We start from the raw sequence: 56,124 nt of genomic DNA on the forward strand, positions 1-56,124 counted from the left end.
AGCCTATATCGCATAAGATAGCTTATGGAACTAAGTGATTGCACCAATCAACCGCAGCGCCCCGGACAAGATGTCGCCTGGAGGATTTTGCCCAAATACGTTTTGGCCTATATTGCTTGATCAATCAGGCCGAATCTCTCACCACAAGCTCGCCTTTGAAGTTAACCGTCTCCCTCGGTGCTCTTTCCAGAATCATGTCTATTGCCGCTTTGACCATCTGGTCGGTGGGTTGCTCGTAGGTTGTAAGGCCGTATGCTGGTGACGCCGCAGGAGCAGCGTTGTCGAAGCCCACAATGGCGAGATCATCCGGCACACGTAAGCCGAACTCGCTTCGGGCAACATCCATCGCTCCGAACGCGAGAGCATCGTTTTCGCACATGAGGACATCGATCCGGTCTTCCGGCGCAACTTTGGACAGATAGTCCCGTGCGGCTTGCGCGCCGGCTTCTGCGCTGTAGCGCTCGGCAGACATCTCTACGAGCTCGACGCCGAGAGCGGTTCGCCAGAACTCCTTAAAGTTTCTCCGCCTGCCAAGCGCTGTAGACAATGTACGCGCCCCGGCCATAAATCCCGGTCTCCGATATCCCCTTTCCAATAGGTGCTTGCCGATCTCGGCAATCGCCACGACCGCATCGCAGGAAATAGCGGGAACACCTTCGATCTGGCTATCTCGAGCGAGAACAAACATCGGAGGCCCACCGCGTCCCAGCTTATGATCTGTCAACATCTCGTCCCGAAACGCCGTACCAAAGAGCACGATCGCATCAACCTGCCGCTGGTCGGCATTCAATATGGCGTGCACGTGGTTGTAGTGTTGATTGATATTGATCAACATGGTCACGAGCCCCTCCGCCTGCAGGCTAGCGGTCAGCTTTTCAAGAAACGGAAGCTTGTGCGGGTTTGCGAAGTCATCAACGAGAACTGCAACCTGGTGTGTAGAATTTGTGGCAAGGCTCCTGGCCAACAGGTTCGGCCGATAATTGAGCCGCTCTGCCGCCTCCAGCACTTTGGCTTTGCTCGCCTCCGTGATCGATGCACCCGGCGTAAATGCACGAATGACCGTCCACTTTGAAACGCCGGCCTCCATCGCCACGTTCTGCGCCGTCGCTCGCTTCATAGTCGAACCTCCCGTTTGAAACGTTTATTCCATTTCTGCCGGAATGCGAAATGAATGGTTGATTTCTCTTAGCAAGAATCTTATAGCTATGCACGTTTGCTACCGGTAGCAAAAATATGCACCCGGTAGCAACTTTGGAGGACGCGCCGTCTGAGGCGTTTTTGGTGGTTCTCGCGCTCGGAGGTGCGGGACACCCTTTGGGAGGAGTTTTTATGAAATCGTTTCTTCGTAAAATCGTGCTGGGCGCTGCCGTGGTTGGAGCGCTTGGCGCTGCATCCGGCGTTGCCATCGCACAGGATATCAACATCATCGCCGTAACGCACGGCCAGGCCAACGACCCCTTCTGGTCCGTCGTCAAGAACGGAGTGAGCGCCGGTGCCAAGGATGCCGGTGTCAGCATCGATTATCGCGCACCGGAAACCTTCGACATGGTGGCCATGAGCCAGTTGATCGACGCAGCCGTCAACCAGAAGCCAGCCGGTCTGATCGTCTCGATCCCGGATTCGTCCGCATTGGGCCCGTCCATACAAAAGGCTGTCGCCGCCGGCATTCCGGTCATTTCCATCAATTCCGGTTCCGATGTCTCGAAGTCGCTCGGAGCGCTCCTCCATGTCGGCCAGGACGAATACAGCGCCGGCAAGGCAGCGGGCGAAAAGCTCAAGGAAATGGGCGGCAAGGTTGCCATCTGCGTCAACCAGGAAGTCGGCAACGTCTCCCTCGATCAGCGTTGCAAGGGCTTTTCCGATGGTTTTGCGGGTACCGTTACGGTCCTACCCGTCTCCAACGATCCGGCCGACGTTCGGGCCAAGGTGAAGGCGGCGCTCAGTTCCAATCCCGACATCGACACCGTTATGGCGCTTGGCGCAAGCACTGCCGGCGAACCGTCGCTGGCTGCCGTCGCCGATGCAGGCATGACTGGCAAGATCAAAGTCGCCACTTTCGACCTTTCTGCAGACTTCCTGAAGGCTGTCGCAGCTGGCGATGCCGCTTTCGCCATCGATCAGCAGCAGTTCCTCCAGGGTTATCTGCCCGTGGTCTTCCTCGCAAACTATGCCAAGTACGGCCTGATCCCCGGCGGCAACGTGCCTTCCGGTCCGAACCTGATCACCAAGGAAAAGGCCGCCCAGGTCGTCGAATTATCTGCAAAGGGCATCCGCTAATCCATGACTGCCGAAAGGCTTGATTGTCGAACACCCTCCGCTTTCGAAGAGGGTGTTCGACAGGCGACGTGCGCCGTGAGGAATGCCCTCGGCGCTTCGGCGAATTGCATCCATTGGGAGGTAGGTATCATGGCTCCGATTGAGCAAAAAATAGGAGATGCGTCTAACTCCGACGAGCGCATCAAACAGGTGGGCTTTCTCACACATATGATGCGTCGGCCCGAGCTCGGCGCGGTTGCTGGCCTCATCCTGGTGGTGACGTTCTTCTTTCTTACCGCAGACCGTTCGATGTTTTCGCTTTCAGGTGTGATGACGATCCTGGCCCCAGCCTCACAGCTGGGAATTCTCGCCATTGCGGCAGCTCTGCTGATGATTGGTGGCGAGTTCGATCTTTCGATCGGCTCGATGGTCGCCTTCGCGGGCCTGATCTTCGGTGCGGCCCTGACCAATTTCGGCCAACCGCTCTGGATTTCCATTATCATCACGATGCTGCTTGCAGCCGCCATGGGCGCGGTGAACGGACAGATCGTGATCAGGACACGGCTGCCGTCGTTCATCGTCACGCTTGCCTTCCTCTTCATTCTGCGGGGTCTAACCCTTGTTGGCCTGAAATGGGCGACAGGCGGCTCAACGCAGCTTCGCGGTATAGGTGAGGTCGTCGGCGACGGTCTCTTGAAGCGCTTGTTCTCAGGCGTCGCCTTCCAGGATCTTTTCAGCTGGCTTGCAGCCCATGGCCTGGTCGAGAAGTTCGACAACGGCGTTCCGAAAGTCACGGGCGTGCCGGTGTCGGTGGTCTGGTTCATCGCCATTGCCGGGCTTGCCACCTGGGTTCTTCTGCGCACTCGGATCGGAAATTGGGTCTTTGCCGCCGGCGGCGATCCCAATGCGGCTAGAAACTCCGGCGTACCGGTCGATCGCGTGAAGACGGGGCTCTTCGCGCTCACGGCCTGCGCCGCGGCGCTTGTGGCCATCATCACGGTTCTAGACGCCGGCTCGACGGACGCGCGCCGCGGCTTCCAGAAGGAATTCGAGGCGATTATCGCTGCCGTGATTGGCGGATGTCTGCTGACCGGCGGTTACGGTTCGGCGATCGGCGCCTTTTTCGGCGCCATCATTTTCGGCCTCGTCTCGATCGGCCTGACCTACACGAAGTTCGACTCTGACTGGTTCCAGGTGTTCCTCGGCTCCATGCTGCTGCTGGCCGTTCTCTTCAACAATTTCATCCGCCGCAAAGTGACAGGGGAACGCTGATCATGACTGGTAGCCAATCAGAAACCGCTCCGCCCGTCATCGAAGTCAAAAATATCGTCAAGCACTACGGCTCCGTCATCGCTCTCTCGGGCGTTTCGATGAAGGTATCGCAGGGCGAAGTGCTCTGCCTGCTTGGCGACAACGGAGCTGGGAAATCCACGCTCATCAAGACGCTGTCGGGTGTGGTCCGTCCTTCGGGCGGCGATTTCCTGGTCGAGGGAAAGCCAGTCGCGTTCACCAGTCCGCGCGATGCGCTCGATGCCGGGATCGCAACCGTCTATCAGGATCTGGCGATGATCCCGCTGATGTCGATCACGCGAAACTTCTTCATGGGACGGGAACCCGTAAAGGGCATTCCTCCGTTTCGCCATGTCGACTTCAAGTATTGCAGCGAGGTGACCCGCGAGGAGATGCACAAGATCGGCATCGATATCCGCGACCCCAACCAGGCGGTCGGCACCCTTTCCGGCGGCGAGCGGCAATGTGTGGCGATCGCGCGGGCCGTCTATTTCGGAGCCAAGGTCCTCATCCTCGATGAGCCGACGTCGGCATTGGGTGTTGCCCAGACCTCAATGGTGCTGAAGTACATCCACCAGGTCCAACAAAAAGGCCTCGGCGTAATTTTTATTACCCACAATGTCCGCCACGCCTTTGCAGTCGGGAACCGCTTCACGGTTCTCAATCGTGGAAAGACGCTCGGCACCTTCGACAAAAGCGAGATTTCTCTCGAGGAACTGCAGAACCTCATGGCCGGCGGCAAGGAACTGCAGGTGATTTCTCACGAGCTCGGCGGGACGATCTGAGCAATACAAGCATTGGGAAACAGAAATGACCACGATCCTAAAATCCTCGCCTTTCATGCTCGCAGTCTGCGCTGAAATGGTGTTTCGCTCCCTGCCCGTTCTTGATCGGCTGAAACGGATCACAGAACTCGGTTTCCAGGCGGAAATTTGGGACTGGACGAAACACGATATCAAGGCGATCGCAAAATCTGGCGCCACTTTCTCGTCGATGACCGGATACGTGACCGGCACTTTGGCAGACGAGGAAGGTGCGAATGAGCTTCTGCGCACAGCGCGCCTGTCGATCCCCGTCGCCAAGGAACTCAACTGCCCACGCCTCAACCTGCACGGCACCGGGCTCGACGGGCAGGGTCTGCCCGTCGTCAAATCGGAAATCGTCACTGGCGCCATGTGGCTGAAGGCGTACGACACCCTACAGCGTATCGCCGATCTCGGCGAGGAGGAAGGCGTCACCTTCGTGCTCGAAAACCTGAACGAGGCTGTTGACCATCCGAAGACGCCGTTTGCCAAGGCCGCCGACACTCTTGCATTGGTGGCGGCCGTCAACCGGCCGTCGCTGAAGCTCAACCTCGATCTTTACCACGCACAGATCGGCGAGGGGAACTTGATCGAGCTTTGCCGCACCGCTCTTCCACATATCGGTGAAATCCAGGTCGCCGACGTTCCCGGCCGTAAAGAGCCGGGCACTGGTGAAATCAACTATCCGGCGATCGCACGCGCCCTGAATGAGATGGGCTACCGGGGCACGATCGGCATGGAAGCCTGGCCTTCCGGCGATGACGAGCTGGCGCTTTCCCGCTTTCGCGACGCGTTTTCCCTTTGATCCGACAGCAGCATTTTCAGGAGCTTTCCATGCCCGCCCACCGTCCCGTCAATCTCGCTCTCATCGGTGCCGGCCGCATCGGTTCGTTCCACGCCGAAAGCGTCGCCCGGCGCCTGGTTGATGCCAATTTGCTCGCCGTCGCCGATCCGGCGCCGGGCGCTGCCGAAAAACTGGCGGCAGCGCTCGATGCACCCAAAGCCTATACCAGCGTATCGGAGCTCCTCGCCAATCCGGAGATCGATGGCGTCATCATCGCCACGCCGGCGCGTTTCCACACGAGCGTCGTCGTGGAAGCCGCCCGGGCCGGAAAAGCGGTCTTCTGCGAAAAGCCGATGGCGCTGACGCTCGGGGAAGCAGACGAGGCGATCGCTGAGACAAAGTCTGCCAAGGTACCGCTCCAGGTTGGTTTCAATCGCCGCTGGGACCAGGCTTTTTACGAGGGCCGCGCGGCGATCGACGCCGGCAAAGTTGGTTCCGTCCAACTTCTTCGCTCGTTGACGCGAGACCCGGGTCCCTACGGCGGCAACCCGGAAAAGACGCCGCTATGGACGATCTTCTATGAGACGCTGATCCACGACTTCGACACGCTGCTGTGGCTGAACCCGAAAGCAACCCCGATCGAGGTGACGGCGATTGCCGATGCCCTCGTGGTACCGGACTTTGCCAGAAAGGGTTTTCACGACACCGCCGTCGTCACCATCCGCTTCGACAACGGTTCGATCGCTGTGGCGGAGGCGAATTTCTGCGCCATGTACGGCTACGACATCCGCGGTGAGGTCTTCGGCTCCGGAGGCATGGTGACGATGGGCGATGTACGCCGTTCCTCGATGACGCTCTACGACAAGAACGGAGTTTCGAACGATACCTGGCGGCGTGACACGGATCACTTTGTCCACGGTTACACCGCCCAGCTCGCCTCCTTCGTCGACGCCATAAGGACAGGCTCCGTCACCGGCCCGACCGGTGAAGATGCCCGCAATGCGCTTGCCATCGCGCTCGCCTGTATCACGTCGATTACCGAACGCAGGACAATTCAGCTGTCCAGCCTCTAGGCCGGATCGCAAAAGACGGAGTGTGCCAAGAAATGTCGCAGCATATCCGCAATCTATGCAGCCCGCCGGCAAGTTTCGAAGAGCTGAAGTCGGCCATCGCCTGCCGCCACGTCACCTTCCCTCTTCGCGTCGAGAATGTGGCGAAGAGGGTCCTGGCCAAACCGGAACTCATGGCCTTTGGTAGCGCGACCTCAATCGCGGACGACTGCGGCGTCTCCGTCTCTACGGTCATGCGCTTCGTTGCGCATATCGGTTTCCATGAAATCGCGCAGGCACGCGCAATTTTCAGAAATGAGTTGCGCCGCCGCCTGGCTGTGTTGTTACCCGAGTCGGGTACGAAAAACGAGAGCGATGGGTAGATGGCCGTCGCCACAGTCGGCCATTTGGGCCTCCATACTGCGCACAAGTTAAACTGAAATTGGCAAAGTTTGTCAAACTAGCTCCTCAATCTGTATCGGCGAAAAGCGACGCACCTGCTGGACCAAAGGAGATCGTTGGGAGGCTTGATGTGAGATAGCCCCACGAACCGCGCGCGGCTGCCTCGACCGATTTCTACCCGAGGAAGGCAGCAAATTCGGCTTGAAACACGTTACATGCAGGCCTCGTCCGGCACGAGCACATGGTTCTTGCTCTCAAGCGGTACGAAGCTCGCATTTGGAATCGCGGCGGCAAGCTTGAAACCTTGATCAAGCGGCACGCACACGTTACCGCGGCTCGGCAAATCGCGCCGCTCCCCAAGATCACCTTCTCCGACGCATTCCCTCAGAAACTAGTTTCGATCTTGGGCCCTCTGAGATAGACATCCCAGGTCCATACGCGCGTGTTTTGCGTCGACGCGTCAATCCCCGGAGTTGCATCATGAAAATCGCGCCGCAGCAGCGGATCTATGTCTGCTTCTTTCTCTTCGCTGTGTCGCTGGGCGCGCTGCTGTCGAGGATGCCGGATTTGCAGGTTGCGATGGGCGTCAATAAGTCCGAGTTGGGGTTGACGCTGATAGGGGCTGCGATCGGCGCCTTGATTTCGTTGACTTTATCTTCGCCCTTGATCGCCCGGCTGGGCGCGCGTACGACGGCATTCATTACTGTTCTCGGCACATCTGCGCTGCTGTCGCTGGTGCCGTGGATCGGTGCGGCGCCGCTCGTGTTCTGTGTGCTCTTCGTCGAGGGGCTGCTCGCCGGGGCGCTGGAGATCAATCTCAATGTTGAGATCGACCGCATCGAAGCGCAGCTAGGACGCGGCGTGATGAACAGGGCGCATGGTTTCTGGAGCCTCGGCTTCTTCGTCACAGCACTTGTCTCCTCCGTCGTCCGCCAAGCCGGCATTTCGATGGAACTCCATCTCGCCGCGACCTTTGTCACGGTTCTTATCATCGGCATCTGGGCGATTTCCGGCATGCGGAATGCACCGGCGCGGATCGCGTTGCATGAAGGCAAGGCGCCGCTGGTAGCGCTTCCCACCTGGGGCCTAATGCCGCTCTGCGTGATCGGCATCGCGGCCTTTCTCGTCGAAGGCGCCGGGATCGACTGGTCGGCGATCTATATGCGCGATGTGTTTTCGGTCGAGCCCTTCATCGGCGGACTGGGACTGACGCTCTTTACCTTCTGCATGGCGCTGGCGCGCCTATTCGTCGATCCGCTGGTCGATCGGTTTGGCGCGCGGGCCGTCGCCACGATGTTGCTTGTTCTTTCGGCGATCGGCATCTGCGCCGTGTCGGCGGCGCCGCATCCCTATGTCGCGCTGGTGGGCTTTGCCTTGATGGGCGCCGGCTGCAGCGCGGTCTATCCTCTCGCCGTTTCGGCGGCGGCCCAACGCACAGATCGCGCGGCGTATCTCAACGTCGCCGCCCTCGGCCAGATGAGCTTTGTCGTCTTCTTCCTGGCGCCGCCGCTGCTCGGCTTCATTGCCGAACATGCTGGCATCCGGACATCCTATCTCGTCTGTCTTCCGCTGATCATTTACGCGCTCTTCTCGGCCAAGGCGCTTGCTACGCGCCGGGCTGCCGGCGGCGGTAGCGCTGCGATTGCTCGAAGCGTCAACGGGTGACTTATTGTGCTGCCGGTTTTTGGCCGCGCGATTGGTTCCGCGCAAGGCCCAAACGAGCAGGTCGTCGCGGCATGCATGGTGCTTTCCCTAAGCCTTGCGAGATTGAAGGTCAGTCCGTTCTGGTCGGGGGAGATCGCCATCGTGCGCTATTGATCACGTGTAAACCAGCCTGGCGGTGACGCTTCGCCGAATTTACAGACGAACGACGGCCTTGAGCGGGATCGAACCGGCGTTGGCTAATCGTGAAGCACCTGATAGGTCATAGATCGCTGTGTATGAGGTCTTGGCACATCCTCAGAGACACAACCCTCGGACCGCACTGGAGAGCTTTGATGGGCTGGAAAACACCGAAGATCGAATACGTGAATGGCTATAAGATCGTTGAAGTCGAAGGGCCTACCTTCAAAGTCTACGATGGGGACCGTCAGCTCGGGGACGATTTCCCCTACCCCGGCGAAGCTGCTGCTTACGCAACCTCGTTGCCAAAACGGGATCATCCACGCTAGGCGAAACGCCGCGGAAGATCATTCAAAACCCTTTATGGCAGCCTTACTGAAAGTGGAACAAGATTTGACCAGCTCCCAACTTTCTTCATCGCTGGAACTGCTTGGGTGGTCTGAATTCTTCGCTGACCAGGTCCAGCCCAGCGAAGCGGACTTGATCCCCAGACGCATCGCTTCAGTTCACCGGGCACGCATCGAGGCAATCGATGTCACCGGGCCGGTCGGACTGGAATTTCCATCTAATACCAGTACCGGTGACTACGCGGTGGGCGACTGGGTTCTTGCCGATGCACTGACTGACATGCTTATCAGACGTCTCGACCGAAAAAGCGTCTTTCAGCGACGCCCGGAAGGCGGACGTGGCCAGCAACTTGTTGCCGCCAACATCGACACCCTGTTGATCGTGACCTCGTGCAATGCCGATTTTAATCTTGCTCGGCTGGAACGTTACCTGATCATGGCCAACCAGGCCGGGAGCAATCCGGTGATTGTGCTAACGAAGGTGGACACCGCGGAAGATGTCGGCATATTCCAGGCGCAAGCCGAGGCGTTGCAGCGTGACCTGCCAGTCATCGCCTTGAATGGGCGCTCCGCGGACGCCGTTTCCCTGTTGAGGCCCTGGTGCGGCGTTGGCCAGACGGTTGCGTTGGTGGGATCTTCTGGTGTCGGAAAATCAACGCTGGTGAACACCATGACCGGGCCTGAATCCGACGCAAAGCAAAAGACGGGCACCATCCGCGAATATGACGCGCAGGGCCGCCACACAACTACGGCGCGATCCCTGCATGCAATTTCAGGCGGCGGCTGGGTCATCGATACGCCGGGAATAAGAACGCTTTACGTGAGTGATGGTGCCGACGGTATAGACACCCTCTTTGCTGAAATAACCGAGCTGGCGCCGCTTTGCCGCTTTCGCGATTGCACCCATGCCCATGAACCTGGGTGCGCGGTCCAGGCAGCTGTCGCAAGCGGTGCTCTGGTCGCCGATCGCCTGGAACGCTGGCGGAACCTGCTTGCAGAAAACCGCGACCGAACACCGGTCGTGAGCGGACCACGCGGCAACAAGATCGTTCGCAAGAAGAAATATTGAAAGTGTAGAACGTTTGCGACGGTGCTCATCGGCATCAGCCCATGATCCGCCACCTGAATTGGTTGGGCTGTCGAATAAGGGCAGCGCTCAATGATTGCGTTTGTGGTCAAGTAGACCCTGCAAGCGGCCGCTCCCGCTTGTGAGGGATATGTCTTTGAACAACCGCGATATGAGGCGGGGTCGCAAGCCTTGCCTCTCATCGATGAGGAGGAATGACATCCTCTTTATCTCGATCGTGATCACGCCTGCATTGTCATGGCGACGATAATTCCCGGAATCCATCGCATGGAATCCATTTTCCACCGCCCAGGCGGCTATCATATCCGCGTTCATCAAGATCCTGCTTTAGGAGATGTGGACGTGCTGTCTCTAGCTGTCCCGCTCGCGCAAATCGCTTCGCAGTCCTACCGATACCGTAACTGAATCGCTCTAATCCAGCCAAATCCTTCCAAGATTACAGTTCCCGCTCAGGTGTTGCGAGAAAGACTCGAAGCAATCGTTGTAAACCGGTACCACTCAGCCGAGGCCCCGCCCGTTTTTAGTGCTCTTGAAGGGATGTGAACCGGCGACGCCTTACTCAGGATAAGCCGCTGATGTGTAACCCTTATTTATGGAACTGGAGGTAGTGGGCTCTTTTTAGCGTGCTCATCGTGTTCGTCAGGCGCGCCTATGTGGTGCAAGCTGCACGCCAAGCATCCTCCGCCATCCTTGATCGTAGCGAAACGAGGCAGGATGCATTACTCGATATCTTTCAGCGCATCGAGCGGGCCGATCAGCGCCGTGCGTGGGGGCACGAGGGTCGGCTGCACCAGATGCGTAATTGCTGGGCCGCGGTCTGCGTCGAGGATCGCAAACCCCTTGGTGATCATCGCCTCGCTGTCCTGCCGGATCATGAAGACGGGGAAAGGCAGGAAGGAGCCGAAGGGATCGTAGTCGTAGCAGCCGACGATGATATCGGCGAAGGTCTCATGCGGGTGCAGGGCGAGGAAGCGCATCAGCCCTTCGAGGTTGATCGAGGAATTGACGAAGAATGCGCGCGGCAGCTTTCCATGGCCTTCGTAGAAGGCTTCGAAGGCGCGCGCCGTCATGGCGGGGGAATAGCCGGTCGGCTGGATGCAGACGTCCGGATCCGCGCCCAGCAATGCGCGCTTTACGTCGCGAAAGCCGCGAATTCGCTCATGGCTGGCATGGTCGTTGCGGCCGCCGAACAGGTACAGATCGTCGGGTGAAAGTGGGCCATCCTCCTGCGCGCGTTCGATGATCGCCTGTGTCAGCATGCGCGCACCTTCATGATTGTCGCTGATGATCGACGGCGCCAGCGTGCCCGGCAGATCGATGTTGACGTGCTTCAGCCCAGCCTTTTCGCAAACCTTGTGCACGCCATCCGGATCGGTTGCGCCGGCGATGAAAAGCTCGTCGATCGAATAGGAGATCAGCGTCTCGACAACCTTGCGCTCCTCCTCCGGATCGCGACAGGCGCTGACGACGAGAGGGCACTGGCCGCGGCTTCTGACCTGCGCCTCGAAAGACTGCGCCATCGAGGAGAAATAGCGGTTGTCGTGCACCGGCAGCAGAAGACCGACGAGACCGGAGCGGGACGAACGCAAGCCGCGGGCCTGCAGATTTGCCGTATAGCCGTGCTCGTTTGCCAGATTCTGAATGAGCTGCGCCGTCGCCTCTTTGATACGCCGTTTCCGCCAGCTTCCGTTCAGCACGGCGCTCACGGTGGAAGGCGACGCACCCGATAGGATCGAGAGATCGTAGATGGTCGCCTTCTTCCTGCTGACGTTGGTCATATCGCGCCTTCCTTTGTCGCTTCCCTTAGAAACAAACCCCTCTTGACGAAAGCCCCGCCTTGATCGATAGTCATTGCACCATCGATTGTGCAAAAAAGAAAGATCGATTGTGCAAAGATGGTTCGCCGGAGGAGGCGGGATGGGAGGCAAGGGTATTCCCTCGCCAAGAAGCAATCAGGAACAACCTGCCGCAAACCGGCCGGTGGTCGTCGTTCGTATGAGCGACCTTTGAGGAGGAGTGAGGATGAGGAGCCTTATCGTAGCGGCGTTTGCCGCATCGCTGTCGCTTGCCGGGGCGGTGGTCGCGTTTGCGCAGGACGCGCCGAAGGTCGGCGTTGTCGTCAAGATCGGCGGCATTCCCTGGTTCAACGCGATGGAAGCCGGGATCAAGGAACAGGGCCAGAAACTGGGGGTCGATGCCTTCATGATTGGCCCGACCAGCGCCGACCCGGCGCTGCAGGTGCGCGCCATCGAGGATCTGATTGCCCAAGGCGTCAAGGTCATCGGCGTGGTTCCGAACGATGCCAAGGTGCTTGAGCCCGTGCTGACCAAGGCGCAGGCCGCCGGCATCAAGGTCATTACGCATGAATCGCCCTCGCAGAAGGGCGCCGACTGGAATTTCGAGCTCGCATCGGCCACCGGCTTCGGTGAAGCGCATGGCAAGCTGCTCGCCGAGAAAATGGGCGGCAAGGGCGAATATGCCGTCTTCGTCGGCTCGCTGACCGTGCCGCTGCACAACGCCTGGGCGGATGCCGCAATCGCCTATATCAAGGCGAATTACCCGGACATGAAGCTCGTCGGTGAGCGCTACGGCGTGGCGGAAGACGTCGACAAGAGCCGCTCGACGGCGCTCGATCTCATTGCCGCGCATCCGGATCTGACCGGCTTCCTCGCCTTCGGCAGCCAGGGTCCGATCGGCGCTGGGCGCGCCATCGAGGAACGCCGCAAGACGGGCAAAATCTTCGTGCTCGGCCCGTTCTCGCCCGGTCAGGGCCAGAAGCTGATCAAGGCCGACGCGATATCGGGCGGCTTCATGTGGAATCCGAAACAGGCCGGCGAAGTCTTCGTCACGCTCGCCGATCGCCTGATCAAGGGCGAGAGCGTCAAGGAAGGTGATGACATTCCGGGTCTCGGCGTGATCAAGCCTGTTGGTAACGACATCATCGTCGATCAACTGCTGCCGATCAACAAGGATACGGTCGACGACCTGGCCGCAATGGGCCTCTGAAGAGGCCCCCTCCCCGGGTGTCGGGCTGGTCCATGTCGACCGGCCCGGCGTTCGGGAAAGAGAGCGGTATCCGGCCATGGCCGGACCATTTGACTTTTATGGCATTCGACTGGACGGGCAACCGGCATGAACACAGCAACGGATGATGGTGTGAAGGCCACGCCGCTTCTTTCGCTTCGCGGCATCAACATGACATTCGGCGGTGTCAAGGCGCTCAAAGACGTCTCCTTCGAAGTCTTGCCCGGCGAAGTGCATTGCCTGGCCGGCGAAAATGGCTCCGGCAAGAGCACGCTGATCAAGGTGATCTCCGGCGTCTATCGGCCTGCTGACGGCGCCGAGATCGTCTTCGACGGTGAGACGATATCCCACATGACGCCAGGCATGGCCCAGTCCCGCGGCATCCAGATCATCTGGCAGGATCTCGCGCTCTTTCCGGAAATGAGCGTGGCTGAGAATATCGCCTTCCAGACCCTTTCCGGTTCGCGCCCGCGCTTCGTCAATTATGCCGCGATCCGCGGAATAGCCGAGGAAGCACTCGCCCGCCTCGGCGTCACCCTCGACGTCGACAGACCCCTTAAGGATTTCGCCATCGCTCAGCGCCAGATCGTCGCCATTGCCCGCGCGCTGGTCGGAGAGGCCCGGATCGTCTTCATGGACGAGCCGACCGCCTCCCTCACCCAGTCGGAGACCGATCATCTGCTGGCGATCGTGCGCACGCTGTCGGCCTCGGGCGTTGCCGTGGTCTTCGTCAGCCATCGTCTTGCGGAAGTGCTGGAAATCTCCTCGCGCATCACCGTGCTGCGCGATGGCGCGCTGGTCGGGGTCTATCCGGTGGAGGGCATGACCCATTCTAAGATCACCGAGCTGATGACCGGGCGCACCTTCGACCAGAATGTAGTCGCCCGCGACGTATCGCAGAACCCGGTCGTGCTTTCTGTCAGCAAGCTTTCCCGGCCTGGCGAGTTCGAGGACATCTCCTTTGATCTGCGCCGTGGCGAGACGCTCGGGATCACCGGCCTGCTTGGCTCCGGGCGCACCGAACTTGCCCTCACGCTGTTCGGCATGCGCCGGCCCGCCTCCGGAACGATCGTGTTGGAGGGAAAGCCGGTGCGCTTTGCCTCCAACCGCGAGGCGATCACATCAGGTGTCGCCTATCTCTCCGAAGACCGCCTTTCGCTCGGTCTCAACCAGCCGCAATCCATCGCCGACAATCTGGTCATGGCCTCGCTCAACCGCATCCTGAGCGGCCGGCTCATTTCGCCTGAAAAGAAGCGCTCGCTCGTCGCGCGCTGGATCGCCGATCTCGGCGTTAGGATCGGCAGGCAGGACGATGCGATCTCGACGCTTTCGGGCGGCAACCAGCAGCGCGTCGCCATTGCCAAATGGCTCGCCACCGATCCAAAGGTGCTGATCCTCGATGCGCCCACGGTGGGCGTCGATGTCGGCGCCCGCGCCGGCATCTTCGAAATCGTAGCGCGCCTTGCCGAGGCGGGGCTTGCGATCATCCTCATCTCGGACGAGGTGCCGGAGGTCTATTTCAACGCCGATCGGATCATCCATATGGAAAAGGGCCACATGGCCGGCTGGTACGATCCGCGCGCGACCACACTGAAGGACCTGGAGGCGACGGTTTATGCGTAAGCTGTTCCTGGCCTATACGACGGAATTCGTGCTGTTTGCCGTCATCATCGCGATGAGCATTGTCCTGGCTTTTACGACCGACCGCTTCATCACGCTCGGCAATGGGTTCGACCTGCTCAACATCAGCGCGGTCAATATCATCTTCGCCGTCGGCCTGCTCGTGGTGCTGATATCAGGCGGCATCGACATCTCCTTCGCCGTCGCCGCCTCGATCGTGCAATATGTCACTGCACTGGCGCTTGAGCGGATCGGCGGGGGCGGCTGGGTGTCCGGTCTGCTGATCGCGGCCGGTATCGGCATGGTGCTCGGGATGATCAACGCCTTCCTGATCCACCGCTTCCGGATCATCTCGATCGTCGCGACGATCGCGACCTTCAACGTCTATTTCGGCCTGCTGATGTTCTTCACCAAGGGCGTGTCGATCTACAATCTGCCCGACTGGCTGACGACCCGCGTCATCATCTACGAGCGCGAAATGGCCGATGGGAGCTGGGCTGAGATCACCTTGCCGGTTGTCGTCATGGCCGTCTGCACGCTCGCCACCTGGCTCTTCATTACCCGCACGACCACCGGCCGGCAGCTCTATGCCTTTGGCGACAATCCGGAAGGGGCGCGCCGCTTCGGCGTCAATATCGGCGCCATGCAGTTCATCGCCTTCGGTTGGCTTGGATTGATGGCAGGCATCGCCGGTCTCATGCAGGCGCATTATGCGCAGGAGGTCGTGCCGAATGCACTTTATGGCCGCGAGCTCGATGTCCTGGCTGCGGTGGTACTCGGCGGCGCGCGGCTGGGCGGCGGCAAGGGCTCGGTGCTCGGTTGCGTGCTGGGCGTGCTGCTCGTCTCGATCACCCAGAACGGCCTCAACCTGATGGGCGTCTCGCCCTTCGCCTTCAAGATGATCGTCGGCGCGATCATCCTCGTTGCTATCACCTTGTCGAGCGCCCGCATCGGCAATCTGGTGCCGGTATTTGCGACTCGCAAATTGACCGGCGACAGGCCTGCAGACAGGGGAGAGAGCTGATGAACGCGCTCGCCGCCCGCTTCAACGCCATCTTCGGGGCCGACATGGCCGGTCCCCTCGCCGCACTGGCGGCCGTGCTGATCGTCTTCGGTGTCGCCTCGCCGCATTTCCTCACGAGCGCGACCTTCGGATCGGTCGCCTTTCAGCTTCCCGAGCTTGGCATCCTGACGCTTGCCATGCTGATGCCGATCCTCACCGGCGGCCTCAACCTTGCGATCACCTTCACCGCCAACATCGCCGGCCTGACGCTCGCCTGGACGCTGCAGGCCAATGGCGGCATCGATGCCGGCCCGGGCGCCTTCCTGCTCGGCTCGGCTCTGGCGCTCGCCGTCGGCGCGGCAAGCGGCCTGGTCATGGGCCTGGTCATCGCCTTTACCCGCGCCCATCCGATCCTCGTTTCGCTGTCGATGATGATCTTCCTGCGCGGCCTCGGCGAGTTCCTGACACGCGGCGGCGATATTTCGGGCTTCCCCACCTTCATCGCTCCGATCGGCCACGGCAGCATCCTCGGCATCCCGGTACCTTTGTTGATCCTGATCGCCTGCGTGATCGCCAGCCACATCCTGCTCTCGCGCTCCAAGCTCGGCTTTTCCACCTACATGATCGGCTCCAATATTGAGTCTGCCCGCTATTCCGGCATCAACACCCGCAAGGTCCTGGTGCTGGTCTACATGCTTTCCGGCGTGATGGCGGCGGTTGCCGGCATCATCATGCTTGCGCGCTTCAATTCGGTGCGCGTCGGCCACGGTGAGTCCTATCTGCTGATCACCGTGCTCGCCTGCTTTCTCGGCGGCATCAATCCTTTCGGCGGCTTCGGCCGCGTCCTGCCCGTTTTCGTGGCGCTCATCGTGCTGCAGCTCCTCTCTTCGGGGCTCAACCTGCTCGGCGCCAACCAGCATCTCACCACTGCCGTCTGGGGCATCCTGCTCATCGTCGTGATGGTGCTGCGATGGCTCTCGGCCAAGTTCATCAGAATCGTGAAATAGGAGATACGACCATGGAAGGTTTCGGCGTTCACACCAGCATGTGGACCATGAACTGGGATCGCGCAGGCGCCGAGAAGGCGATTGCCGGAGCCGTGCATTACAAAATGGACTTCATCGAGATCGCGCTGCTCAATGCGCCGGCTGTAGATACCAAACACACCCGCGACCTGCTCGAAAAGCACAAGCTGCGCGCCGTCTGCTCGCTCGGCCTGCCGGAACATGCCTGGGCATCCGTTCGCCCGGATGCGGCGATCGAGCATCTGAAGGTCGCGATCGAAAAGACTGCGGAAATGAACGCGGAAGCTCTGTCCGGCGTCATCTTCGGCGGCATCGGCGAGCGTACCGGCGTGCCGCCGACGCAAGGCGAATACGACAACATCGCCAAAGTGCTCGACGCGGCGGCAAAACATGCGAGGAAGTACGGCATCCAGCTCGGTGTCGAGGCCGTGAACCGCTATGAGAACCACCTGATCAATTCGGCGCAGCAGGCCGTCGACATGGTGGAGCGTGTCGGCGCCGACAACATCTTCGTTCACCTCGACACCTACCACATGAATATCGAGGAAAAGGGTGCGGCAAACGGCATCCTGATCGCCCGCGATCACCTAAAGTACATCCATCTTTCCGAAAGCGACCGCGGCACGCCGGGCTACGGCAACATCCCGTGGGATGCGATCTATGCCGCGCTTGCCGCAATCGGATTCAAGGGCGGGCTTGCGATGGAAAGCTTCATCAACATGCCGGTTGAGGTCGCCTATGGCCTGGCCGTCTGGCGCCCCGTTGCACGCGATATGGAAGAGGTCATGGGCAAAGGCCTGCCGTTCCTACGCAATAAGGCGGAACAATACGGTCTGATCTGACCCCAGTTGCCGGATATCGCCCATTCGGTTGCATCAGCCTTAAGTCGAGGCTGATGCTGGTCGTCCATAAGTCACAACCGCAGCGGCCACAGGGGTGCCCGGCTGAAGAGCTCTCGCCACCGCCGGCAAGACCATGCGCCCCATCTCTTCAGCAAATGTTGGAATTTCTTTCGGCTTGTGGGTACGAAATGACTGCTGAGAAATATCATACTCGTTGTGATATTGTTATTATTGCTTGTTACATTCATCCTCCTATGCCATTTTGCCTATTAAAATAAGACGCTTGAACGGCTCGCGCCTGGGCTCTAGTTTCGAAGAGATGGCGGCGTTTCGATCGACCATCGATATGGGGGAATCTTGGATGGCACGCATTACGCTGAGGCAACTGCTCGACCATGCTGCGGAGGAAGGCTACGGCGTTCCCGCTTTCAACATCAACAATATGGAGCAGGCGCTCGCCATCATGGAAGCCGCCGACGCGTGTCATGCGCCGGTTATCATGCAGGCGTCGCGCGGAGCCCGCGCCTATGCCCATGACATCATGTTGAAGCACATGATGGATGCCGTCGTCGAAATCTATCCGCATATTCCTGTCTGCGTGCATCTCGATCACGGCAACGATCCCTCCAATTGCATGACGGCGATCCAGGCGGGCTTCACCTCGGTGATGATGGATGGTTCGCTGAAGGCGGACGCCAAGACGCCCGCCGACTGGGCCTATAATGTCGGCGTCACCAAGATGGTGACCGATATGGCGCATTTCGGCGGCATCTCGGTGGAAGGCGAACTCGGCGTTCTCGGTTCCCTGGAGACCGGCATGGGCGAGGCCGAGGACGGCCACGGCGCCGAGGGCAAGCTTTCGCATGACCAGCTGCTGACCGATCCGGACGAAGCCGTGAAGTTCGTGCGCGAAACCAAGGTCGATGCGCTCGCTATAGCGATGGGCACATCGCATGGCGCTTACAAGTTCACCCGCAAGCCGGACGGTTCGGTGCTGGCGATGAACGTCATCGAAGAAATTCACCGCAAGCTCCCGAACACGCATCTCGTCATGCATGGCTCGTCCTCGGTCCCGATCGAGCTGCAGGAGATCATCAACAAATATGGCGGTCAGATGAAGCCGACATGGGGAGTGCCGGTCGAGGAAATTCAGCGCGGCATCAAGAACGGTGTGCGCAAGGTCAACATCGATACCGATGGCAGAATGGCGATGACCGGTCAGATCCGCCGCGTGCTGCAGGAGGACCCGAGCGAGTTCGACCCGCGCAAATATCTGAAGCCGGCAATGACGGCGCTGACCAAGCTCTGCAAGGAGCGCTTCGAACAGTTCGGCACGGCCGGTATGGCGGGCCGCATCACGCCCCTTCCCGTTGCGGAAATGGCGAAGCGTTACAAGTCCGGTTCACTCGATCCGGCTTTCTCCTGAAACTGGGCTAGAGCATGATGCCGAAAAGTGTGAAGCGGTTTTCGGACGACATCATGCTCTCACTATATAATGTAGAACAGGATTTAGATTTTGGGCCGACCCGGCCTAAAATCATCCTGTTCTAGCCCGAGGCCGGGCGGGGTGCCTTTTCCGGCTCGGCGGCGACAGGTCCGCCCGTCAGTGCTTGGCCGTGGAAGCGGCTCAGCTGGCTGACAACATCCTCGATTTCGCTTGCCGTTCGTTCGGCATTCCAATCGAGCGCCGCCCCGACAACGCCGGCGATTTCCCGCAGGCCTTCCAGCGTCAACCGGCCCTCGATCGCAAGCGTCGTGCGGCGCATCACGATGTCCGACAGGTGGACGGCGAGTTCGTTCCGGGCGATCCAGTCGATCTCCCGGAAACTGTAACGCGACGCACCGGTCAGGCGCTGTTCGTCGGAATAGCTTGAGGGGGAAGAAAGCAGGGCCACAGCCGTCGTGCCGTAGCGGCCGAGCAGTTCGTCAGCTCGCTCGGCAACAACGCCGCTGCGTGACGCCATATCCCTGATCCAGGCGTTACGTTGCTTGGCCTCAGCCGGAAAGGCCTTGCCGCCGCCGATCGCGAGATAGCGCGTCGACTGGCTGCGGCTGCGCTGCAGCCGGGCGAGAATGGTGTCGGCGACCTCTTCCGCAAAGCCGCGGAATGTCGTCCACTTGCCTCCCACCAGCGAAATGATCGGAAAAGGTCTGCCGTCCTCTGGCTCCTTCACCGGCGCGGAGTGATCGCGGCTGATCAGCCCCGGTACGGTCGCATCCGATGCAGGTAGCGGGCGGATGCCACTATAGCTGTAAACGATCTGGTTGTGATCGAAGCGCAGCGTCGGCAGCAGCGAGCGGACGCTTTCGAGGAAATACTCCGTTTCGGGCTCTTCGCAGGAGACGTTGTCCGGATCATCCGCGGGAATGTCGGTCGAGCCGACCAGCGCCAGCCCGAGATAGTCGTAGACCAGGCAGATGCGGCCGTCGTCGGCCTCGAAATAGATCATGTGGCCGTTGAGGCTTCGCACCAATTCGGGATGGTCAAGCAGGATGTGGGAACCCTTCGTGCCGCCGATCAGGTGCGATGGAGCGCCGAGCAACGTGTTGACGTGATCGATCCAAGGACCTGCCGCATTGACGACCAGCTTGGGAGCGACGCCGAACTCGCGACCATCAGGCTGCCGGAAGGTCAAACGCCCGTCTGAAACGGCGGCCAGTGTCGCGAAATTCGCCGCGAGGCTCCCCGCATTCGCGTCGAGACCATCACGCACGAGCTCATAGACGAGCCGCTCCGGCCTGCTGATCTTGGCATCGTAATAGATGCCGCCGGCGACGATGGCAGGCGTAATATGCGGCATTTCCTTGCGCGCCTGTTTCTTCAGGATCAGCCGGTGGCGCGGCATGACCTGGTCGCGCGAACCGAAGAAGTCGTAGAGCCGAAGCCCGATCTTGATGAGAACCGCACCACGGCTGCGCGGCGCCGTCTTCGACCCGAAGAGCGTCCGGATCGCTGCCCAGATTCCGCGTGTCCAGGAAAAGACCGGAATGAAGGTCGGCAGCGGCTCGACGCAATGCGGCGCGTTCTTGAGCAGGAGGTTGCGCTCAAGCGTCGACTGCGCAACCAGTCCGAACTCACCCGTTTCCAGATATTTCAGGCCGCCGTGAATGAGCCGCGATGGTGCGGCGCTCGTGCCGGAGGCAAAGTCGGCCTTGTCGACGATCAGGCAATTGACACCCTGTAGCGAGAGGTCGCGGAACAGGCCGGCACCGTTGATGCCCGCCCCGATGATCAAAACGTCGATATCGTTCTCGCCGAGATTCGAGAAGCGCTGCTGCAAATCGGGGGTCATGCTCATCGTCCTCAATCGCCCGCCGCTGCAGGCATTTGTCTTTTCAGTTTGCCGATTGCTCCGGCGCAAGCGCGGCAATCCTAGGCCAAAGGGGGATCATCGCGTCGGCAATGTCGCGGAATACCCGGTAACGCTTTTCATAATCCGCGCTGCGCGCCGCATCCGGCCGGCAAGTTTTCGCGATGGAGGCCGTGTCGCGCGGATCGCTCTGCGGATCGGCAAAGATACCGGCGCCCGAGCCGGCACAAAGCGCAGCACCCCAGGCGGCCGCCTCATCGGTCTCGGTGACCGTGACCGGCATGCCAAGCACATCGGCAAACATCTGCACGACGGCAGGATTGCGCGAGACGCCACCGGCGAGCCGCGCCTGATCGAAGGCAAAGCCGTCGCGAAGCGCGTCGACATGGATGCGATGATTGAAAGCGATGCCCTCAAGCACGGCGCGCAGCATATCGCCGCGGTCGTGCCATCCACCGAGCCCGAAGAAGCCGGCGCTGGCTGCTGCGCCATAAGGCGAGCCGAACAGATAGGGATGGAAGAGCGCCGTCGAGGGGCGCTCGAAAGCGGCGTCGATCTCGGGCGCCAGTAGGGCGTGGATCGACTTGCCTTGCACCTCGCCATTCTTCCGTTCGGCAGCGCAGAGCGTGTCCAGAAACCAGTCGTAATTGGCCGTCGATGCCGGAGAGATCGACATGCTGTTCCAGATGCCGGGTGCAATCCCGTTACGGCAGAACCAGCGCCGGTCGACACGCGGTTCCGACGAAAGCGTTTCGTTGATCGAATAGGTTCCGGCAATGACTGCGACAACGCCCTTGGCATAGCCCCCTGCCCCGAGCGCCGAGGCCGTGACGTCGTGCAGACCGGCAACGACAGCCGTCCCTTCGGCAAGGCCCGTCAGTTGCGCGGCTTCACGGGTCACGCGTCCGACGATCTGGTCGGAGCGCGAGGCCGGCGGCAGGGCGTGGACGAGATCCTGCAATCCAAACAGCCGAAGGGCGTCCTCGCTGTAGTTCTGCGTTTTGACATTGGTGAAGGAGGTGCTCGCTTCGGTGCGGTCCGTACCGATGATCCCGGTCAGGCAGAACCGCAGCCAGTCCTTGCAGCTGCAGAAATGGCCGATGCGCTTATAGCGTTCAGGCTCCATTTCGCGGATCCAGGCAAGCAATGCCGATGGCGCGGAGACGTGCGGGATCTGTCCCGTCAGTTCGATCGCCAGGTCGGCGACATCGCTCTGCGTCCACCGGTCGACGATCGCCCCTGCCCGGCTGTCCAGCGAGAGAATGGCCCGGCCAAGCGGCTTCCGGGCGTGATCGAGCAGGTAGATGCCGTCTCCATGCGCGGTAGCGGCAATGCCCTCTATGTCGCTTGCCGGTCGTCCGCTGAGGGAAATCGCTTCGCGAATGGCATCGGCCGTCGCCTTCCACAATTCATCCATGTCGCGCTCGATATGGCGTGCCTTCCGAATGAACTGCGTGACGCGACGTCGGGCGACTGCAAGCGGCGTGCCGTCGATATCGAAGATGACTGCCTTGGTGACTGTCAAACCACTATCAATCCCGAGCAGTGTCGGCATTCAGATTTACCTCACGAGGAGCAACGGGCCGGCGCCGTCAGGAGCGCCCTCCGGCGCCCTTGGCGATGACCACGTTGATATCTCTGGACCGCATGCGGTCGATGTGCACCGGCTGGGTCTTGTCGTCGACGATGACGACGTCGAATTCATCCAGTGCTGCGAAACTGTGGAGCGCACGCCGTTCGAACTTGGTATGATCGGCAAGCAGGATGCGTTTTACGGAACAGTCGAACATGGCGCGCTTGGTATCGACTGTTTCAGGAGACTGGTGCAGCACCGTGCCATCGCTGATCGCCGACATCGAGATGAACGCGACATCGGCCCTGAGAGCCTTGATCTCGTTGATGGTCATGCGACCCATGAAGGCATTGCACCAATTGTAATACTGGCCGCCGAGGGCGAGCAGCGTCACGTCGTGCAGGCCCGTCAGCGCATTCATCAGCGTCAGGGAATTGGTGATTGCGGTGACCGGCGCCTTCGACGGCAGATGTGCCGCCATCTGAAGAACCGTGGTCGAGTCATCGAAAAAGATCGCCTGCCCCGGTTCGACGAATTGCATTGCCGCCTCGGCGATCAGCTTCTTTTCGGCCGACTGACGGTTCGAGCGGTAGACGTCGCTGGATTCGATGAGATTGGTCGCCGCCGCCGTGACGATGCCGCGCGTCTTCCTGAAGAGGCCGCGGCTGACGAGTTCATCGACGTCGCGATGAGCCGTCATCAGGCTGATCCCAAAGCGGTCGGTCAGGTCTTCAATCCGCATCGAGCCTTCACCCATCACGGCCTCTGCAATCATGCGGCGGCGCGCGATCTGGCGCGTCTGCCGGCTGTCGCTGGTGAGTTGGTCCAACAGATCGTCGTCCCGGCTGGTCTTCTGTGTCACGGGTCACCCCTGTCGCTGAATTGTGGATCCCAGCTTCGTACAGTGATTGCCGCGCCAAGGCAAAAACGTGAAGAGCAACCGGTGATTGAACCGCCGGCCATCGCTTCCAGCATGAAAGTGAGGGCGCTCTTGCGAGCGCCCTCTTCTGTTTACTGAGCCAGAACGAACGGGCCAGTGTACTTGTCGATGTTGTCCTTGGTGATCAACAGGCAATCGAAGAGCTGCTTCTCGCTCTTGGCGCCGGTGTTACCCGTCTTGATGAGATTGTCGGCCTGCTTGACGGCTTCTTCGGAGAAGACGGCAACCGGTTGGAGAACGGTGTATTGGAGTTCGCCCGCCTTGATGGCAGCAACGGCATCCGGCGAACCGTCGAAGCCGCCGACCTTCACATTGGCGAGCTTGCCGGCTTCCTTGAGCGCGGCGATCGCACCGAGCGCCATTTCGTCATTGCCAGAGATGACGCCGACGATATCCGGGTTGGCTTGCAGCATGGACTGCATCTTGTTGTGGCCCTGGGTACGGTCCCAGTTGGCAACTTCCTTGGCGACCTTTTTCAGATCCGGATACTGCGAAAGGACAGTCTCGTAGCCATTCGACCGCGTCGCCGCGTTGTTGTCGGACGGAGCGCCGAAGAGTTCGGCATAGTTGCCCTTGTCGCCGATCGCTTCGACCCATTGCTGCGCGCCGAGAGCGGCGCCCTGTGCGTTGTTGGAAACAAGCTGCGCCTTGGCCAGGCCTTCCTGGTTGATTTCGGCGTTGACGAGGATGACCGGGATGCCGGCAGCAACGGCCTTCTTGACCGCACCGACGGAACCGTCGGCGTTTGCCGGGTCGAGGATGATCGCCACCGACTTGTTGGTGATCGCGGTATCGATCAGGTTGCTTTCGGTGTTGGTGTCACCCTTGTGGGCATTGACCGAGGCGGTGTAGCCGAGCTTCTCGGCAGTAGCCTTGGCGACATTGCCTTCCGTCAACCAATAGGGATTCGACGGATCGTTGACGATGATCGTCATCATGCCCGCTGCCCAGGCGGAGCTTGCTAGAAGCGGTGCTACAGCCGCGGCGGCCAGAAGTATGCGCATGCCTTTCTTAAACATAGTCTCTCTCCCATTCGTGAGCTTAGTTATTGCCGGGGATCCGGCAGGGCTTTCCGCAATCGGCTTCGTGGATTCCAATCTGCCGTCGTGGATAAGTTTCGGTCTTAGCCGTCAGGACGATTTGACCCGGCGGCCGTATTGGATGCTGTTCATGAGGACGGCGAGAACGATCACAGCGCCGGTGAACACGGTCTGCCAGTAGGCCGAGACGCCGATGATCACGAGGCCGTCCGAAAGGAAGCCGATGACGAAGGCGCCGAGCATGGTGCCGCGAACCGTACCGCGGCCGCCGGTCAGCGCCGCGCCGCCGATGACCACGGCTGCGATTGCCGTCAGTTCGTAGGTTGTGCCTGCCGTCGGACCGGCTGAAGTCAGCTGCGAGGAGAGGACCAGACCGGCGATCGCAGCACAGACGCCCGAAAGCACATAGACGATGATCTTCACACGCTTGACCGGGACACCGGAGAGGTCGGCGGCTCGCTCGTTACCGCCTGAGGCATAGAGCCAGCGGCCGAAGGCGGTGCGGCTCAGCACGATGCCGCAAATGATGGCGAGAACCGCAAGCACGATGACACCGATCGGAATGCCTGCGAGCCGGTTGAAGCCGAGCCAGTCGAAACCGGTATTGCCGAGTTCCGGACGGCCACCGAGATTGTTGTAGGTCAGGCCGTTGGTCATCAAGAGCGCGATACCGCGGGCGACGTAGAGCACGCCGAGCGAGGCGACGAAGGCCGGCACCTTGAGATAGGCGATCAGCACGCCGTTGACCGCACCGACCAGCGCACCGAGCGCACATGTGATGACGACGACGGCCCAGACCGGCGGATAGAGGATGACGCCGAAATAGGTGAGCGTGACGCCGTGCATCAGGAAACCGGCGATGCAGCCTGCAAGCCCCAGTGTCGAGCCGACCGACAGATCGATACCGCCATTGAGGATAACGAGCAGCATGCCGATCGCCAGAATGCCGAAGATCGCGACGTGCGACGCCATGATCAGGAAGTTGTTCAGCGTGAAGTAATAGGGCGACAGGAACGAGAAGACCGCAATGATGACGATCAGCGCGAAGAAGGCCCGGCCCTCCAGGATGAGACGCACGATATTGGTATTGCGCTTCGGCCCGCTGGAAACTGATTTCTTTTCGGTGACGTTCGTGACTGACATAATCAGTGCTCCATAATCCAGGCTAGTGCGCGATCACGGCTTCGCCGGAGGCGGCCATGATCTTTTCCTTGGTGACATCCGAGCCGAACTCGGCCGATATCCTGCCGCGGTGCATGACGATGATGCGGTGTGCGATACTCAGGCATTCATTGACTTCGGACGTCGAATAGATGACCGCCAATCCCTGCTTGGCGCGCTCCGCGAGCAATTTGAAAACTTCCGCCTTGGCGCCGATGTCGATGCCGCGGCTTGGCTCATCAAGCAGGATGACCTTTGGCTGGGTTGCCAGCATCTTGCCGATGACGACCTTCTGCTGGTTGCCGCCGGAGAGCGAGCCGATCGACGCAGCACCGCCATCGGTTTTCACATGCACCCGCCGGATCGCGTCATTGACGAGATCGCGCTCCCGATGGCCGGAGGTGAAAAGCCCTTTGGTGAAGGCGCGGATACTCGCAAGCGACAGATTGGAGCCGACCGTCATCGTCTGGACGAGGCCGTCGCGCTGGCGATCTTCGGGCACGAGCACGAGACCGCTGGCAATGCGCCCGGCGATGCTGAGCCCGCTGACGTCCTGTCCTTCGAGCAGAACCTGTCCGCCACTTGCGCGCAGACGTCCGGCAATGCACTCGAGCAGTTCCGTGCGCCCCGCGCCCATCAGCCCGTAGATGCAGACGATTTCGCCGGCACGCACCTTGAGCGACAGACGATCGACTGCATTATAGGCAGCGCCGGAGGGGCCGGGGACACTGAGGTTTTCGATGGAAAGCGAGAGGTTTCCGAACGGGTGACCTTGCGGCGGGCTGCCAAGGTCGAAATTCTCGCCGACCATGTTGCGGACGATCCATTCGAGATCGATGTCCTTGCGCTCGGCATAGGCCGTCATGTTTCCGTCGCGCAGAACGACGGCGTGATGGGTGATCTGCAGCGCCTCTTCCAGATGATGCGAGATGTAGACGATCGACACGCCACGGCTCGTCAGGTCGTGGATGACCTTGAAGAGCACTTCCACCTCCGTCGCGCTCAGCGCCGAGGTCGGCTCGTCCATGATCAGGATGCGCGAATTGACGGAGAGTGCCCGGGCAATTTCGACAATCTGCTGCTGGCCGAGGCGAAGATCCTCGACCCGCGTCAGCGGATCGATGTCTTCCTCGAGCTCTTCCATCAGCGCCCGGGTCTGACGCTCCTCTTCAGCGAAATCGACGACACCGCCCTTGATGATCTCGCGGCCCATGAAAATATTGTCGCGGACACTGAGATTGGGGGCCAGGCTGAGCTCCTGATGGATGATGGAGATCCCGCACTCGCGCGCATGGGTCGACGAGGTAAAGCTGATCGGTGAGCCGTCGAGAATGATCTCGCCGGAGCTTGGCTGCGCCACACCCGAAAGGATCTTCATCAGGGTCGACTTGCCCGCGCCGTTCTCCCCGAACAGCGTTGTGACCTGGCCGCGATGGATGTCGAAGTTCACTCCCTTGAGGGCGTGAACGCTGCCGTAGGATTTTGCTATGTTGCGGGCAGCGAGGACCACCTCGCCTTTCGCCCCGTTGCTGCGTTGCGGCTGGTTCATTTGAGCTCGACCTTTACCGGCGTGACGAGCCAGTTCTTCGGGTTGATGAGCTTGAAGACGCCGACCACGGTCGCCTGCTTTCCGTCCAGGGCGTCAGCATCCAGGCCCGCGAAAACCGCCTTCTTCATCTCGTTATTGATGGCCGAGCCGGCATCCTGATACTGGATCTGGTTGGTAAACTGGCCGAATTCGATGGTGCCGGTTGCATCGCGGAGGTCCGTGCCGTTGACCGCAGGGCCGGTCTGGACACGGACCACCGTCTCGGGAGGCAACCCATCGATCTTCATTTCGTTGGTGTTCGACTTGCGGGCGCCGAAAACGCCGGTCAGCGTGACGGGGATGACCGGTCCGGTGCTCGTCGCGGTACCGTATTTCTCGGCCGCCGCCTTCTTGTCGGCGGCAATGGCGGCCGCGAGATCGGCGGCGGCAACGGCCCGCTCCTCGACATTCGCCTTGATCTTCGGGAACTGCTCGGCGCCGAAGGTTTCCGGAGAGAATGCCTGCTGGCGGACATCGTTTTCGGAGCCGATCCTGACGACCGTCGTATCGAACGCGATCGCTGCAACGACGATGGCCGTCAACGCCGCGCTGACAAGGAGCGTGCGATTGCTGCTGCTCGGCTTTGATGCTGGATAATCGGGCGATGTACTCATGTCCGTTCGGCCTTTGGGCTTGGAATAGCGAGGTGAAGAAGGCTAGCGCGATGATGACCGCAGACGGGCTGAAGCACTGCGTCGCACTGGAACGGAAGCCGGCGGGCCGCCCGCAAGAGCGCAACTCTGGACGAAAATTCGCATCGGAAGTCTCCTCAACAAGACCGGCGATTGTCTCCTCCAACCGCCTTGGCCTGCAATTCTCCATCAGGAAGGGACTTCCGTGATAGAAGTATGTTATTTATGCCGTAGATGATGTTATATATTTTATAAGCTGTCAACGGCACTTTCGTGGCAACTTGACTGAAATGCACGACCTCACATCTTGTTCATCACGCTGCGGTGCAGCAAAAAGCGGCGGCAAATGCAGACACTTTCACATCTGTCATTCAGCCGCATAATTTCGCCATCCACAATGTTTTTAACTATTATCTCACAGCTGCAGCATTGCGCGCTCTGCCGCTTTTGACGCCACCTGCCGATAGCGCGGCGGCGGGGAAGCAAACTCCCTACTCCTCTATTTTAGATGAAAAAAATTACACCGCTAGAAAAATCTTACTAGCATTATGGTATCTTTATGTTATCTTTTCGAGCGAGCTTAGGAAGGTTTCTGCGGCGCGCCGATCCTGGGATTTGCCGAAGTGGCCGCGCTTGCCGTTGCTCGTGAAAGAACCGAAGTTGGCAGCCGCATGCATCATCGCAGAGAGTTAGGGATCGGGAGGATTTCAGATGAATTTGATGCGCGTATGGCCCGCCGCGGCGCTTGCGGTGGTGGCGAGATAGGCCTGCAATGACATCGACCGAGAAGATTATCATTGGGATAGATGCCGGCACCTCGGTCATCAAGGCTGTCGCCTTCGATCTGTCCGGCCGCCAGATCGCCACTGCCTCCGTGCGCAATAGATACGCCACCGGAGACGATGGCTCGGCAACGCAGTCGCTGGATCAGACCTGGCTCGATTGCGCCAGCGCGTTGCGTGGCCTCGGCGAAAAAGTCCCTGATCTTGCATCCCGCACCGCAGCTATCGCCGTCACCGGACAGGGCGACGGAACCTGGCTCGTCGGCCGCGGCAATCGGCCGGTCGCCGACGCCTGGCTGTGGCTCGATGCGCGCGCCGCGCCGACAGTGACGTCGCTCGCCGGCGGAACGCAGAACCGTGCCCGCTTCGAGGCAACAGGCACCGGGCTCAACACTTGCCAGCAGGGCGCGCAACTTGCCCATATGGACCGCTTCACGCCGGATCTTCTCGATCGGGCGGAGACGGCGCTGCACTGCAAGGACTGGCTCTATCTCAACCTCACAGGCGTGCGGGCAACCGATCCATCGGAGGCGAGTTTCACCTTCGGCAATTTCAGAACGCGCCAGTATGATGCAGTCGTGATCGACGCGCTCGGCCTTGACCATAGACGCAGGCTCCTGCCCGAAATCATCGACGGCAGCGAGATCAGCCACCCACTGACATCGCAGGCGGCGAAGGCCTGTGGGCTTCTTGCCGGAACGCCGGTCTGCCTCGGCTATGTCGACATGGTGATGACGGCGCTTGGTGCAGGCGTGCGCAGCGGCGCTCACAACGCCGCCTGCTCGACGATCGGCTCGACCGGCGTGCACTTGCGCGCCAAGTCCGTTGCCGATGTTCAGCTCAATCGTGAAGGGACCGGCTATGTGATCGCCCTGCCTATCCCCGGCATCGTCACCCAGGTCCAGACGAATATGGGCGCCACGATCAACGTCGACTGGATCCTCGACGTCGCCGCCTATCTGATGGCCGAGGCAGGAAAGCCTGCTTCGCATGCAGACCTCATTGCGCGCATCGACGGCTGGTTTGCAGAAAGCCGGCCGGGGTCGGTGCTTTACCATCCCTACATTTCCGAAGCGGGCGAACGTGGGCCTTTCGTCAACGCCAATGCGCGCGCGGGCTTCACCGGGCTTTCGATGCGTCACGGCTTCCCCGACCTGCTGCGCAGCGTGGTCGAAGGGTTGGGGCTTGCCACCCGCGACTGCTACGCGGCGATGGGCGCGATGCCCGAAGAGCTGCGGGTCACCGGCGGGGCAACACGCTCCGTCGCCCTTCGCCGCTCACTTTCGGCCGCCGTCAACGCACCGATCCGCCAGTCGCGCCGCGAGGAGACCGGGGCGGCCGGCGTGGCGATGATGGCCGCGGTGGCTGTCGGCGTCTATTCCAGCATGGACGATTGCATTGCCGACTGGGTGACGCCGCTGCTCGGCGATCCGGAGATACCGGATGCCAGCGAGGCCCACAGGTTCGACCGGCTTTTTTCTGCCTACACCGATGTACGCCAGGCAATGGCGCCCGCCTGGGACAAGCTTGCCGAAGCCGCAACGACGTCGCCGCTGGGCGCGTAATTCTGATGCAGCAGGCATTGAAGGAGCATGACATGACCGAACCCGAACTCCTGGATCTCTTCGTCATCGGCGGAGGCATCAACGGTGCGGGGATAGCACGCGATGCCGCTGGTCGCGGCCTGAAGGTCGTGCTGTGCGAAAAGGACGATCTGGCACAGGGAACCTCGTCTCGCTCGGGCAAGCTGGTGCATGGCGGTCTGCGTTACCTCGAATATTACGAATTCCGCTTGGTGCGTGAGGCGCTGATCGAGCGTGAAGTGCTGCTCAATGCCGCGCCCCATATCATCTGGCCGATGCGCTTTGTCCTGCCGCACAGCCCAGAGGATCGCCCCGCATGGCTCGTGCGGCTCGGCCTCTTCCTCTATGATCATCTCGGCGGCCGCAAGAAGCTGCCCGGGACCCGCACGCTCAACCTGCTCCGCGACCCCGAGGGCACGCCGATCCTCGATCAATTCACACGCGGCTTTGAATATTCCGATTGCTGGGTCGACGACGCCCGCCTCGTGACCTTGAATGCGGTGAGCGCAGCGGAAAACGGCGCTCTGGTGCTGATCCGCTCGCCGGCCGTTTCGGCCCGTCGCGAGAACGGCGGTTGGACTGTGGTCACGAAAAGCAACGCCACGGGAGAGACGCGAACCTTCCGTGCCAAATGTCTGGTGAACTGCGCCGGCCCCTGGGTGATGGACATCATCAATCGCGTCGCCGGATCGAACTCCGGCCGCAACGTCCGGCTCGTCAAGGGCAGCCACATCATCGTGCCGAAGTTCTGGCCGGGCGCCAATGCCTATCTGGTCCAGAACCACGACAAACGCGTCATTTTCATCAATCCCTACGAGGGTGACAAGGCGCTGATCGGGACGACCGATATCGCTTACGAAGGCCGGGCCGAGGATGTCGCCGCCGACGAGACGGAGATCGAGTATCTACTCCAGGCGGTCAATCGCTACTTCAAGGAAAAGCTGCGTCGCCACGATGTGCTGCACAGCTTCTCCGGCGTGCGCCCGCTGTTTGACGATGGTAAGGGCAATCCGTCCGCTGTTACCCGCGACTATGTCTTCGATCTCGACGAGACAGGCGGCGCTCCGCTGCTCAACGTCTTCGGCGGCAAGATCACGACGTTCCGCGAGCTCGCCGAACGCGGCATGCAGCGTCTCAAGCATATTTTCCCGAATATGGGAGGCGACTGGACTGAGAAAGCGCCACTGCCCGGCGGCGAAATTCCGAATGCCGACTACGAGAGCTTCGCCAACAGCCTGCGCGATATCTATCCCTGGATGCCGCGCAAACTCGTGCATCACTACGGCCGTCTCTACGGCGCTCGCGCCAGGAACGTGGTTGCCGGCGCGACAAGCATGGAAGGGCTCGGGCGGCATTTCGGCGGACAGCTCTATGAGGCCGAGGCCCGCTATCTCGTCGCAACGGAATGGGCCGAAACGGCGGACGACATCCTCTATCGCCGCACCAAACACTACCTCCATCTGAACGAAGCGGAACGCGCGGCCTTTGGCGAGTGGTTTGCTTCCACCCGCCTTGCCGCCGCCTGAAGGATGCCGCCATGCCGCTGACCCTTTCGCTCAATACCAATCCGCTGGTGAACCGCTTCGCCGACCCAGACGATCTGATCGACACGGTTGCGCGCGACCTGCGGATCCGCGACATTCAACTGACCCACGAGTTCATCAATCCGAGCTGGCAGGCACCCGTCATCCGCCGCCTGACGCGCACGATGAGCGCTGCGCTGAAACGCACCGGCGTACGGGTCACCTCGGGCATGACAGGCCCCTATGGGCGCCTCAACCATTTTGGACATCCGGATGCCGATGTGCGCCGCTACTACCTCGACTGGTTCAAGACCTTTGCCGACATCACCGCCGATCTCGGCGGCCACTCGGTCGGAACGCAATTTGCGATCTTCACATACAAGGACTTCGACGATCCGGCCAGACGCGAGGAACTGATCAAGATTGCCATCGATTGTTGGGCCGATGTCGCCGAGCACGCGCGTGCCGCAGGCCTCTCCTACATGTTCTGGGAACCGATGAGCATCGGCCGCGAGTTCGGCGAGACGATCGGCGCCTGCCTGTCGCTGCAGGAGCGGCTGACATCGGCCGGAATGGCCATCCCGATGTGGATGATGGCGGATATCGATCATGGCGACATAACCTCCGCCAATCCCGACGACTACGACCCCTATGCCTGGGCGCGTGCCGTCCCGCCGATATCGCCGATCATCCACATTAAACAGAGCCTGATGGACAAGGGCGGGCACCGGCCCTTTACCGCCGAATTTAACGCCAAGGGCCGCATCCAGCCGGCACCTCTGCTCCAGGCGCTGGCCGAAGGTGGGGCGAAGGACAATGAAATCTGCCTGGAACTCTCCTTCAAGGAACGCGAGCCGAACGATCGCCAGGTCATCCCGCAGATTGCCGAAAGCGTCGCCTTCTGGGCGCCGCATATCGACACCGGCATCGCCGACTTGAACATCTGAGGCGGAGATCTTTAAAAGGCAGCACTGCGATACGGCGGAATCGCCGCATGACCTTCGAAAAGGAGCCGTGATGACGGACGCCGATGATACGCTTGCCGTGCGTGCTGCCTGGCTTCACTATGCCGGTGGCCTGACGCAGTCCGACGTTGCGCGCCGCCTCGGCGTGCCGTCGGTAAAGGCCCATCGACTGATCGCCAGAGCGGTCGCCGATGGTGTCGTCAAAGTTACCATCGACGGGGATATCGTCGAATGCGTCGAGCTGGAGATGCGGCTTTCGGAACGGTTCGGGCTTCAATATTGCGAGGTCGCACCCGATCTCGGCGAGGAAGGCTTGCCGCTGCGCGCACTCGGCCATGCAGGCGCCGGCTATCTCAAGCGCGAGATCGAGCGCGGCGACAATACGGTGATCGGCCTTGGTCATGGCCGCACGCTTTCCGCCGCCGTGCAATATATGCCGAGGGTGAGCGCGAAGAACCTGCGCTTCGTCTCGTTGCTTGGCGGGCTGACACGAAACTACGGCGCCAATCCCTATGACGTGATGCATCGCATCGCCGAAAAGACCGGCGCCCATGCCTATGTCATGCCGGTTCCCTTTTTTGCCAATACCGGCGAGGACCGCGAAGTGCTGAAGGCGCAGCGTGCCGTCAAGGAGGTCTTCGATCTTGCCAATAATGCCGACCTCAAGCTCGTCGGCCTGGGAACTGTCGATGCCGAGGCGCAGCTGGTTTTGTCCGGCATGGTCGAACCGGGTGAAATCGACGACATTGCTGCCGCAGGCGGCGTCGGCGAAATCCTCGGACATTTTTTCGACGCCGACGGCCATATCCTCGAGACCGCGCTGACGGCGCGCACGCTCTCTGCATCTTTTCCCAAAACCAAGAAAGAGCGGCTCGTGGCGCTGGCGGGCGGACAGTCGAAAGTGGCGGCCATCCGGGCAATTCTGAATAGCCGTCGCCTTTTCGGGCTGATCACCGACGAACGAACCGCGCAGTCGCTGCTGAAGTAGCTACGGAAACACAACAATATTTGATCGCAAAATAACATAATAAATGTTGATTATCACGCATACTCCGTTATCTTAACATCAAACGAGGGTGGAGATCGGGATGAGGCGGGAAGAGCGGCAGCAGTTGATCGTCAACCTGCTCGTCGAAAACAAGACCGTCGATCTCGACGACCTTGCCGATCGCTTCACCGTGTCAAAGATGACGATCCATCGCGATCTCGACGATCTCGAGCAGGCCGGCGTCCTGCGCAAGGTTCGCGGCGGCGCGACCATTGACGCCGGAACGCAGTTCGAAAGCGACTTCCGCATTCGCGAACGCCAGGGCAACGAGGCCAAGCTGGCTATGGCCGAGACCGCGCTGGAACTGGTCGAGCCGGGTATGACGGTGATGGTAAACGACGGCTCGATGGCGGCCGTGCTCGGCGAAATGCTGCTGCAGAAGCGGCCGTTGACCTTGATCACCAACAACGCGGCGATCATGGAGCGGCTGAAAGGCGAAACCGGCATCACGCTGATCGCGCTCGGCGGGATCTACTCGGCCAAATTCAACGCCTATCTCGGCGTCGTCACCGAGGAGGCACTGTCGCGCCTGAGAGCCGACATCGCCTTCATTTCGACGCCCGCCGTCAGCGGCGGGCTCGCCTATCACATGGACGATAACGTCGTGCGCGCCAAACGGGCGATGATCGCGTCGTCGACCAGGACCTGCCTTCTGGTCAACCATCAGCGCATCGGCCACACTGCCCTGCATGTCATGGCGGACCTGGCCGATTTCGACGCTGTTATCACCGACAGCGCACCGAATGCCGCTGTCCTCGAGGAATTCGAGCAGGCGGGCATTACGCTCACCATCGCATCAACGCAGGATCCGACATGACCGAAAAGCCGCGCTTCTGGATTGGCACCAGCTGGAAGATGAATAAGACGCTTGCTGAAGCCGAGCATTTCGCCCGCGGCCTCGAAGCTGCCGATGCCGCGCGTGACCCGCGTATCCAGCGCTTTGTGATTCCGCCCTTCACAGCGGTGCGCGAGGTCAAGTCGCTGCTTGCCAAGACCTCGGTGAAGGTCGGCGCCCAGAACATGCATTGGGCCAATCAGGGTGCCTGGACCGGCGAAGTCTCGCCGGTGATGCTGAAGGACTGCAATCTTGATCTCGTCGAGCTCGGTCATTCCGAACGGCGCGAACATTTTGCAGAGACCGACGAGACAGTGGGTCTGAAGACCGAAGCAGCCGTTCGCCACTGCCTAATTCCGCTGATCTGCATTGGCGAGACGCTTTCCGACCGCGAAAGCGGAAAGGCCGCCGATATCCTCGCGATCCAGGTGCGCGGGGCGCTTTCGAAACTTTCCGGCGCCCAGAAAAGCGCCGAAATCCTGCTCGCCTACGAGCCGGTCTGGGCGATCGGCGAGAAGGGCATCCCGGCGACCGCGGAATATGCGGATGCACGCCAGTCTGAAATCATAGCCGTCGCCGAAACTGTGCTGGGCCGGAAGATCCCCTGCCTTTATGGGGGGTCGGTCAACCCGCAGAACTGCGAAGAACTGATCTCGAGCCCGCATATCGACGGGCTCTTCATTGGCCGTTCGGCCTGGAATGTCGAAGGTTACCTCGACATCCTGGCCAGATGTGCCGCCAAACTCTGAGGAGAAAGACAATGAAACTTGCCATTGCAGGAGACAGCGCCGGCGAAGGCCTCGCCAAGGTTCTGGCCGACCATCTGAAGGACCGCTTCGACGTCTACGAAGTCTCGCGTACCAGCGCCGGCGCTGATCCTTTCTATGCCAACCTCTCGGATCGCGTTGCCTCAGGCGTCATCGACGGCACCTACGACAAGGCGATCCTCGTTTGCGGCACCGGCATCGGCGTCTGCATCTCGGCCAACAAGGTTCCGGGCATCCGTGCTGCCCTGACGCACGACACCTATTCTGCCGAGCGTGCAGCACTTTCCAACAATGCGCAGATCATCACCATGGGAGCCCGCGTCATCGGAACCGAGCTTGCAAAGTCGATCGCTGACGCATTTCTTGCCCAGACCTTCGACGAGAACGGCCGCTCTGCCGGTAACGTCAAGGCCATGGATGATCTCGACGCAAAGTACAGCGCCCGCTGATCCTGCCGCGACCAAGAAACGGCTTGTCGGCGGCAGGACGACCCGCATCGGCTGTCTGGCCGAAGAGACCGATGCGGGAGATCGATGCGGTTGGCGATCTCGTCAATGTTTGAGGTTGCAATCGCCTCGGTCGCCCTCGCCGGCCTTTGCTTTCGTCTTGGCCGTTTGGCGGCGATCGGCAGCTAGCGAGCGACCGACGTCATCACTCTCCTTAAACTGTCCCTGCTTATTACGGCGGACATAGCGTTTGTCGGTGCCGGTATCGATCAGTTCGCGCTTGGTCATGTCATCTATTCCTGTGGTTGCCGTCTTCTTGAAACGCACGCCGTGACAAAAAGATGCATCGAATCAAGAACATCTCCGGACTCGGAATACGGGAGGCTGTCGTACGTTAAGTCATTGAAATTAGATTCGTTTCGCGGCGGAACAATCAGCCGGGTGATTGAGTTGACTCGCGTTGGTTGTGTGAGGGAGTCGCGCAGATGGTTGCCCCGCGGGCGAATTGGAAAGGCTACATCAAGTTTGGAGAAGTTGCGTTTCCCGTCGCGCTCTACACGGCCGCATCCTCGTCCGAACGGATCGCGTTCAACACCCTTAACCGAAAGACTGGCAATCGGGTTCGGCGTGAGTTCGTCGACAGCGAAACCGGCGATCCCGTCGAGCGCGAGGATCAGGTCAAAGGTTTCGAGATCGAGGACGGGCGATATGTCGTCCTTGAACCCGACGAAGTCGCGGCCGCGATTCCGAACAGCGATAAGACACTTACCGTCGAGGCGTTCATTCCCTGCGATGAAGTGGATGATGTCTATTTCGACAAGCCCTACTACCTTGCTCCCGACAAATTAGGCGGAGACGCCTATAAGCTGCTGCGCGACGGCATGAAAAAGGCCAAGGTTGCTGCAATTGCTCGTACGGTCTTGTTCCGGCGTCTGCGTACCGTTCTCATTCGGCCGCACGGCAACGGTTTGGTCGGCTCCACCTTGAACTATGACTATGAGGTCCGTTCGTCGCAGAAGGCTTTCGAGGAAATGCCGGACCTGAAGATCGAAGGCGAGATGCTGGAACTTGCCAAGCACATCATCAATACGAAGAAAGGTGAATTTGATCCGAAGCAGTTCGATGATCGCTATGAGGAGGCCGTCGCCGAGCTGGTGAAGGCCAAGATAGAGGGCCGTACGCTGCCGAAGAAGAAGGCGCCTCCCGCATCAAAGCCGAGCGACTTGCTTCAGGCGCTGCGTGAAAGTGCCGGAGTGCCCGCGCCCGCCAAGAACAAGCGCACCGCAGCTAACGCAAATGCCGGAAAAGCGCGCCAGAAGGCAGCGCGTGCTACATCGGCGAAGTCGCGTGGCACCGGCGCCGCTCAACACCGCCGCGCCAGCTGATCGGAGGATGCAATGGCCCTTCGTCCCCACTGGAAAGGCTATCTCAAGCTCTCGCTTGTCACCTGCCCCGTGCAGATGATGCCCGCGACCTCGGAAAACGAGAAGGTCCGCTTCCACACCTTGAACCGAGAGACGCAGAACCGCGTCGTCAGCCATTATGTGGATTCCGTCACCGGCAAGGAGGTGAAGGATGAGGACGAGGTCAAGGGTTATCAACGCGGCGAGAACGAGTATATCATTCTGGAAGACGAGGAACTCGAAAGTATCGCGCTCGACAGTACCAAAACAATCGACATCGAAGTTTTCGCACCGCGCGACGGCGTCGACTGGATTTGGCTCGATACGCCCTACTATCTTTCTCCGGACGATCCGGTCGGCCAGGAGGCGTTTTCAGTCATTCGCGACGCCATGGCCGCCGAGAATATGGTCGGCATATCGAGACTGGTGATCTCGAGACGGGAACGCGCCGTCATGTTGGAGCCACGCGGCATGGGCATCGTACTTTGGACGCTGCGTTATGGGGATGAGGTGCGCGATGCAGAGACCTATTTCGAGAGAGTCGATGACCAGCCTGCCGACAGCGAAATGATGCCGCTTGTCCAGCAGCTCATCAAAAAGCAGACGCAGCACTGGAGCCCGAAGATGGTTTCCGATCCGGTTCAGGACAAACTCCTCGACATCATCGACGCGAAGAAGAAGCAGATGAAAAAGCCGAGCAGGACAACGTCCAAGTCCAAGGAAAAACAAGAGCCGGCACCAAGCAATGTCATCAACATCATGGATGCCCTGCGCAAGTCGGTCGAAGCGGAAAACCGCCCGGGGAGGCGCTAGACCTGATCATGACGCGCCCGCGCCGCCCAATTCTGCCCTTGCTCGACGAATCTCACTCAACGCTGCAGTCTCGTCCGATCCGCAAGCGCGATCCTGACCAGCCCAGTCTGCCCTTCGATCCAATGCCGTCGCGCATTGAGCCGTGCCTCGCACTGCTGAAGCCGACTGTGCCCGTGGGGCCGGATTGGCTCTATGAGGTGAAATTGGATGGCTATCGATTGGCAATCCATATTGAACCGAAGGGCGTGCGAGTCATTACTCGCGGCGGCCATGACTGGACCCATCGCTTCCCCGCCATCGCTGCGGCAGCAAAAGAGCTTGGGGTGACGACCGCCATTCTCGATGGCGAGGCCGTTGTACTCGATGATCACGGCCGATCGGATTTTGGCGCCCTGCAACGTTCTCTCGGCGGGCGGGGCGGCAAGCGGGTGTCGACCGAGTCAATCCTCGTTGCCTTCGACCTTCTCTATCTCGATGGACACGATCTGACCGGCACCGAGCTTGACGTACGCCGGCACCTGCTTGAAGACCTGATACCGGAAGGCGATGATCAGACGATCCGCATCTCCGAAGAGATAGAGCTGCCGGCCGAAGACCTCCTCGAGCACGCCTGCCATCGTCATCTGGAAGGCATCATTGCCAAGCACCGCGACCGGCCCTACCGCAGCGGTCGCACGGGCGATTGGCTGAAGATCAAATGCGTCCAGAGCGAGAGCTTCATGATCGTCGGTTATGAGCAGTCGGCATCCGCCCGCGGCGGCATCGGCAGGCTGCTGCTGGCCGGCAGACAAGGGCTCGACTGGATTTACGTTGGGTCGGTCGGAACCGGTTTCGGTGCCAGAGATGCTGAATACCTGAAAAAGATGTTGGACCGGTTGAAGACGAGCCGGCCTGCCGTTCCCCTGAAGGGCAAGCGTCTTGTCCTCGTGCAGCCGACGCTGATCGCCGAGATCGAGTTTCGCGGCTGGACGGATGACGGCAATCTCCGCCATGCCTCCTACAAGGGGCTGCGCGAGGTTCAGGACAACGCCGCCGTCTTCGATATGAGCTAAAATCATCCTTGCTCTAAGGTCAAAGCGCCGATCAGAGGTTCTCGAGAAGAAGCCCAAAACTGGGCCGCCATTCGAATATATCGACGCTCGCGTAAATGCCGGAGCGGACGAAGGGGTCTCCTGCGCTGAACGCCTCGAACTCGGCGAGCGTTTCGACTTGCGCGATCACGATTGCGGTGGAACCCTTGCCCTCCGACGGCGGTGCAGAAGGTCCGGACAGCAGGATGCGGATCGGCGCGCCATGCAGATAGGCCTTGTGCTCATCGAGCAATCGCGAGCGTTCGGCAGCCTTGCAGGGGTCGGATACCGCGTAGCGGGCGACGATCATTGTCTATTCTCCACCGGCGTCAGCACGAAGTCGAAATCGGAGCGCCAGACCGTCGGGTGATCGACACGCTCGAAAGGCGCGACCAGGCTGTTTTTAACGCCAAACACCGTATCGGATTCCAGATAAGGATCGTCGCCGACAAACGTGTGGGTGACGAGCTTCTGATAACCTGAAGCCGTAATCAGGTAATGGGTATGGGCTGGACGGTAGGGATGGCGGCCGAGGGACGCCAACATCTGGCCGACCGGGCCGTCATCCGGGATCGGATAGGAAACCGGCTTTATGCCAACGAAGCTATAGACGCCATCTGCGCCGGTGACGAAAATGCCACGGTTGTTCCACTTCGGCTGGATATCCGGCTGCTGGACGTCGTAGAAGCCATCGGAATTATCCGACCATACATCGATCCGGGCTCCCTCGATCGGATTGCCGTCAAGATCCAGCACCCGGCCGATGAAGAGACAACTCTCGCCCTTGCCGTCGAGCGAGATCTTTTCACCCATCTGCCGTACGGGCGCCCCTTCGACATGGAATGGTCCAAACACCGTATTTTCCGTGGCGCCTGGCGGATGCCGATTGTTGATCGCATCCACCAACATCGACAAACCCAACGTATCGCTGAGCAGGATGAACTCCTGTCGCTCATCATGACAGAGATGGCCGGTACGGGTCAGGAAGTGTATTGCCAGCTCCCATTCCTCCTGGGTCAGGCTGATATCCTTGGCAAAGGCATGCAGGTGCTTGACGAGCGACTCCATGACTTCGGCAAGGCGCGGATCAACGCCCTGCCCCATCCGCGAGTTGACGGCTTCCACGGATCTCTCTTCGGTGAAATATTCAGTCACGTGGCCATCCTCCTAAAGCATTAACGCGGCCGCGCGCCCTCCCAGGCGCTCTGCAACAAAGCCCGGATCGCTTTCCGTTCGATCGGGCGCGGGTTCCAGTAGGGATTCCGGGCGGCGAGTTCCGCCGCATGATCCAGATCGGCTTCCTTCATACCCAGATCCCGCAGCGCCATGGGCGCGCCGATCGAAGCGGCAAAATCATAAAGACCGCCGCCCAGCGAGCCGCCAAAAAGATCGGCAGCGGGCTTTAGCGCATCCGTCGCGGCTGCGGCATTGTAGGCAGAAGAATGGGGAAGAATGACCGCATGGGTTTCGGCATGCGGCAGGTCGAAGCTACCGCCCAGCGTATGGCAAAGCTTGTGATGCAGGGCCATGCCAACCGCTCCGAGCACCGTGCCGCACAGCCAGGAACCGTAAAGCGCTTCGCTTCGCGGCTCGATGTCCCCAGGTGCATTGACGATTTGAGGCAAAGCCTGCTTCAGCGCGCGCAAGCCCTCGACCGCCATCATCGACGAAATGGGGTTGCGATCCTGCGCGTAGAGACCTTCGACCGCATGCGCCATCGCATTGAGCCCGCTGCTGACGCTGATGTTGACCGGCAATCCCAGTGTCAATTCAGGATCGTAGATCACCACTTCAGGCAGGATGCCGGCCCCGCGGACCGTCGTCTTCTGCCCGTTCTCTGTCTGACCGAGGATTGGTGTTACCTCCGACCCCGCATAGGTCGTCGCCACCACGATTTGCAGCGCGTCGTTGCGATAGGCGATTGCCTTGCCGAGACCGATCGTCGATCCGCCGCCGATCGCGACGACGCAATCGGCACCGGCTGCGTTATAGGCCGCCATCGCGCGCTCGGTCACATCGACCGGCGTATGCATCGTCGCATCGTGGAATAGTCCAGCCGCAAGCGGGCCGAGGGAAGCGGCGATCCGTTCAGCCTCCGCTTTCTGGTGCGGGGTCGAAAGGATCAGGGCGCGTTTGCCGCCCTGCCCTGCAATCGCCTCGGCGAGACGGTTCAACGAGCCGCTCCCGAATATCACCTGGGCCGCGCTGGCCGTGTATCTGAAAGGTACAACCATGCTATCGATCGAGTTTGAAGAGTGAAACCGCGTTGGTGCGACCGATCTTCAGACGGTCGGCTTCGGAGATGGTCGTGCTGTCGAACCAGTTTGCAGCATGGTCGACGTTCTCGAATGGCCAATCTGTCGAGAACAGAATTCGGTCCGCGCCGATTTCCAGCATAGCATCGATAAGCGATTGGGTGCGGAAGTTCCCCGACGTCGTGATGTAGAAATTTTCGTTGAAATAATCAGCAATCGGGCGTTTGGCCGGATAGCTCTTTTCCACCTTGACCCACGCATTCCGGTTGTCGATGCGCCACATCATGTATGGCAGTCCCTCGCCCATGTGGCCAACGATGATCCGCAAGGCCGGATGTTCATCAAACAGGCCGGACCCCATCAGGCGCAGCGCATGAACAGCGGTCTCCTGCGCGAACGCCCAGGTCGGCCCCATCAGCCAGGAATGGCCGGCATAGATCCGGCTATCCTGCGGCAGCGGGTTGCGCGGATGCAGATAGAAAGGAACGTTGAGCTTTTCGACTTCGGCCCAGAACGGGCGGTATTGCGGCAGGTCGTAGTAGAGCGGCGTCGTTCCGTCGCCTTCCTGCGAGAAGCCATTGACTAGCGCGCCGACAAAACCCAGCGTCGTCACGCAGCGCTGCAATTCCTGCGCTGCGGCATCCGGATCCTGCAGGGGCAATGCTGCAAATCCCAGAAAACGGTTCGGGTTCTTGACGCATTGCTCCGCCAGGAAGTCGTTGGCGCGTCGGGAAATCTCCAGCGCCTTTGCCTTGTCCGGGATCGCCTGCACGGCCGGAGCGTTCAGCGACAGGATCATCTTCTCGATGCCGTGGGCATCCATCAGCCGCAAACGCTTTTCCTGGATATCTAGGAGACGGGCGGATAGTTCCGTCCAGTAGTCGCCCGGCACGAATCCGGCAGAATCCTGCAGCGTCTCGGGAATGGCGAAATGTTCTTCAAGCGCGATCTTGCCTTGCACGATATGTTCTCTTTCCTGTCTTGAATCGAAATGCTGAGGATGGCGGATCAGAATTGTCCCTTGGGCGGAAGACCGAGCAGTTGCTGGCCGGCCATGGTGCCGACGGCATCCCAGTTCATGGAAATGTGGCGCCCGACGGCATTTGCATCGCGCCACGCCCGCTGGACGGGGTTGGACATCTGGAGGCCGAGGCCGCCTGTCGATGCATTGAGTGCTTCGACCGCCCGAAGGGCCAGGCTGACCGCAAAGGACTGGCTGCGGCGGGCAAGAATCCGATCTTCCTCGGTGATCTCGCCGGTGCCATCCTCGCGGGCCTGGGCCAGTTGCTGCGCCCGGGCAATATCGCGCAGAATGATTTCGCGGGCGGCATCCACCGATGCGGAGGCTTCCGCCACGCGAAGCTGGATCGTCGGAAACTCCGCGATCTTGTTGTTGCCACCGGCCACTGCACCACGTGTCACACGGGTCCCGATCTGGTCGATATAGCTATCCAGTGCGCCCTTGGCCGCACCGACGGCGGCGCTGCCGAGGCAGAACGGAACTCCCATGAGGAGCGGAATGTTGAAAAGCCCGATACCCTTGTAGCCACGTCCGCCCGGCGTTCTGCCGGAGGTCGCATCCGGAAAGCTCAATATGCGGTATTCGGGAACGAAGACATCCTTAAGGATCAGGCTTTTTGAGCCGGTGCCTGCGAGGCCGACAACGTCCCAGGTCTCGGCGATGGTATAGTCGCTGGCGGGAACCAGAAGAAACGCCGGTACAGGACGCTCCCCCTCGCCGTTTGGCGGAATGATCGCCGCACAGAGCGCCCATTGGGCATTTTCGCATCCGCTCGCAAAGGCCCAATCGCCGGATAGCCGGAAACCACCCTCGACGCGTTCCGCCATGCGGACCGGCGCGTAGGAACCGCAGAGCAGCGCATCCGGATTGCTGCCCCACACGTCCTGCTGAACCCTTTCATCGAACATGGCAAGCAGCCATTGATGCGCGGAAAGGAGGCCGGCAACCCAGCCGGTGGAGGCGCAGGCCGACGATAGCTCGATATTTGCATCGACAAGCTCGGCAAAGGATCCTTCGTCGCCGCCGAAACGGGCCGGCTTGACGACATCGAAATAGCCGGCGGAGCGCAGCAGATCGATAGAGCGGACCGGCACACGGCCGGATTTTTCGGTATCGCGCGCGCCGGCACGGATTTCGTCCAGCACCGGGGCGATGCGATCTGCAAGACATGCGGTCTTGACCCGCGCCGAGGCGGGAAACAGGGCGGCTGTATTGTTCATGGGACTACCTTCAGTTCTGGGATGCAGGAAGCGCGTGCTGCGGCGCGCAATATTTCGAATTTTCGTACATCAGCGCGATCGTGTTTTCGGAATGGCGTGTATCCACCACCTGCCCGATGAAGATCGTGTGCGTTCCATAGGGAACTGCGCCCATGCGGCGGCAGACAACCGAGGCATGAGCGGTGTTCAGCACCATCATGCCGCGCTCATGGCGAACCCAATCGGCAGCGTCGAACCGACGCTCAGGCGCGATCTTGCCGCTGAAACCTTCCGATACGGCTGCCTGCCTGTCGGTCAGAATGCTGACTGCGAATTCCGGCACCTCAAGCAGCATGTCATGCAGGTAGGTGCGATTGTTCAGGCAGATGATGAGAGATGGCGGATCCATCGAAAGTGATGTGACGGCGGTCGCCGTCATTCCATGATCCGCGCCGTTGCGACAAGCAGAAATGACTGTCACCGTCGCCGGGAAACGGCGCATGGTCGATCGAAACGCATCGCTGATCGGTGCGGGGTCCGGCGCTATGCCGAGGGCAGCAGTGGCAGACATGATTTCCTCCCGTGTCTCCTCGGCATCTAGATTATTGCATTTGCAACTATTGTCAATGCAAGTTTATAAATTGAGCGGGAAAATGCTGGCCTTACTCGACCTTTCTCGACGGCTGAAAGCCAATCGTGTTGTCTTTCCGGTCATTTAGGTGCATGTCGGAGAGAGCCCTCAGCAAGCGAAATCCCGCCAGCAGACAGAGACATGTACAAACTTACCGATTCCGTTCCTTATCTTCTCAATCGCGCCGGCGTGCGGATAGCCGAGGTATTCGCGCAGAGAATCGCCGAAGACAATCTCAGCGTGGCGATGTACCGGGTTCTGGCCATGCTCAAGGAGCGCCGGGAGAGCACCCTTGGAGATCTCGCCGACGTCGTCTCCGTCGAGATTTCGACGCTGTCGCGCCTCGTCGGCACACTGACCAAGCGGAAGCTGGTGTCGAGAACACGTCCGGAAGATAATGGCCGTATCGTCATCGTAAGGCTGACCCCGCAGGGCGAGGCGCTGACCGAAAGGCTCATGCCGCTTGCCGTCGAGCTTGAACGCACCGCGGTTCAGGACATGTCGGACGAGGAGGTCGCAGCACTGAAGAAGGCGCTGCGCCGCATGCACAGCAACCTGCCGGCAATGTCCGGAAAGGGAAAAGTTGCGAGCTGAAAAGTTTGCAGTTGCAAATATTTTATTCGCAAGTATTTAATAGCGTGTCATCGTTGTCTTGACATAGCCCGTTTGCGGGTGAGTCTGGCGCTGGGAGGAACCACGCCGGCAACGATCCAGGAGGATTTGTACACGGATCGACGCGGACCTGCCGCTGGCAGGAGCGTACTTCCTGTACGCAAATTTATGGGGAGGGAACATTGGCCATACAAGATCTCGCTATTATCAACGAACGCGTTCGCAGCCCGAATATCATCATCGCCCTTTGCGGTCTGCTGATCCTGTTCGACGGCTATGACCTGATCGTTTACGGCGCAGTCGCGCCGGCTTTGCTCGGTGAAGCCAGTTGGGGCCTGACGCCGGGCATGGTCGGACGGGCTGCCTCCATCACCCTATTCGGTATGCTGCTGGGCGCTCTCGTTGCCGGAACACTTGCTGACAGGATAGGTCGTCGCAAGGTCATCATCGGCAGTCTGCTGAGCTTTTCCGTGATGATGATCGGCAGCGGTCTTGCGCCGAACTTTCTCGCTTTCGAGGGAACACGTTTTCTCGCCGGCCTGGGCCTTGGAGCTCTTTTTCCGACGGTAACCGCTCTAATCATCGAGTTTTCTCCGCCGAAACGGAAGGCAATGGCCTATTCGATTGCTCTTCTGGGTTACCTGGCCGGCGGCATCATCTCGGGTATCCTCGGAATGCTGCTGATACAGAAATACGGATGGCGTCCACTGATGATTATCGGCGGTGCACCGATCCTGCTTCTGCCTTTCTTCATCCGTCTCATCCCCGAGTCCCCCGAATGGCTGGCAACGAAGAACCGCCAGACCGAAGCGAACCAGATTGCAAACCAGTACGGGCTGCCCAATCCTATAGCCAGGCCTGCTGCGTTTCGACAAGTGGGCATCCGGTCGCTGTTTTCCGAAGGTCGCCTGCTGCCGACATTGAACGCATGGGGCATTCACTTCTGTTCGCTTCTGCTCACATTCGGCATGGTCAACTGGCTTCCGACCATCATGAACAAGATGGGCTATGACCTCGGTTCTGCCCTCCTCTTCTCCGTAACGCTCAATCTCGGAGCGGCCGTCGGCCTCCTGATCGGCGCAAGGATTGCCGACCGCGGAAATGTCAAAATAGTCGTGGCTGGGATGTTTCTTCTCGGTGCCTGCTCGATCTGGTTGCTGACGCAGGTGGATCAGGGCCTCCAGGTTTATGGTCTCGTCGCACTTGCCGGTACGGGAACGATCGGTACGCAGATCCTCGCCAACGTTCTCGTTGGAAACCTCTATCCGGTCGAGATCCGCGGAACCGGCCTTGGTTTCTCGCTCGGCATCGGCCGTATCGGAGGCATGATAGGACCGGCCATCGGCGGTGCGGTTCTGGGTGCAGGCCTGGCTCCGCAGTGGAACTTCTACATCTTTGCATCCGTCGGAGTCTTGGGATGCGTCCTCGCACTCATGACATTGCTGTATCGCAAAAAGGCTGATTGACGCCCAGATTGTCGGCAGGTCTGGCATCCAGAACCTGCCGGCAATGGCTCCCGCACGCCGGCGGTCGAGCAGGTCGGCTAGATCGCCCTGATGAAACGAGCTAAATAGTCGACGAAGCAGCCGAGATCCCGTATGCCGCTCATATGTCGATCCGACAGGCAATAGAAAGTCATAACGATGGCAAACTCGCCCCGCAGACCTGTCAATCCAATGGATGCTGCCGAAGCGTTGTTCAATCCCGCGAAGAAGAAGCCGAAACAAGCTGTTGAGCGGCCGGCGCTGCCGAATACAAAGGAGCTTGTTTCGCTCAAGATCGACAGTGATGTGCTTGCCTATTTCCAGGAAGATGGCCCTGGCTGGCAGGATCGGATCAACGACATTTTGCGCGCCGCGATGAAGAACAGGCTCTGACCCTGTTGCACCATCTTGTCCGCCACGGGTGGTCGTTGTGATGCCGAATGCACTGCACCGGCTTCTCCGCAGCGGCCTTGTCCATGTTCTCTTCGCCTCTTTGGTAATGGGCAGCTGGGCGGTCTTCGCCAATCGGGCGCACGCCATGCCATTGCCGCTCTATGCCGGGCTTGTGCAGGGTACGATATCCGCCTGCCTGACGCTTTTCCTGAAATCTGTGATTGACTGGCTTTCCAAGCGCTTCGTCGGATCGGTACGATTTTGGGCGCCGCCTCTCATTGCCTGTCTCGGCTCAGCCAGCATTCTCGTGGCAATCCATGCGGCGACCGGCACACCGGAAATACTCAAGACCATCGCATTTCCGCTGCTCGTATCGACGAGCTACGCGACAGTTTACAATTATTCGATCTCGGCAAGACGAGGTTTCGATACATGATGGGAAGGCACGTGATCCCATTTTCGCGGACACGCCTCCTGCAATAACAAGCAGTCGCATGCTGCAGGAAGCAAGGGCGTGTCCGGGGTAGAATGTCACTCCTTCACCGCCCCGGTCATCGATGAGACGTAGTAGTCCACGAAGAACGAGTAGAGGATGACCACCGGAAGCGAGCCGAACAATGCTCCCGCCATCAGTGCCCCCCATTCGAAGACGTCGCCGCGCACCAGTTCGGTCAGTACGCCCACAGGAATGGTTTTGTTTTCCGACGACTGGATGAAAGTCAGCGCATAGATGAATTCGTTCCAGGACAGCGTGAAGGCGAAAATGCCAGCTGAAATCAGACCGGGTACTGCGAGCGGCAGAATGATCTTGGTGAGAATCTGCCACCTGTTGGCGCCGTCCACCAGCGCGCTTTCCTCCAGCTCGAATGGAATCGAGCGGAAATAGCCCATCAGCAGCCAGGTGCAGAAGGGAATGAGGAAGGTCGGATAGGTGAAGATCAGCGCCAGCCGCGAGTCATAGATCCCGAGCTTGAAGACGATGAAGGCAAGCGGGATGAAGAGGATCGACGGCGGCACGAGATAGGCGAGGAAAATGACGAGGCCGACCGAACGCGAGCCGGTGAAGCGGACGCGCTCGATCGCATAGGCGCCGAAGACTGACGCCACCAACGAGAGGAAGGTGGAGCAGACCGCCACCAGCATCGTGTTCCACAGCCAGCCCGGATAGGATGTCTCAAAGAACAGGTATTTGATGTGATCGAGCGTCGCCCCCACGACCCAGAAGGGGCTGTAGTTGTTATAGTCGGTCAGCTGATCGTTCGGCTTCACCGCGGTGATCGCCATCCAGTAGAACGGGAAGAGCAGCACGACGACGAAGACCGCCATCGGCAGGTAGAGCATCACGATCCGCCGCGGCAGGCGGTTCAGATAGCTCATACCTTCGGCATTGTCGGTCACGACCTGATCGGCGGCGTTTGAATTTATCGACATCGTCACTCTCCCTAACCCCAATTTGGCTCTAACCCTGGCCTTAATCCTGGCCGCCCTGTTGCCATTTGCGCCGTTGCAGCCCGAAGAAGCTGAACATGATGGCGCCGAGCAGGAAGGGCACCATGGCGACCGCGATGGCCGCACCCTCGCCGAGCTGACCGCCTGGAATGCCGCGCTGGAAGGATAGCGTCGCCATCAGATGCGTCGCGTTGACGGGTCCACCCTTGGTCAGCACGTAGATGAGCTGGAAATCCGTAAAGGTGAAGAGCACCGAGAAAGTCATCACCACGGCGATGATCGGCGTCAACATCGGCAGCGTCACATAGCGGAAACGCTGCCAGCTCGTGGCGCCATCGAGCGAGGCGGCCTCCTGCAGCGACGCCGGAATCGTCTGCAGCCCCGCAAGCAGCGAGATCGCCACGAAGGGAATGCCGCGCCAGACATTGGCGACGATGACGGATATGCGCGCATTTATGGGGTCCCCGAGAAAGTTGATCGGCCCGCTGATCAGTCCCAGCTGCATCAGCGACCAGGAGATGATCGAAAATTGGGAATCGTAGATCCACCAGAAGGCCAGGGCCGAAAGCACCGTCGGCACGACCCAGGGAAGCAGCACGATGGCCCGGAAGAAGGATTTGAACGGCAGGTGCTGATTGAGCAGCATCGCCAGCCAGAGGCCGAGCGCGAATTTCAGCACCGAGGCAACGGAGGTATAGAGAATGGTGTTGAAGACCGACAGCCAGAAGACGCCGTCGTCCATCAGGAACTGGTAGTTCTCCAGCCCGATGAAGATGCCGTCGCGGCCGATCCTCGTATCGGTGAAGCCGAGCCAGACGCCGAGCCCCAGCGGATAGGTGAGAAAGCAGACGAGGAACACCGCCGCCGGCAGCATGAACAGGAAGCCGAGCACGTTGTTGTTCTGCAGGAGCGAAGAGATCGGCCCGCGTCTATCCTCCGGATTCACCATCGACATTGCTTATCTCCAGATTACGTTTTGAACTCGCAGAGTGCTAGCGGCATGCCGAAGCCGGCATGCCGCTTGCTTTGAAGCGCGGCTCAGACGCGATAGTAGCGGTTTGCCCGGCGTTCAGCTTCCTTCATCGCATCTTCGGGCGACATCTGGCCGGTGACGGCGGCCGCATACATGTCGACCAGAACGTAGTCGGCCATGGTCGCTGCCGAGGCATAACCGAGTGGGCCGCCATAGCCGTTCGGGCGCAATTTTTCCGAGGCGCGCGCATAAGGCGCGTGGATCGGATCGGATGTCCAGATCGGGTTCTGGGCGAAAGCCTTGAGCGGCTGGCAGCAATAGGCGCTGGAGCCCTGGATCCAGGCATTCATCTGGTCGGCTTCCATCATGAACTTGATGTAGGCCTTCGCCGCTTCCGGATATTTGGTGTGCTTGAAGAGAAGCAGTGAGCTCGTCTGGAAAAGCTCGACGCTCTGGCCAACCGGGCCGACCGGGAAATTCGTCGTGCGGATGTCCTTGGCGATCTCGGCGAGCTTCGGGTCGTTCTTGGCTGTGTAATAAACCGAGACGCCGTTGGCGATCAGCGAAACCTGGCCGGCGAGGAAGGCACGGTTGTTGTTGACGTCCTGCCAGCTTTCCGTGCCTGGAATGAAGGTCGCATAGAGCTCCTTGGCATAGTTGATCGAAGCCAGCGTTTCCGGGCTGTTGATCGTTACCTTGCCGCCTTCGTCGACCATCTTGCCGCCGTGGCTCCAAAGCAGCCAATGGGCGTAGTTGTTGCCGTCGCCAACGGCCTTGCCGTGCGGGAAGCCTGCCGGCGTGCCCTTGGCTTTCATCGCCTTGCAAAGCTCAAGCAAGCCTGCCGTGTCTTTCGGGAATTCGCTGAAGCCGGCCGCCTTCACGTGAGTGTCGCGATAGACCACCGCATTGCCGATTGCGGCCAGCGGCATGGCGATGAATGTGTCGCCGCGCGCCGCATAGCCCTTCACACCATCATACCAGCCGCCATATTTGTTGCCGAGATAGTTGGCGAGCTCGGTCAGGTCGACCAGCTTGTCGGGATACTGGTGAGCGTCGTCGAACCAGCACATGATGAGGTCCGGGCCGGAACCGACATTGGCCGCGACGGCAGCCTTTGGGCGGATATCTTCCCAGCTTTCCTTGTCGATGCGCACATCTACGCCGGTCGCGTCTGTGAATTTCTTGGTGTTTGCAATCCAGGCCTCCTCATCGCCCTTGACGAAGGGTGTCCAGCGCAACAGCCGCAGGCTGGCGCCGCTTTCCGGTGTATAGGTCGGTTCGGCCTGCGCGAAGGTCGGCCGGATGCCTAGGCCGGCGGCGCCGGCAACGGCAGCCGAGGCGGCAAGAAAGTCACGTCTCTTAAAACTCATGATATTCCTCCTCTTCAGAAAAGCGGGTGCGAACTCCCCGACGTTCACCTCCCGCATTGTGAACGACGGTCCTTGAATCCCTAAAACGGGGTGCTGCCGGCTTGCGGGCGACGGGGGCTCCTCCGCCCCGCGCAGCCGCCGGACGGCGTCAGTTGGTCAATCTCCGGCCGCTCTCGGCATCGAAGAGATGAACATGCGCGGCGTCGATCGCAACGCGCAGGGTCTCGCCCGGCCGCGCGCTGACGCGTTCGCGGAAGACGCAGCTGAGGTCGCTGCCGCCGAGCCTGAGGATAAGATGCGTCTCGTAGCCGGTCGGCTCGATCACCACGATTTCACCGGGCAGGCCATTGGCATCGAGCAGGATGTATTCCGGGCGAAGCCCGTAGACGAGGTCGCGGCCCAGGGCGTCGGCAGGCGGGTTGGAAACCGGGAGCGCCGTGCCATCAGGCGCCTTAAAACTTGTCGGGTTCTCGGGGTCGAGCCTGCCCTTGATCATGTTCATCGCCGGCGAGCCGATGAACCCGCCAACGAAGAGATTGGCCGGCTTGTCGTAAAGCTCGAGCGGCGTGCCGATCTGCTCGACGACGCCGTCATGCATGACGACGATCTTGTCGGCCATGGTCATGGCCTCGATCTGGTCGTGGGTGACGTAGACCGTCGTCGTTTTCAGCCGCTGGTGCAGTTCCTTGATTTCGGCGCGCATGGCGACGCGCAGCTTCGCATCGAGGTTGGAGAGCGGTTCGTCGAACAGGAAGACTTCCGGATCGCGGACGATCGCCCGCCCCATGGCGACACGCTGGCGCTGGCCGCCGGAAAGCTGGCGCGGATAACGGTCGAGCAATTTGTCGAGACCGAGGATGCCGGCGGCATATTTCACCCGCTTCTCGGCTTCCGCCTTCGGCGCCTTGTTCAGCATCAGCGAGAAACCCATGTTCTCCTGTACCGTCATATGCGGATAGAGCGCATAGTTCTGGAACACCATCGCGATGTCGCGGTCCTTGGGCGGCAGCGTGTTGACCACGCGCCCGCCGATCTTGATCTCACCGCCGGAAATATTCTCAAGTCCCGCCAGCATCCGCAGAAGAGTGGACTTTCCACAACCCGACGGGCCGACCAGGATCACGAACTCCCCGTCGGCAATGTCGATATCCACGCCTTTGATCACCGGAAACGACCCGAATGATTTCCGCACATCCGCGAATTGAACGCCTGCCATACCCACTCCTCCCAGAAATCGAGCGCTACATGCTATGTCTTCGTATTTTCGTATATCTTGCCGGCGGCCTTATCTTCTCAAGTCCTTCTGCCGTTGCAATCCCGCATATGCGGGTGTGCCCTGGCGGTACTCTCCTCCTATGGCGCGGTTTTAGCCCAGCCCAATCTCATCCGGACGCACCCGGAGCGTCTTCGGCGAGATAGACCTCGATCAGCTCGTCCACCGTGGTTTCGGCGGAAAAACCCAGTTGCGTCGCGCGTTCGGGCGTAAAGGACTTCGGCCATCCGGCGACGATCCCTTCAATGACCTCGTCGCGGCGACGATCGATCAACTCCGCCGCCTCGGGACCGGCAGCACGGCGCAAGGCGGCAATCTGGTCGGCAACGGTGGCGGCGACGCCCGGCATGGTAAGCGTGCGCCGGACACCCAGCGCCGCCGTGTCGAGCGTCGCAGCATGGATCAGGAATTTGATGGCGGAACGCGGACTTGCCAGCCAGTGCTTGACCGTTTCCTCGACCGGAAGAACAGCCCGCTGGCCTGCAAGGGGTTCACGCAGGATTCCGGAAAAGAAGCCCGATGCCGCGGCATTCGGCGCACCAGGCCGGATCACGATGGTCGGCAACCGAATTCCCACGCCGTCAATGAAGCCGCGCCGCGAATAGTCCGCAAGCAGAAGCTCGGATATCGCCTTCTGGACTCCGTAGCTGGTCAGAGGTGCCAGCACGTAATCGTCGGGAATCGGATCGGGAAACGGCGAGCCATAGACCGCGATCGACGAGGAGAATACGAACCGGGGAACATAGGCTTGGCGGGCTCCTTCCCGGCGGATCGCTTCCAATAGCGATCGCGTGCCGTCCAGATTGACTCGGTAGCCGAGTTCGAAATCGCGCTCGGCTTCGCCGGAAACGATCGCGGCAAGATGGAAGATCACGTCAGCCCGGCGGGCCGCCAGGGCTTCCGCTGCGCCGCTTTCGGAGATATCGGCAGCCAGCGCTTCCACCGGCGCAACGCCACCGGCGGGTATCGGCGGAGGCGCGATATCCACGAGCGTCATGCGCGTAACGGTTCGGCCGCCGAGGGAGCCGCTGCGCGCCAAGTTGGCAGCAAGCTTCCGGCCGATCATTCCTCCCGCCCCGATAATGAGAATATGCATCGTGTTTCGCCTCCCTGCGAACTACGAGAAGAGTAACTTGGTCGTCGTATAAATACGGGTTTCGTGGATTGCGAAGGCCGCGGCGGCGGCGTCCGGGTCCCGCGTCTCCAAACCGGCGAGGATCATCCGGTGATCGGCGATGCTGGTGGCGATGCTCCCGGGCTGCGATACGACGCGCCTTCGGTGGCTCAGAAGATAGGAATAGAGGTCGGCGGCCATATCAGCCAGCACCGCGTTACCGCTGGAACGGTAGATAGCGGTGTGAAATTCCCGGTCACATATCAAAAAACGAACAGGATCGTCACAGGCGGCTTCCTGTGCCGCGATCGACTTGCCGAGATAATCAAGAGTTGAAGGCTCCATCTTGAGCGCGGCAGCCCTGACGACCTTTGCTTCGATCAGCAGCCGCGCCTCGTGAACATGGTCAAGACTGTAGGCCGCAATGTCGCGATACCGCGCGGCCTGGACGGCCAATTCGCCGACGTCCTCTGATGACACTACCGTGCGCGTTCCGTGCGCAACCGAGAGAATCCCATGCGTGGAAAGGATAAGGATCGCCCCACGGACGGTCTCGCGGCTGACCGAGAGTGCGGAGGCGAGTTCACGTTCGCTTGGCAGCGGATCGCCCACCTTGAGAATGCCGGTGGCAATGAAGGTCGCAATCTTCTGGACGACGAAGTCTTTCATCGACTTCTTCGGCGCTCCACCGAGCGCCGCAACGTCGTCTTCGAGCATCGCTCGAACGTCCATTGCTTTTCCCCCTCCCCGCGCTCAGGTCTACTGGTCCGGTAAGTGGACCAGTAGACCTGAGCAAGAGAGGATTGTCAACGGATGACGGCGCGCGATCTACCCAACCGTTATTTGGAGCAGTTTTGTGAATGGCAATATCAGCACGCCGAGAAAACCAGCTGATCACGGCGCCGGACGGACTGACCCCTCCTTCACAAAGGAGGAAACGATCATGGAACACACCAACCACGTACGCTTGACGACTTCAGAACTTACCCCTGCCGTCCCCACCATTCTGTGGAGCCGGATCACAAAGTCGGCAAGTTCGATCATATCCATGGCGCGGGCGCCGGCGGCTTCTCGGTCAGCGACGTCGGAGGCTTTCTGGGTATCGGCTCGAACCCTGTTGCAGTTCCGGTCTCGGATATTGGGTTCATGCGCGATGAAGACGGCGACGTTCATGCCTTTACGAGCTGGACCAAGGACGAGCTCAAACAGATGCCCGAGTACCGCGACTGGGCGTAATCACATGATGCCCTCCGTCCTGACGTAGTCGTTGACGCTGCAGGGCGGAAGGCCCATCTACTCGTACATGGCAAAACCCAAAACGACCGACGATGCGGAGCTGATCAAGGAGTGGCCCCTATCGACCGCAGCCACGCTCGGATCATCCGTTCGCGCGAAGGGGATTCTGCTGGAGATTCGCGCACGTCTGCCTTTGGCGGTGAGAAAGTCGCTCGAAATCGAGGCGGGTGCTCTGACACTGGCGATGGCTGAAACGGCTAAGAGTGCGTTCCGTGCTGCTTCGTCAGTCGTTTCCAACGCGCTCGAAGACATCGAAAGCCTGCCTGTGATCCCCCGTGAAATCCAGGATATCCTGACGATCTCTACTACCGAGAGACATCGCTGGCTCAGCGACGGGCGCTTGCCCAGTGCAGGAACCCGCACGGTGAAGCTGCGTGGGCGGGCGAGGAAAATTACCTTCCACGTATTCGACCCGCGCGTGGTGGAGGACATCCTCGACCGAGACATGGTGACAGTCTGGCGCGAAGAGGATGCTGAAGCGACGGCCGAGAAACGACGACGGGCAGCCTTGAAAGCGAAGTTGACGCGTTCGTTGAAGACCAAGGCCAAGACCCCTTCGAAACTTGATGCCGACCCCGACGATGCGTCACGTTCGAAACCTCTCGGCTGGGAAGAGTTCTGTCGCGATGGGTTGCTCCGCTGAGGCGGCGGCACCTCTGCAACGCAGTCTTCGATCCCCTTCCTGTCTAACGGTGTCGGTCCGCTGATCACTTCTCGCAAAGCTTGGCCACGTTCCTCTCCAGACTTCGCCGGAGGGCGCCAGAGATTTCAGTCTCAAGTCCTTTGACGATGTCGCCGAACCGGCCACCGGTCTTCACGATCTCGATGGAGGTCTCGGTCATCTTGCAGGTCGTAAGGTCGACCTTCAGCCGAACCTCAGCGGTCGCTGAAAACCCTCCTTGTACCAGCGCTTCGTCCGAGGTCTTGCAAGCAAGCGTGCCGCGGGCGCTCGCCTCCGCGGTGTTGCCATTGACCGACAATTGCAGGTTTTCGATCTTCACCGAATCGAGCTTGTCGACGCCTACCTCCACACTGATACCGAAGCTCGATACCTTGGTCTTCAACGACCTGCATGGCTGCGCATCTCCGATGGCCCTCTCCAGGGCATTCGGTGCCTGTGCGTTGGCGAAGGAGCATGGCTGGAGGAGAAAGACTCCTGCCGCTAACAGGCCTAAACGTTTCTGCATCGCTCTCCCATCTCCCTGGATTTCATGCAGGCGCCTCTGAATGATAGGGCGGGATCGGTCTGCGGGAAAGGCAATGGCGGTTGCCCGACCATGACCGTCGCATAATGAACTTAGACGTCAAATATTGTTTTACGACCGATGGAAACCACGTCGTTTGCAGTACGAGCTCGTGGCCGCGGCAAATGGCGAGCCACATCCCTCGCATTCCGATCCGATTACCTGGCTTGAAAGATCCTGTGTCGTCTTTCGAGCCACTCGTCGATCTCCCGCGACATGTTTCGGAAACTGTAAGCACAGGAGACCGCAGCTCCGCGTATCGCTTTTAGAACATTGATCTGTTCGAAAGAAAGTGATGATTTTTCAGATCGATATTGGCTTCATGAGCGGCGACTGTGTTCAGGAACCGGTCGAGCATCGAGTTGAAGCTCTCCGGCTTTTCCCAGAAGGGCGCGTGACCAGCACCTTCCATTACATGCGCTTTGCCTTCGAAGAGCAACTGGATGTTCAGGCCCGAAAAATAGCTGAGTTTGACAAAGGGGTCATGAAATCCATTCACAAAAGCAATGGGTATATCAGCCTGTTCGACGGTGCGGCGCTGATCCACCCCCTGCCCCCGCAACATTGCGCGAGAAAAAACGCTCCTTAGTCTCCCGTCTGCACGCGCTATAGCATCGCGAAAGGAGGGGTTGCTCGTGTCTCCAAAGCAAAGAGACTGAAACCGCTCCACGTCACGCGATGTAAAGTTCTCTTTTGATGCCAGAAGAATATCAAATGATGGATGGAATCCCCGCAGCATTCCGAGGAGACCGCTGGGGACCGGTGGCGTGCCGCACAACATCAGGCCCGAAATGCCGTTGCCGCTGCCCGCCATCTCAATCGCGACGTGACCGCCAAGCGACCATCCCAGCACGGGAAAGCGACGAAGCCCCAGGCGCGCTGCCACCTCTCCTATGCAGTCGGCAAGACCGGTGACAGTGTAAGTTGACTGCGGATCTCGAGCGTCGCTCGATTCG

56 protein-coding genes and 1 pseudogene (1 of these 57 only partly in view) are annotated in these 56,124 nt (G+C 60.1%); 32 read left to right on the forward strand and 25 right to left on the reverse strand.

Annotation, left to right across the window (positions count from 1 at the left end; all coding sequences use genetic code 11):
- Nucleotides 1-124 precede the first annotated feature (124 nt).
- The gene (locus RWJ89_RS00005; protein WP_168335474.1) at nt 125-1,117 is read right to left on the reverse strand and encodes a LacI family DNA-binding transcriptional regulator; all 993 of its coding nucleotides are present in this window, start codon (nt 1,115-1,117) and stop codon (nt 125-127) included.
- A gap of 212 nt (nt 1,118-1,329) precedes the next feature.
- Between RWJ89_RS00005 and RWJ89_RS00010 the strand changes: the two genes are divergently transcribed.
- From RWJ89_RS00010 to rsgA, 9 genes are all read left to right on the forward strand, one after another.
- Nucleotides 1,330-2,277, forward strand: coding sequence for a sugar ABC transporter substrate-binding protein (locus RWJ89_RS00010; protein WP_077980730.1), 948 nt, complete (start codon nt 1,330-1,332; stop codon nt 2,275-2,277).
- 129 nt (nt 2,278-2,406) lie between these two features.
- Nucleotides 2,407-3,528: an ABC transporter permease gene (locus tag RWJ89_RS00015; RefSeq protein WP_131641171.1), complete on the forward strand. Its 1,122-nt coding sequence runs from the start codon at nt 2,407-2,409 to the stop codon at nt 3,526-3,528.
- Between the two features lie 2 nt (nt 3,529-3,530).
- Nucleotides 3,531-4,331 (forward strand): ATP-binding cassette domain-containing protein, encoded by an 801-nt coding sequence (locus RWJ89_RS00020; protein WP_131641170.1) that lies wholly within the window; start codon nt 3,531-3,533, stop codon nt 4,329-4,331.
- Nucleotides 4,332-4,356: 25 nt separating this feature from the next.
- Nucleotides 4,357-5,154: a TIM barrel protein gene (locus RWJ89_RS00025; protein ID WP_077980727.1), complete on the forward strand. Its 798-nt coding sequence runs from the start codon at nt 4,357-4,359 to the stop codon at nt 5,152-5,154.
- Nucleotides 5,155-5,183: 29 nt separating this feature from the next.
- Nucleotides 5,184-6,206, forward strand: coding sequence for a Gfo/Idh/MocA family oxidoreductase (locus tag RWJ89_RS00030; protein ID WP_077980726.1), 1,023 nt, complete (start codon nt 5,184-5,186; stop codon nt 6,204-6,206).
- A 32-nt stretch (nt 6,207-6,238) separates the two neighbouring features.
- Nucleotides 6,239-6,565 carry an RpiR family transcriptional regulator gene (locus tag RWJ89_RS00035; protein ID WP_077980725.1) on the forward strand — a complete coding sequence of 109 codons (327 nt, stop codon included), beginning with the start codon at nt 6,239-6,241 and terminating at the stop codon, nt 6,563-6,565.
- A 499-nt stretch (nt 6,566-7,064) separates the two neighbouring features.
- Complete coding sequence (locus RWJ89_RS00040; protein WP_168255656.1) at nt 7,065-8,249, forward strand: MFS transporter; 1,185 nt, start codon at nt 7,065-7,067, stop codon at nt 8,247-8,249.
- Between the two features lie 332 nt (nt 8,250-8,581).
- On the forward strand, nt 8,582-8,755 hold the full coding sequence (locus RWJ89_RS00045) for a hypothetical protein (protein WP_165503784.1): 174 nt from the start codon (nt 8,582-8,584) through the stop codon (nt 8,753-8,755).
- A 34-nt stretch (nt 8,756-8,789) separates the two neighbouring features.
- On the forward strand, nt 8,790-9,842 hold the full coding sequence (gene rsgA / locus RWJ89_RS00050; protein WP_077980723.1) for a ribosome small subunit-dependent GTPase A: 1,053 nt from the start codon (nt 8,790-8,792) through the stop codon (nt 9,840-9,842).
- A gap of 87 nt (nt 9,843-9,929) precedes the next feature.
- On the opposite strand, the gene RWJ89_RS00055 is transcribed toward rsgA, so the two are convergent.
- Together RWJ89_RS00055 and RWJ89_RS00060 are read right to left on the reverse strand one after the other, a co-directional pair.
- Entirely contained in the window at nt 9,930-10,175 is a 246-nt protein-coding gene (locus RWJ89_RS00055; RefSeq protein ID WP_077980722.1) for a hypothetical protein, read from the reverse strand.
- Nucleotides 10,176-10,579: 404 nt separating this feature from the next.
- On the reverse strand, nt 10,580-11,638 hold the full coding sequence (locus RWJ89_RS00060) for a LacI family DNA-binding transcriptional regulator (protein WP_077980721.1): 1,059 nt from the start codon (nt 11,636-11,638) through the stop codon (nt 10,580-10,582).
- Between the two features lie 244 nt (nt 11,639-11,882).
- Here RWJ89_RS00060 and RWJ89_RS00065 point away from each other — a divergent pair, with 244 nt between their 5' ends.
- The 6 genes from RWJ89_RS00065 (at nt 11,883) to fba (ending at nt 18,800) form a co-directional block, all read left to right on the forward strand.
- The gene (locus tag RWJ89_RS00065; protein WP_025397348.1) at nt 11,883-12,866 is read left to right on the forward strand and encodes an autoinducer 2 ABC transporter substrate-binding protein; all 984 of its coding nucleotides are present in this window, start codon (nt 11,883-11,885) and stop codon (nt 12,864-12,866) included.
- A 126-nt stretch (nt 12,867-12,992) separates the two neighbouring features.
- A complete protein-coding gene (locus tag RWJ89_RS00070; protein WP_316030388.1) occupies nt 12,993-14,507 on the forward strand; it encodes a sugar ABC transporter ATP-binding protein in 1,515 nt (504 codons plus the stop codon).
- A complete protein-coding gene (locus RWJ89_RS00075) occupies nt 14,500-15,528 on the forward strand; it encodes an ABC transporter permease (RefSeq protein WP_132611901.1) in 1,029 nt (342 codons plus the stop codon). Before RWJ89_RS00070 ends, RWJ89_RS00075 begins: the two co-directional genes overlap by 8 nt.
- Complete coding sequence (locus RWJ89_RS00080; protein WP_025397351.1) at nt 15,528-16,514, forward strand: ABC transporter permease; 987 nt, start codon at nt 15,528-15,530, stop codon at nt 16,512-16,514. The genes RWJ89_RS00075 and RWJ89_RS00080 overlap by 1 nt, the downstream gene beginning before the upstream one ends.
- 11 nt (nt 16,515-16,525) lie before the next feature.
- Entirely contained in the window at nt 16,526-17,374 is an 849-nt protein-coding gene (locus tag RWJ89_RS00085; protein WP_025397352.1) for a sugar phosphate isomerase/epimerase family protein, read from the forward strand.
- A 361-nt stretch (nt 17,375-17,735) separates the two neighbouring features.
- Complete coding sequence (gene fba / locus RWJ89_RS00090; RefSeq protein WP_025397353.1) at nt 17,736-18,800, forward strand: class II fructose-bisphosphate aldolase; 1,065 nt, start codon at nt 17,736-17,738, stop codon at nt 18,798-18,800.
- 121 nt (nt 18,801-18,921) lie between these two features.
- Here fba and RWJ89_RS00095 read toward each other — a convergent pair whose 3' ends face one another.
- The 7 genes from RWJ89_RS00095 to RWJ89_RS00125 form a co-directional block, all read right to left on the reverse strand.
- Nucleotides 18,922-20,673, reverse strand: a complete 1,752-nt coding sequence (locus RWJ89_RS00095; protein ID WP_077980719.1) for a glycerol-3-phosphate dehydrogenase/oxidase — start codon at nt 20,671-20,673, stop codon at nt 18,922-18,924.
- Nucleotides 20,674-20,710: 37 nt separating this feature from the next.
- Nucleotides 20,711-22,240, reverse strand: coding sequence for an FGGY-family carbohydrate kinase (locus RWJ89_RS00100; protein WP_316030389.1), 1,530 nt, complete (start codon nt 22,238-22,240; stop codon nt 20,711-20,713).
- Nucleotides 22,241-22,277: 37 nt separating this feature from the next.
- Nucleotides 22,278-23,120: a DeoR/GlpR family DNA-binding transcription regulator gene (locus RWJ89_RS00105; RefSeq protein WP_062941572.1), complete on the reverse strand. Its 843-nt coding sequence runs from the start codon at nt 23,118-23,120 to the stop codon at nt 22,278-22,280.
- Nucleotides 23,121-23,269: 149 nt separating this feature from the next.
- Nucleotides 23,270-24,217: a D-ribose ABC transporter substrate-binding protein gene (locus RWJ89_RS00110; protein ID WP_003550839.1), complete on the reverse strand. Its 948-nt coding sequence runs from the start codon at nt 24,215-24,217 to the stop codon at nt 23,270-23,272.
- Between the two features lie 111 nt (nt 24,218-24,328).
- The gene (locus RWJ89_RS00115) at nt 24,329-25,381 is read right to left on the reverse strand and encodes an ABC transporter permease (RefSeq protein WP_003562489.1); all 1,053 of its coding nucleotides are present in this window, start codon (nt 25,379-25,381) and stop codon (nt 24,329-24,331) included.
- A gap of 22 nt (nt 25,382-25,403) precedes the next feature.
- Nucleotides 25,404-26,948: a sugar ABC transporter ATP-binding protein gene (locus RWJ89_RS00120; protein WP_131641162.1), complete on the reverse strand. Its 1,545-nt coding sequence runs from the start codon at nt 26,946-26,948 to the stop codon at nt 25,404-25,406.
- Entirely contained in the window at nt 26,945-27,601 is a 657-nt protein-coding gene (locus RWJ89_RS00125; RefSeq protein ID WP_077980716.1) for a DUF2291 domain-containing protein, read from the reverse strand. The genes RWJ89_RS00120 and RWJ89_RS00125 overlap by 4 nt, the downstream gene beginning before the upstream one ends.
- Nucleotides 27,602-27,943: 342 nt before the next feature.
- Between RWJ89_RS00125 and RWJ89_RS00130 the strand changes: the two genes are divergently transcribed.
- The 8 genes from RWJ89_RS00130 (at nt 27,944) to derI (ending at nt 35,571) form a co-directional block, all read left to right on the forward strand.
- Nucleotides 27,944-28,312, forward strand: coding sequence for a hypothetical protein (locus RWJ89_RS00130; protein ID WP_316030390.1), 369 nt, complete (start codon nt 27,944-27,946; stop codon nt 28,310-28,312).
- Between the two features lie 79 nt (nt 28,313-28,391).
- Nucleotides 28,392-29,966: an FGGY-family carbohydrate kinase gene (locus RWJ89_RS00135; RefSeq protein ID WP_245503825.1), complete on the forward strand. Its 1,575-nt coding sequence runs from the start codon at nt 28,392-28,394 to the stop codon at nt 29,964-29,966.
- Nucleotides 29,967-29,998: 32 nt separating this feature from the next.
- Nucleotides 29,999-31,510, forward strand: coding sequence for a glycerol-3-phosphate dehydrogenase (locus RWJ89_RS00140; RefSeq protein WP_316030391.1), 1,512 nt, complete (start codon nt 29,999-30,001; stop codon nt 31,508-31,510).
- Nucleotides 31,511-31,521: 11 nt separating this feature from the next.
- Nucleotides 31,522-32,454, forward strand: a complete 933-nt coding sequence (locus tag RWJ89_RS00145) for a sugar phosphate isomerase/epimerase family protein (RefSeq protein WP_077980713.1) — start codon at nt 31,522-31,524, stop codon at nt 32,452-32,454.
- A 70-nt stretch (nt 32,455-32,524) separates the two neighbouring features.
- A complete protein-coding gene (locus RWJ89_RS00150; protein ID WP_017956515.1) occupies nt 32,525-33,460 on the forward strand; it encodes a sugar-binding transcriptional regulator in 936 nt (311 codons plus the stop codon).
- Between the two features lie 100 nt (nt 33,461-33,560).
- On the forward strand, nt 33,561-34,337 hold the full coding sequence (locus tag RWJ89_RS00155) for a DeoR/GlpR family DNA-binding transcription regulator (RefSeq protein ID WP_168259318.1): 777 nt from the start codon (nt 33,561-33,563) through the stop codon (nt 34,335-34,337).
- Complete coding sequence (locus RWJ89_RS00160) at nt 34,334-35,104, forward strand: triose-phosphate isomerase (protein ID WP_131641157.1); 771 nt, start codon at nt 34,334-34,336, stop codon at nt 35,102-35,104. The genes RWJ89_RS00155 and RWJ89_RS00160 overlap by 4 nt, the downstream gene beginning before the upstream one ends.
- 11 nt (nt 35,105-35,115) lie before the next feature.
- Nucleotides 35,116-35,571, forward strand: a complete 456-nt coding sequence (derI, locus tag RWJ89_RS00165) for a D-erythrulose-4-phosphate isomerase (protein ID WP_003562478.1) — start codon at nt 35,116-35,118, stop codon at nt 35,569-35,571.
- Between the two features lie 102 nt (nt 35,572-35,673).
- Here the strand turns inward: derI and RWJ89_RS00170 are convergent, their stop codons facing one another.
- Entirely contained in the window at nt 35,674-35,856 is a 183-nt protein-coding gene (locus tag RWJ89_RS00170; protein ID WP_131641156.1) for a hypothetical protein, read from the reverse strand.
- 197 nt (nt 35,857-36,053) lie between these two features.
- On the opposite strand from RWJ89_RS00170, the gene ku (RWJ89_RS00175) reads away from it, so the two are divergent.
- Genes ku (RWJ89_RS00175) through ligD form a run of 3 tightly spaced genes read left to right on the forward strand, consistent with a single transcriptional unit; the run spans nt 36,054 to nt 38,836 of the window.
- Complete coding sequence (gene ku / locus RWJ89_RS00175) at nt 36,054-36,953, forward strand: non-homologous end joining protein Ku (RefSeq protein ID WP_077980709.1); 900 nt, start codon at nt 36,054-36,056, stop codon at nt 36,951-36,953.
- Between the two features lie 12 nt (nt 36,954-36,965).
- Nucleotides 36,966-37,784 (forward strand): non-homologous end joining protein Ku, encoded by an 819-nt coding sequence (gene ku, locus RWJ89_RS00180; RefSeq protein ID WP_221983690.1) that lies wholly within the window; start codon nt 36,966-36,968, stop codon nt 37,782-37,784.
- A gap of 8 nt (nt 37,785-37,792) precedes the next feature.
- Entirely contained in the window at nt 37,793-38,836 is a 1,044-nt protein-coding gene (gene ligD, locus RWJ89_RS00185; RefSeq protein ID WP_316030392.1) for a non-homologous end-joining DNA ligase, read from the forward strand.
- Nucleotides 38,837-38,867: 31 nt separating this feature from the next.
- On the opposite strand, the gene RWJ89_RS00190 is transcribed toward ligD, so the two are convergent.
- Genes RWJ89_RS00190 through RWJ89_RS00215 form a run of 6 tightly spaced genes read right to left on the reverse strand, consistent with a single transcriptional unit; the run spans nt 38,868 to nt 43,900 of the window.
- Complete coding sequence (locus RWJ89_RS00190; RefSeq protein WP_077980706.1) at nt 38,868-39,164, reverse strand: YciI family protein; 297 nt, start codon at nt 39,162-39,164, stop codon at nt 38,868-38,870.
- Entirely contained in the window at nt 39,161-40,009 is an 849-nt protein-coding gene (locus RWJ89_RS00195; protein ID WP_077980705.1) for a dioxygenase family protein, read from the reverse strand. Before RWJ89_RS00195 ends, RWJ89_RS00190 begins: the two co-directional genes overlap by 4 nt.
- A 20-nt stretch (nt 40,010-40,029) precedes the next feature.
- Nucleotides 40,030-41,088: a maleylacetate reductase gene (locus RWJ89_RS00200; RefSeq protein WP_077980704.1), complete on the reverse strand. Its 1,059-nt coding sequence runs from the start codon at nt 41,086-41,088 to the stop codon at nt 40,030-40,032.
- Between the two features lies 1 nt (nt 41,089).
- Nucleotides 41,090-42,070 carry a gamma-resorcylate decarboxylase gene (gene tsdA / locus RWJ89_RS00205; protein ID WP_077980703.1) on the reverse strand — a complete coding sequence of 327 codons (981 nt, stop codon included), beginning with the start codon at nt 42,068-42,070 and terminating at the stop codon, nt 41,090-41,092.
- A 47-nt stretch (nt 42,071-42,117) separates the two neighbouring features.
- On the reverse strand, nt 42,118-43,350 hold the full coding sequence (locus tag RWJ89_RS00210) for a flavin-dependent monooxygenase (protein ID WP_131663492.1): 1,233 nt from the start codon (nt 43,348-43,350) through the stop codon (nt 42,118-42,120).
- A 10-nt stretch (nt 43,351-43,360) separates the two neighbouring features.
- On the reverse strand, nt 43,361-43,900 hold the full coding sequence (locus RWJ89_RS00215) for a flavin reductase family protein (RefSeq protein ID WP_077980701.1): 540 nt from the start codon (nt 43,898-43,900) through the stop codon (nt 43,361-43,363).
- 201 nt (nt 43,901-44,101) lie between these two features.
- Here RWJ89_RS00215 and RWJ89_RS00220 point away from each other — a divergent pair, with 201 nt between their 5' ends.
- From RWJ89_RS00220 to RWJ89_RS00235, 4 genes are all read left to right on the forward strand, one after another.
- Nucleotides 44,102-44,554, forward strand: a complete 453-nt coding sequence (locus RWJ89_RS00220; RefSeq protein WP_077980700.1) for a MarR family winged helix-turn-helix transcriptional regulator — start codon at nt 44,102-44,104, stop codon at nt 44,552-44,554.
- 200 nt (nt 44,555-44,754) lie between these two features.
- Nucleotides 44,755-46,038, forward strand: a complete 1,284-nt coding sequence (locus tag RWJ89_RS00225) for an MFS transporter (protein ID WP_131620689.1) — start codon at nt 44,755-44,757, stop codon at nt 46,036-46,038.
- A gap of 177 nt (nt 46,039-46,215) precedes the next feature.
- Nucleotides 46,216-46,449 carry a BrnA antitoxin family protein gene (locus tag RWJ89_RS00230; RefSeq protein WP_077980698.1) on the forward strand — a complete coding sequence of 78 codons (234 nt, stop codon included), beginning with the start codon at nt 46,216-46,218 and terminating at the stop codon, nt 46,447-46,449.
- 40 nt (nt 46,450-46,489) lie between these two features.
- The gene (locus RWJ89_RS00235; RefSeq protein WP_131661231.1) at nt 46,490-46,885 is read left to right on the forward strand and encodes a hypothetical protein; all 396 of its coding nucleotides are present in this window, start codon (nt 46,490-46,492) and stop codon (nt 46,883-46,885) included.
- A 95-nt stretch (nt 46,886-46,980) separates the two neighbouring features.
- Here the strand turns inward: RWJ89_RS00235 and RWJ89_RS00240 are convergent, their stop codons facing one another.
- From RWJ89_RS00240 to RWJ89_RS00265, 6 genes are all read right to left on the reverse strand, one after another.
- Nucleotides 46,981-47,880 (reverse strand): carbohydrate ABC transporter permease, encoded by a 900-nt coding sequence (locus tag RWJ89_RS00240; RefSeq protein WP_077980696.1) that lies wholly within the window; start codon nt 47,878-47,880, stop codon nt 46,981-46,983.
- Between the two features lie 40 nt (nt 47,881-47,920).
- Nucleotides 47,921-48,853 (reverse strand): carbohydrate ABC transporter permease, encoded by a 933-nt coding sequence (locus tag RWJ89_RS00245; protein WP_017956497.1) that lies wholly within the window; start codon nt 48,851-48,853, stop codon nt 47,921-47,923.
- A gap of 83 nt (nt 48,854-48,936) precedes the next feature.
- Entirely contained in the window at nt 48,937-50,241 is a 1,305-nt protein-coding gene (locus tag RWJ89_RS00250) for an ABC transporter substrate-binding protein (RefSeq protein ID WP_077980695.1), read from the reverse strand.
- A gap of 148 nt (nt 50,242-50,389) precedes the next feature.
- Nucleotides 50,390-51,457: an ABC transporter ATP-binding protein gene (locus RWJ89_RS00255; RefSeq protein ID WP_131663490.1), complete on the reverse strand. Its 1,068-nt coding sequence runs from the start codon at nt 51,455-51,457 to the stop codon at nt 50,390-50,392.
- Nucleotides 51,458-51,623: 166 nt separating this feature from the next.
- Nucleotides 51,624-52,610: a D-erythronate dehydrogenase gene (denD, locus tag RWJ89_RS00260; RefSeq protein WP_316030393.1), complete on the reverse strand. Its 987-nt coding sequence runs from the start codon at nt 52,608-52,610 to the stop codon at nt 51,624-51,626.
- Between the two features lie 21 nt (nt 52,611-52,631).
- Complete coding sequence (locus RWJ89_RS00265; protein ID WP_131663488.1) at nt 52,632-53,360, reverse strand: FadR/GntR family transcriptional regulator; 729 nt, start codon at nt 53,358-53,360, stop codon at nt 52,632-52,634.
- A 211-nt stretch (nt 53,361-53,571) separates the two neighbouring features.
- Between RWJ89_RS00265 and RWJ89_RS00270 the strand changes: the two are divergent.
- Nucleotides 53,572-53,864 (forward strand): annotated as a pseudogene (locus RWJ89_RS00270) (PRC-barrel domain containing protein).
- Nucleotides 53,865-53,931: 67 nt separating this feature from the next.
- Nucleotides 53,932-54,567 (forward strand): hypothetical protein, encoded by a 636-nt coding sequence (locus tag RWJ89_RS00275; protein WP_131641144.1) that lies wholly within the window; start codon nt 53,932-53,934, stop codon nt 54,565-54,567.
- A 64-nt stretch (nt 54,568-54,631) separates the two neighbouring features.
- Here the strand turns inward: RWJ89_RS00275 and RWJ89_RS00280 are convergent, their stop codons facing one another.
- Together RWJ89_RS00280 and RWJ89_RS00285 are read right to left on the reverse strand one after the other, a co-directional pair.
- Nucleotides 54,632-55,111 (reverse strand): hypothetical protein, encoded by a 480-nt coding sequence (locus RWJ89_RS00280; RefSeq protein ID WP_077980690.1) that lies wholly within the window; start codon nt 55,109-55,111, stop codon nt 54,632-54,634.
- 322 nt (nt 55,112-55,433) lie between these two features.
- On the reverse strand, nt 55,434-56,124 hold the 3' portion of the coding sequence (locus RWJ89_RS00285) for an alpha/beta fold hydrolase (RefSeq protein WP_168281493.1). The gene runs 188 nt beyond the window's last position; the window shows 691 of its 879 coding nt (coding positions 189-879); its start codon lies off the right edge, out of view; the stop codon is at nt 55,434-55,436.

This window comes from Rhizobium sp. 10PS4 (assembly GCF_032464805.1).
Lineage (GTDB): Bacteria > Pseudomonadota > Alphaproteobacteria > Rhizobiales > Rhizobiaceae > Rhizobium > Rhizobium laguerreae.

Bases quoted from the DNA above. Each gene is read 5' to 3' on its own strand.
- RWJ89_RS00005 (WP_168335474.1), bottom strand. From the start codon at position 1,117: ATGAAGCGAGCGACGGCGCAGAACGTGGCGATGGAGGCCGGCGTTTCA.
- RWJ89_RS00010 (WP_077980730.1), top strand. From the start codon at position 1,330: ATGAAATCGTTTCTTCGTAAAATCGTGCTGGGCGCTGCCGTGGTTGGA.
- RWJ89_RS00015 (WP_131641171.1), top strand. From the start codon at position 2,407: ATGGCTCCGATTGAGCAAAAAATAGGAGATGCGTCTAACTCCGACGAG.
- RWJ89_RS00020 (WP_131641170.1), top strand. From the start codon at position 3,531: ATGACTGGTAGCCAATCAGAAACCGCTCCGCCCGTCATCGAAGTCAAA.
- RWJ89_RS00025 (WP_077980727.1), top strand. From the start codon at position 4,357: ATGACCACGATCCTAAAATCCTCGCCTTTCATGCTCGCAGTCTGCGCT.
- RWJ89_RS00030 (WP_077980726.1), top strand. From the start codon at position 5,184: ATGCCCGCCCACCGTCCCGTCAATCTCGCTCTCATCGGTGCCGGCCGC.
- RWJ89_RS00035 (WP_077980725.1), top strand. From the start codon at position 6,239: ATGTCGCAGCATATCCGCAATCTATGCAGCCCGCCGGCAAGTTTCGAA.
- RWJ89_RS00040 (WP_168255656.1), top strand. From the start codon at position 7,065: ATGAAAATCGCGCCGCAGCAGCGGATCTATGTCTGCTTCTTTCTCTTC.
- RWJ89_RS00045 (WP_165503784.1), top strand. From the start codon at position 8,582: ATGGGCTGGAAAACACCGAAGATCGAATACGTGAATGGCTATAAGATC.
- rsgA (WP_077980723.1), top strand. From the start codon at position 8,790: ATGGCAGCCTTACTGAAAGTGGAACAAGATTTGACCAGCTCCCAACTT.
- RWJ89_RS00055 (WP_077980722.1), bottom strand. From the start codon at position 10,175: ATGAACGCGGATATGATAGCCGCCTGGGCGGTGGAAAATGGATTCCAT.
- RWJ89_RS00060 (WP_077980721.1), bottom strand. From the start codon at position 11,638: ATGACCAACGTCAGCAGGAAGAAGGCGACCATCTACGATCTCTCGATC.
- RWJ89_RS00065 (WP_025397348.1), top strand. From the start codon at position 11,883: ATGAGGAGCCTTATCGTAGCGGCGTTTGCCGCATCGCTGTCGCTTGCC.
- RWJ89_RS00070 (WP_316030388.1), top strand. From the start codon at position 12,993: ATGAACACAGCAACGGATGATGGTGTGAAGGCCACGCCGCTTCTTTCG.
- RWJ89_RS00075 (WP_132611901.1), top strand. From the start codon at position 14,500: ATGCGTAAGCTGTTCCTGGCCTATACGACGGAATTCGTGCTGTTTGCC.
- RWJ89_RS00080 (WP_025397351.1), top strand. From the start codon at position 15,528: ATGAACGCGCTCGCCGCCCGCTTCAACGCCATCTTCGGGGCCGACATG.
- RWJ89_RS00085 (WP_025397352.1), top strand. From the start codon at position 16,526: ATGGAAGGTTTCGGCGTTCACACCAGCATGTGGACCATGAACTGGGAT.
- fba (WP_025397353.1), top strand. From the start codon at position 17,736: ATGGCACGCATTACGCTGAGGCAACTGCTCGACCATGCTGCGGAGGAA.
- RWJ89_RS00095 (WP_077980719.1), bottom strand. From the start codon at position 20,673: ATGAGCATGACCCCCGATTTGCAGCAGCGCTTCTCGAATCTCGGCGAG.
- RWJ89_RS00100 (WP_316030389.1), bottom strand. From the start codon at position 22,240: ATGCCGACACTGCTCGGGATTGATAGTGGTTTGACAGTCACCAAGGCA.
- RWJ89_RS00110 (WP_003550839.1), bottom strand. From the start codon at position 24,217: ATGTTTAAGAAAGGCATGCGCATACTTCTGGCCGCCGCGGCTGTAGCA.
- RWJ89_RS00115 (WP_003562489.1), bottom strand. From the start codon at position 25,381: ATGTCAGTCACGAACGTCACCGAAAAGAAATCAGTTTCCAGCGGGCCG.
- RWJ89_RS00120 (WP_131641162.1), bottom strand. From the start codon at position 26,948: ATGAACCAGCCGCAACGCAGCAACGGGGCGAAAGGCGAGGTGGTCCTC.
- RWJ89_RS00125 (WP_077980716.1), bottom strand. From the start codon at position 27,601: ATGAGTACATCGCCCGATTATCCAGCATCAAAGCCGAGCAGCAGCAAT.
- RWJ89_RS00135 (WP_245503825.1), top strand. From the start codon at position 28,392: ATGACATCGACCGAGAAGATTATCATTGGGATAGATGCCGGCACCTCG.
- RWJ89_RS00140 (WP_316030391.1), top strand. From the start codon at position 29,999: ATGACCGAACCCGAACTCCTGGATCTCTTCGTCATCGGCGGAGGCATC.
- RWJ89_RS00145 (WP_077980713.1), top strand. From the start codon at position 31,522: ATGCCGCTGACCCTTTCGCTCAATACCAATCCGCTGGTGAACCGCTTC.
- RWJ89_RS00150 (WP_017956515.1), top strand. From the start codon at position 32,525: ATGACGGACGCCGATGATACGCTTGCCGTGCGTGCTGCCTGGCTTCAC.
- RWJ89_RS00155 (WP_168259318.1), top strand. From the start codon at position 33,561: ATGAGGCGGGAAGAGCGGCAGCAGTTGATCGTCAACCTGCTCGTCGAA.
- RWJ89_RS00160 (WP_131641157.1), top strand. From the start codon at position 34,334: ATGACCGAAAAGCCGCGCTTCTGGATTGGCACCAGCTGGAAGATGAAT.
- derI (WP_003562478.1), top strand. From the start codon at position 35,116: ATGAAACTTGCCATTGCAGGAGACAGCGCCGGCGAAGGCCTCGCCAAG.
- RWJ89_RS00170 (WP_131641156.1), bottom strand. From the start codon at position 35,856: ATGACCAAGCGCGAACTGATCGATACCGGCACCGACAAACGCTATGTC.
- ku (WP_077980709.1), top strand. From the start codon at position 36,054: ATGGTTGCCCCGCGGGCGAATTGGAAAGGCTACATCAAGTTTGGAGAA.
- ku (WP_221983690.1), top strand. From the start codon at position 36,966: ATGGCCCTTCGTCCCCACTGGAAAGGCTATCTCAAGCTCTCGCTTGTC.
- ligD (WP_316030392.1), top strand. From the start codon at position 37,793: ATGACGCGCCCGCGCCGCCCAATTCTGCCCTTGCTCGACGAATCTCAC.
- RWJ89_RS00190 (WP_077980706.1), bottom strand. From the start codon at position 39,164: ATGATCGTCGCCCGCTACGCGGTATCCGACCCCTGCAAGGCTGCCGAA.
- RWJ89_RS00200 (WP_077980704.1), bottom strand. From the start codon at position 41,088: ATGGTTGTACCTTTCAGATACACGGCCAGCGCGGCCCAGGTGATATTC.
- RWJ89_RS00210 (WP_131663492.1), bottom strand. From the start codon at position 43,350: ATGAACAATACAGCCGCCCTGTTTCCCGCCTCGGCGCGGGTCAAGACC.
- RWJ89_RS00215 (WP_077980701.1), bottom strand. From the start codon at position 43,900: ATGTCTGCCACTGCTGCCCTCGGCATAGCGCCGGACCCCGCACCGATC.
- RWJ89_RS00220 (WP_077980700.1), top strand. From the start codon at position 44,102: ATGTACAAACTTACCGATTCCGTTCCTTATCTTCTCAATCGCGCCGGC.
- RWJ89_RS00230 (WP_077980698.1), top strand. From the start codon at position 46,216: ATGGCAAACTCGCCCCGCAGACCTGTCAATCCAATGGATGCTGCCGAA.
- RWJ89_RS00235 (WP_131661231.1), top strand. From the start codon at position 46,490: ATGCCGAATGCACTGCACCGGCTTCTCCGCAGCGGCCTTGTCCATGTT.
- RWJ89_RS00240 (WP_077980696.1), bottom strand. From the start codon at position 47,880: ATGTCGATAAATTCAAACGCCGCCGATCAGGTCGTGACCGACAATGCC.
- RWJ89_RS00245 (WP_017956497.1), bottom strand. From the start codon at position 48,853: ATGTCGATGGTGAATCCGGAGGATAGACGCGGGCCGATCTCTTCGCTC.
- RWJ89_RS00250 (WP_077980695.1), bottom strand. From the start codon at position 50,241: ATGAGTTTTAAGAGACGTGACTTTCTTGCCGCCTCGGCTGCCGTTGCC.
- RWJ89_RS00255 (WP_131663490.1), bottom strand. From the start codon at position 51,457: ATGGCAGGCGTTCAATTCGCGGATGTGCGGAAATCATTCGGGTCGTTT.
- denD (WP_316030393.1), bottom strand. From the start codon at position 52,610: ATGCATATTCTCATTATCGGGGCGGGAGGAATGATCGGCCGGAAGCTT.
- RWJ89_RS00265 (WP_131663488.1), bottom strand. From the start codon at position 53,360: ATGGACGTTCGAGCGATGCTCGAAGACGACGTTGCGGCGCTCGGTGGA.
- RWJ89_RS00275 (WP_131641144.1), top strand. From the start codon at position 53,932: ATGGCAAAACCCAAAACGACCGACGATGCGGAGCTGATCAAGGAGTGG.
- RWJ89_RS00280 (WP_077980690.1), bottom strand. From the start codon at position 55,111: ATGCAGAAACGTTTAGGCCTGTTAGCGGCAGGAGTCTTTCTCCTCCAG.